We start from the raw sequence: 57,671 nt of genomic DNA on the forward strand, positions 1-57,671 counted from the left end.
ATCCAGTAAATAAAAAAATCGGGCAAGGAATACTGAAAGCATATTTCAATTTAATGAGACATGGGGACGGTTCTTCTGCTTCATAATGCGGAAGAGCCGCCCTTTTTTTTTGATGCACGAGAACCGTCCCCATGTATCACTCCCGTGTTTGACAGTAGATATTTGGAAATAACTAGATATGGGAGGTTTTCGAGATGCCGAATTTAAGATATTTAGAGCCGACGGAGCTGCTTGAGAAAATTTATGCGACGCTTTGCTCAGAATATGAGGATGCGCAGCATTATGAAAGTCAGCAGGATCAAGAAGAAATAAAAGTCACAAAAAAACGATTGACCAAAAAAATATTTAATGAATTCGTTGTGGATGAAGAGTATTTCCTAACGATGAAGAATGAAACGTTTAAAGAGAGATATCAATTGTATGAGGCAGATTTAATAAGGATGATTCAAGACTGCAGCGAAAATAGGATTGATTATGAGACGTTTATTCAAATCATCGATGACCTAATTGCCAGTGCGAAATTTCGACTCCAAGCGTTTGAGCAGCTTTCCGATGAAATCCAAAAATTACAGGAGGAAGACGAGCAGGACGAGGAGGAAGGAGAATGATGCATGGGGACGGTTCTTCTGCCTCTTGAAGCAGAAGAACCGTCCCTGTGTTTCAAAAGGAGATCCAAATGACAACAACCAAAACCTATCTCAAAGAGTGGCAGCAAGCCCTTCAAAATGAGATTAATCACCTAAAAAAATACGGCGGAAGCCGTTATATTGTGACTAATGGCAGGCTGTTATCAAACGATGAAGCCTACAGCTATTATTTTGATACAGCCATTCCATTAAGGATACCTGTTGGTTCGGCGATAAAGTTGGAATGGGGCGCGATGAAAAGCAGCGGAAAGGTGCTTTCTTCCGAGGGCAGGGGAGTCATCCTTGCTTTGGAGCAAAGCTTTGGCGACCTCATTTCCGATGCATTTTTGCTGCATGATCCCTGGGAGCTGCTGGAGCAATTAATCGAACGCTTGGATGAAATCAAAAAAAACAAGCAAAAGCGGCTGAGAGTGAAAAGATTGATGAATCCTCCCATGGAAACTAAGCATCCTGCAGACAAGATTAAGAGCAATGTCCACGAAGTGGTGTTACGGTCAAAATACAATCCCGTCACGTTTGTCTGGGGGCCGCCGGGAACCGGAAAAACCTACACCTTGGCCAGAACGGCAGCCAACAAATATTTTCAGCAGAAAAAGGTGCTGATTCTGTCGCATAGCAATCAAGCTGTTGATGTCTTAATGGGCGAACTGACAGATTTTGTTAAAAGGAAAGACCGATTCCGGGAAGGGGATGTGCTTCGCTATGGTGGTGGCGGTGATACGCTGTCGGCCCATCACGAAATTACCACAGGTCTGCTCATTGAAAAACAGGACCCGCTCCTAGCCCAGGATCGAGAGAGACTAATAGAAGAAAGACGTAACTTAAAGCAGGATTTGGCCCATTCTTTTAGCAAACGAGATTCGGATCATCTGCTTGAGCTTGAAACACAAATTGCTAGACTTTTGGAAAAAGTCCGGAAGAAAGAAGTCCAATTAGTAAAAGAGGCGTTCATTATCGGGACGACGCTGGCAAAGGCAGCCAGTGACAGCGCCGTTTATGAGCAAGAGTATGACATCGTCGTCCTTGATGAAGCCAGTATGGCCTATGTGCCCCAGGCTGCTTTTGCGGCTGCACTGGGTCATCGGGTGATTATTTGCGGGGACTTCAAACAGTTGCCTCCGATTGCTTCAAGCCGCGATCCGCTTGTGGCCAAATGGCTGAAAGAGGATGTGTTCCATCATGCTGGGGTTGTGGAATCCCTAAACGTTGGGGAACTTCACCCGCAGCTTTTTTTATTAAGGGAACAGCGGAGGATGCACCCCGATATTTCTGCTTTTACCAACAAGTATATCTATCATTCACTGGTTGGAGATCATGAGAGTGTTTATAAAAGCAGGAACAGAATCACAAGGCTTGCCCCCTTTAAAGAACAGGCTGCCGTGCTAGTGGATACAAGTTTCACGGGTTTACATTGTATGAGTGATAAAGCGACTAATTCAAGATTCAACCTCTGGCAGCTGCTATTGTCTTTTCAATTGATTCATGAAGCTTACCTTGACGGGGCTAAATCGATTGGGTATGTGACACCATACAGGGCGCAGGCGAATCTAATGGAATTGCTGCTTGAAGAGATATACACGAATGAGCTCGGCCAAGCGGATATTATTGCGGCCACTGTCCACCGATTCCAGGGCAGTGAACGGGATGTGATGATCTTTGATACAGTCGACAGTGCCCCGCAGGACTGGGCTGGAATGCTCTTAATTGGCAAAGACAGTGAGCGTCTCATTAATGTCGCGATTACGAGAACGAAGGGGAAATTTCTTCACGTCAGTAATGGATATTTTATCCAAAAACATGTTTACTCAGGAAAAACACTAAGGCAGCTCGTTGACTATCAGGTCAGGTGCAATCAAACGGTCACAACGAAGGAAATTGGTTCATGGATTCGCAGCCAACACCCCAAATTAAGATGGATTCATGCACTAAAGCTAGAAGCTGTCTTTCGTGACCTGAAAGCGGCAACGTTATCGATTACCATCTCCCTGCCGAAGGGAACCGAGTTAACTGGAGAATGGAAGGAGCAGTTAACGAACAGGGGAGAGCGGGTGAAATTAACCGTTATTTCAGACCAGGAAGAGAACTTTCCGTTTCCGTTTGTCATGCTCGACGAAAAGGTTTTGTGGCTCGGACTCCCGCTCGAAGGCACCAGAGAAATCCGTCCCCCATATGTGGCGGCTAGACTAAGCTCCAGTAAAATTTGCGAATACTTGTTAAAACAGAAATGATGCACAGGGACGGTTCTTCTGCCTCAAAAGCAGAAGAACCGTCCTTTTTTCGTGCGATTGAAGCACAGGAAACGTCCCTACGTCCCAACGCAATTGATGCACGAGAACCGTCCCCATGCTTCATTGTTTAAATAGTCTGAAATATGTCTAAACTGTTGGTGTAAATTATATTTTTGAGGTGGTATTTTGAAGAAGTTAATAGGTTTTAGTGTGTTGAGTGTTGCTTTGGCAGCGGGGCTTGGGTATGCGGTGTTTTGGGAAGATAAAGATGATGCAAAAGATTCTGGCCAAAAACAGGGTTCCTTACAGCAGGATGCAAGCGAGGTAATGAATAAGGCAGTCGAGGTAGCAGTATCCGATGATGGCAGTGTGAATGCCAATCATTTGTATATCCCATGGACGATTAATAAGAATGGCGGTTTGTTTTTCCTAAGCCAGCGGGAAGGGTCGGTCATTCAAATAAATGGTGACCTCGGCTTGGTAGATGTTCAGAATGTAAAGACCTCTGAGAAGATTTTCAATAAAGGGGAAGCCGGCTTCCTCGGGTTTACGTTAGCACCTGATTTTGCAACAACAAAGAAAGCATTTGCTTTTCACAGCTATCAGAAAGATGGCGAGACCCTGAACCGGATTATTTCACTCAAGCTTGAAGATAAGACGTGGCAGGAAGACAAGGTTCTCTTGGATAAAATTCCTGGCGGCGAGGTTAATAACGGCGGCCGAATTAAAATCGGCCCGGATGGTATGCTGTATGCGACTACAGGTGATATCGGCAAATCAGCGAACGCCCAAAATCTTGACAGCTTAGCCGGAAAAATTTTAAGAATGACCGTGAATGGGGATATTCCCACTGATAACCCATATAAAAATTCTTATATTTACTCCTATGGCCATCGTAACCCACAGGGATTGGCTTGGGATCAGGATGGAAACCTGTATAGTTCAGAGCATGGGGAATCAGGGCATGATGAAATTAATCTGATTCAAGCCGGGAAAAACTATGGCTGGCCTGTTGCACAAGGAGATAAAGAGGTACAAGGCATGATGAAGCCGATTCTTCAATCCGGTGATCAAACGTGGGCGCCATCAGGTATGGCATTTAATGATGGAAAGCTCTTTGTTGCTTCCTTAGCCGGAAAGAAAATCTTTACGTATGACCTTGCCAGCAAGAAATTTGAGGAGTTTTACAGTGAGGCAGGAAGATTAAGGGATGTGCTGGTCGATCACAACGAACTGTATACAATTACCAGCAACCGTGACAAACGCGGAAATCCGACCGATAAAGATGACCGATTAATTCATATTTCCTTAACAGAAAAAGCATCTGCCAACTAAAAAAAGGTAATCGTCCATTAAAACAGGACGATTACCTTTTTTGTTTCTCGGACAGCTATCATCCGCCGCCCAGGCTCTTTACATAATCAGCGACTGCATCAATTTCTTTCGTCGTTAAGTTATCTTTAAATGGCGGCATTTGACCTTTTCCATTCTCTACCTGTCTAATAATGGCAGCCTTGTCCATCTTTGTCTGTTGTAAATTTGGACCATTGTGTCCGCCTGCTCCTGCATCGCCATGACAGGCCATACAGTTGTTTTTATAAACCGCTTCACCAGAGGCAGTGCCCGAGGTTTCTTTTTTCGTTTTATTAGCCTGCTGCTTTTCCTTCACATTCTGCTTGACTGGAGAGGTATTGATTTTATTTTTTGGGATATCTTTAACCGATCCATATTTGCCCTCCAATGAGAAGGTATAGATCTTATCACCATGCTTTGTTCCGGCCAGTGTATTTCCGGCAGCATAGATGGAGATATACTGCTTTCCGTCGACTTCATAAGTAATCGGCGGAGCATTTGCACCGGCATCCATTTTAAACTCCCATAATTGATCGCCCTTAGAAGCATCGTAGGCAATAATCCGTCCATCATTATGACCGGTAAATAACAGGTTTCCTTTAGTCGTTAACAAACCACTGTAAGCGATAGCATCCCATTTCTTTTGCCAAACAATTTTATTCGTCTTCACATCAAGAGCGGTCACAGTACCGCGGCTTGGTGAATTTTTTACCGGCTGCCAGACGCTGCCGATATATTCTTTCCCCTCGGTAAACCGTTCCTTTTCCTCTTCTGCATAATGGGCATAGGCAAAATAATTGTCATTAGCCATTACGTAAAAATACTCTGTGTTCGGGTTATACGCAGATGGCGGCCAGTTGGCTCCTCCCTGCGGTGTTGGTTTAAGAGTGACAGGTTTATCCCAGAAAGGAGTAAAGATACTGCCAATGTCACCTTTAAAGTCCTTCGGCAAATCGCGTTTTACGTCTTCTTCCGTCACTGCTTGCGGTACAAATGCATCACCAATTGGGAACGGCTGAGTTGGTGATGTTTTTTGATTGGCATTTTGCGGAACCGGTTTTTCCTCAATGCCAATCAGCGGCTTCCCGTTAGTTCTGTCCAAAATATATAGCCAGCCTGTTTTACCGGCTTGGACAATTCCTTTACGCATTTGTCCATTCATGTTTACATCAAATAAAACGACCGGATTGGCCGGGTCCATGTCCCAAATGTCATGATGCACCTCTTGGAAGTGCCATTTATATTCTCCTGTTTTGGCATCTAGTGCAAGAACGGAGTTGGCAAATAAGTTATCTCCTTCACGATTGCTGCCGTTTAGGTCCGGGGAGGTATTCCCAGCTGCAAAATAAATCATCCCTAATTCAGGGTCAACTGCTGGAGTGTTCCATACCGGCGCTCCGCCGGTCAGCCAGTCCTTGCTGCCCTTTGGCCATGTTTCGCTTCCTTTTTCACCAGGGGCAGGAAGCGTATAACTCCGCCAAATTTGTCTGCCAATTTCCGAGTCATAAGCGGCTACGTACCCTCTGATCCCATATTCACCGCCGGCAATCCCCGTGTAGACTTTTCCATCATAATAGAGCGGGGCGCTTGTAATCGTATAGCCTTTTTCCCAATCATCGACCCTCGTTTCCCATACCACCTTACCGGTTTTTTGATCTAAAGCAACCAGTCTGGCATCCAGTAATCCGACAAAGACTTTACCGTCTCCTAAGGCGACTCCGCGGCTTAACCACCCGCAGCAGACAGTATTCATGCCGCTTGGGATCTGCGGCCGATATTCCCAAATCATTTTTCCGGTTTTGGCATCAAGTGCCTGAACTTGATTTGCTCCTGTAATGGTGAACATGACGCCATCATAAACAAGCGGGGTTCCTTCACCCGAATATTTGAACTCAGTCCCGGAACCTAAGCTTGTGACCCATTCTAATTTTAAATTTTTCACATTAGTAGCAGTGATTTTATCAAGAGGGGAGTATCTGCTATTGCGAATATCTCCGCCATTTGTGAGCCAATTCCCCGATGGCGGGGCGCTAAGCTCATCTGCTCCAAACTTAGGAGCAACCTTTCCTTTGTAGGTCATATGCTGGTAAGCACGGTAGTCGGTTCCGGCCAGTTGATCCTTTGTTTGATTATCACTAGCCCCAGGCTTGCTGTCCTCACCCTTGTTTTCTTTCTTTGCTTCAGACTGCGTCTCATGCTGTTTCTCAGGCTTGTGCGCAGTCGTACACCCAGCAAAAACCAACATAAATAACGTAATAAAAATCCAACCAGTCTTCTTCAATTAATTATCACTCCTTTCAAATCTTTTACAGTAATTTTCCCGTAAATGAGTAAAAGGATGCACGGGGACGGTTCTTTTGCTTCTGAAGCAAAAGAACCGTCCCCGTGTTTCATGATATACTTATAATTAAATTGGTAAGAGGAGATCGGATGGTACATGCTTGCAACAAAAAATGTTTCTTTAGTTAAAAACCGAAATTTCTTGATCGTTGCCATCGCGTTAGGGGTCATATTGAACCCTTTAAATACAACGATGATAACGGTCGCATTACCTGAGATAAAAGATGAGTTTTTGCTTACATCAAAAGATATAACGTGGTTGATTGCTTCCTATTTTATTGTAAGTGCTATTTTCCTGCCTCTCATTGGTAAACTTAGTGACACTTATGGGAGGAAAAAAATCTTTTTATTTGGCCTATTGTTGGTAGGTATTTCTTCATTTACCGCTCCATTATCGCCGAATATGCCATTTCTCTTGGGCATGAGGACGATACAAGCGATCGGTACATCCGCTTTATACCCTGCTGGAATCGGTATTGTTCGCTCCTATATTCAAAAAAATCAAAACAGAGTAATCGGCACACTATCGGTATTTGCCACCACGTCAGCCGCATTTGGGCCGACGATCAGCGGACTGTTAATTCAGCAGGGCGGCTGGCATGTAATCTTTTATGTGAACTTTCCGATTATCATTATTTCGGCTATTTTGGCTGTTCTTTTTATTCCGAATGATGTGAGGAGTACAAATAATACATTCAAGTGGGATGGAATTGGGATTATTTTGTTCAGTTTATTTATTACATGCTGGATGTATTTTTTCCAAACACTCGCAAGAGGCTTGAATGTGTGGGCATTAATTGGTTCTTTAGTGCTGACATTTTTGTTTTACTTTTTCGAAAAAAAGAAAGCGGGGCCCTTTATCGATGTTATTTTCCTAAAGAATAACCCCAATATTTCATTAGTGTATGTTCAGTATATTTTGGCAACAGTGATCTTTTTTGCCCTGCTGCTTTCCATGCCGATTTATTTACAATCTGTTTTAAAGCTAAGCTCTCAACTTACGGGTATCATCATGCTCTCTATATCCATATTTTCCATTGTTACCACACCGCTTGCGACACGTTGGATCGATAAGTCGGGATATAGAAAGCCGTTACTAACCGGAGGGATTATTGGAGTAGTGGGCGGTGTCCTATTGCTGACAATCAATCATAACTCGCCGCTTTACTGGATATTTATCGTGTTAGCGACTATTGGATTAAGTAACGGTATTCTAAATATAGGTTTACAAACACGGCTCTATTCCTTTGTTTCGATAGCGGAAACGGGGACGGCCTCAGGTCTGTTTATGACATCAAGATTCATAGGCAATATCCTTGCCTCCAGCGTATTCGGTGTCATCTTCGCAGCCGGAGTCAACGACACCAGCCAAAATTGGCTGACCATCATTTTACTCATCGTATCCGTCATATTACTGCCAGGAATCCTGTTCATTACTAAAAAGATGCAAGTGATGCATGGGGACGGTTCTTCTGCATCATGATGGGATGCAAGGGGCGATTCTGATATTTCGGATATGAAAAGGGACGGTTCATCTGCTTCGAAAGCAGAAGAACCGTCCCTTTGTTTCTAAATCCGATTACATGCAGGAACGACTTCTTTAGGTATTGGACATTGATAGACATCTCCACCTAAGCGTTCTTTAAGTTCAAGTTTGCATTTCTCCAGGAGCTCTGGATTTTTAATTACTTCAAGTGCTGTTCCGGCTAGTACTTTGCCTGCTTGAAGCATTCCTTTATGAGCAATTGATGTAGCGCCTATGGTAACAACTTGCCAGGTATGGGCCGGTGTCCCTAAAACCCAGCAGGCAGTGCCAATTTGCGCTGTCGGTACAAGCCAGCTCACATCCCCAACATCGGTCGACCCTCCGAGCGGTTTATCTGCTAAATCATCAGAATAAGGATTATTGATATCGGAAATCGCTTTATTCTTGAGAGCCTCAGCTACTTCTTTCGGCAGATTGTTCAATTCGTTTTTTCTGTCTGCTTCAGATAATGTGGCATGAAGCTGTTTGGCAAAAAGAAGTTCTTCCCCATTATAAACCGGCACGCCAACCTGATTCATTACTTCAGCCATTTTGGCGCTAAGCGTTTTATTTGGAACCAGGTTGGAGCAGGCTTTATCAAACACAATTTCTACCTCTGTTTCTGTCATCAACGCTGCGCCCCTAGCAATCTTACAAACTCTTTCGTATATTTCTTTAACTTGGTCTGTCTTAGGTGCACGAATTAAATAAAGAACCTCTGCTTCTGCTTGGACAACATTAGGAGAAAATCCTCCAGTGTTTGTAATGGCATAATGGATTCTTGCATCTGAAATGATGTGCTCCCGCAGGTAATTTACTCCAACGTTCATCAGTTCCACGGCATCAAGTGCGCTTCTTCCCAAGTGAGGTTGAACAGCCGCATGAGCACTTTTTCCTTTGAATTTAAAGTATACTTGGTAATTAGCTAATGAGTTCCCTGGTAAAATGGTATTAGTTGTCCAGGGGTGCCAGCAAAGGGCGAAATCAACATCATCAAAACAACCTGCTCTAGCCATAAAGGTTTTTCCAGAACCGCCTTCTTCAGCAGGACACCCATAATATCTGACGGTTCCCTGCAGCCCCTGCTGTTCCATCATCTCTTTTAGAGCAATCGCAGCCGCCAGAGCGCCAGTTCCTAGAAGATTATGCCCGCAGCCGTGTCCATTTCCGCCTGTTTCAATGGGTTCGTGAAAGGTCGTTCCGCTTTTCTGGCTTAGTCCTGAAAGTGCATCGTATTCACCTAGAATGGCTACAACAGGACTCCCAGTACCAAAGCTGCCAACAAAAGCGGTAGGTAGGTCTGCAATTCCTTTTTCAACTGAGAATCCTTCCGCTTCAAGCGTTTGACAAATTAGCTCAGCAGAGCGTGCTTCTTGGAAGCGGGTTTCAGCAAAATCCCAGATTTGATCGCTGACCTGAATGAAATGGTCCCTTTTTTCTTCAATAATGTCAATTATTTTTTGAATATCCGTCATGCTGCATTACTTCCTTTTATTTGTGTTGAATTAGAATTTGTTTTTAAAAATAGGCTTGTCACAATAGGGATCACAAGAGAAAGAATTAATAATGTGAAAGCCCCAGAGTAAGAACCGTTAAATATGGTGATGGTATAGCCCATTAATGTTGGTGCAATCGTTCCTGCCATCTGTCCTCCAAAATACATAATTCCTACTGTGGTTCCCATCGATTCTTGAGAAAAATATTTCAAAGGGAGAGCAAGGACAACAGAGGTGAGACCAACTCCAAAATAAGCCATGCACAGGAATGTAAGCGCCATTGGGACTGAGGCTGCACCCATTGTTAAGTAAAGCGAAATGATACCAATGAGAGAACCTATTATGATAATATACTTTTCTTTCCCTGCAGCTATTTTGTCGATCGCCCAGGAACTGAGAGCGATTGCAAGAAGCGAAAATGCAATCGGCAGCATCGAAATGAGGCCCGTTTTCACTAATGCAAGATGACGGACGTTTACCCAATAGGAAGGCAGCCAAGAACTTAATCCCCAGTTCACCATACTCATCCCGAAATAAATAAGCATTAACTTCCAAGCAAGTGGATTTTTTAGCACGTTTATATAAGAAACTTTTGGCTTTTCTTGATTTCTGTTTAATTGGGTTCTTTCAGGAAGGTATTTCCAAAGTAAAAGAAGGAAAATAAAGCCAAGCCCGCCAAAGACATAGAACATTACATTCCAGCCAACCTTACTAATCATTAAGGCTGCCACAATAGAAGCCGTGATGGCGCCTATTTGTGTTGCGGCAGACAACAGTCCTTTCGCCCTTCCACGCTGTTCTTTAGGGAAATTTTCTGCTAAGGCGACAGAACTAGCAGAAGGGAAGCTGCCTTCGCCAATTCCAAATAAGAAGCGAATAATAATCAATGAGAGAAACGACCAAGCGAAGCCAGTAAAAATGGTGAAGATGGACCATACAATTAACGATATGAGGATAATTTTCTTTGAACCATATTTATCTGTCAGCCATCCCCCGATTAATTGCATAATCGCATAAGCTAGAAAGAAACTGCTGATGATCATTCCCGATTGAGTTGGATTTAAATGGAATTGTTTAGAAATAGAGATGATAGCAACATTCATAGAGTTTTTGTCCATATAGTTGACAATCCAAGTTAAAAAAAGAAGGGTTAAAACAATTGTTTTGGTTTTCTTGTTGTACACGTTTTCATTCATAGAAAATCCCCTTTTCATTAAATTTAGAAGTATGATTTTTTATTTTTGGAACTATTTAAGACATGTCTTAAATTAATTATAACGAGCGGTTTGAAGAATTACAATATAATTTATAATGGAAATTTTCTAAAAATGGTTAGTGTTTAGTATTAAATCAAGTAAACTAGTATAATAAAGGTACTTATGTTCAGATGAAAGGAGCGAAATAGCTTATGATTAAAATCGGCGTGATTACGACTCCTTATTCGCTTGGAAGAATAAAGAAAATTGAACCAATGATTCGGGAGCAATGTGAACTCATTTTCATTCCTTATCGAAAAATTAGCGAGATTAAGGAGTTATATGAGCACTATCAGCCATTTTGTGATGGGTTTGTCTGTAGTGGAGAATTGGGTTATAAAATATTGAGCAAGAATACTGCACACTTTCCAACCCCTACGTTTTATTTGGATATCCCTGAAGGGGATTTTTATAAGCATTTATTTACTATTAGCAATGCGAATAAAGATTTAAACTTTTCCAGAGTTTTTATTGACTTTATAAGTGAAGAAAATGGTTTTATGGGTCTCAATAAAGTATTAAAGGAGGAGGAATTTCCCTATACCCATGACCTTGAGTTTTTGGAAGACATTTATGAGAGGACATTTCAAAAGCATCTAACATTATGGCAGCAAGGGAAGACTGATTTATCGATTACGCGTATGAGCAATGTGGTTGGCCGCCTCGAAGAGTCAGGTATTCCTCATATCTTTATGTTTCCTTCCATTGAATCCATATTGGAACAGATGAAGCAAATCATCAATGAGGTGCAGCTTGCTCGGTTAATGGACAACCAGTTGGCAATCGGCATAATCACGATTGAAGGCCAAGAAACCATGTCTGATTTGGATTTCAAACAAATTCTTCTCCATAAAGCGCTTATGGAGTACAATGATCAATACAAAATATTGTCTGTTATCCAAAAAAAGCATGATTGCTTTGAAATTATTACCTCTTATGGAGAACTCAAAGAACTAACAAACCAGTTTACGCAATGTTCCGTTCTTGAATACCTGAATAAGACGCTCTCGTTCAATACATATATAGGCTGGGGATCCGGTTCCTCGTTGTATCAGGCCAAAACATCCGCTGAAAACGCGAATAAAGAAGCACAATTACATGGAATTTCTTGTACTTTCGTGATTACTGACAATGAGGAAATCGTTGGGCCGCTTGGCGAAGAACATTGCATACAAATTACCAATACGGTTGAACCGCAGTTAGAGCAGCTTAGCGAAAAATTAGAAATATCGACCTTGCAAATCAAAAAAATTATGGCGGTCATTTCAAAAAATATGACCGATGAACTAACCGCGGATGAATTGGCATTTCATTTAAAGATTACATTACGTCAGGCCAACCGAATCTTAAATAAACTTGAGGAAAAGGGAATAGCCAAAATCTCACATAAAAAGCAAGAAAAACTGAGAGGAAGACCCAAAAAGGTCTATAAGCTGAACTTTCTATAAGTTCTATAAGAATTGTTTAAAAGTAAAGGTGTTAAATGCAAGTAGTAGATGAATACTTGCATTTAACACCTTATTTAGATATGCCTTATAGTTTTCAAGAATGTGAAAGGACATTAGTTTGTGAAATAATATTATCTATTTCACAAAGTTACATAGCTTACCAATCTGCTCTACTTCAACAACTACAACATCTCCGGACTTCATTGGACAGCTTCCCGAAGGTGAGCCAGTAGCTAAAACATCACCTGGCTCCAGTGTCATAACCTGTGAAATCCAGCTGATAAGGAAAGGGATGGAAAGGGACATCTGATTCGTATTGCCATCTTGTACCACTGTTCCATTTAATTTTGTTACGATTCGTAAATTAGTGGGATCTAAACCAGTCACAATACACGGACCCAACGGACCGAATGTATCAAAACCTTTGCCTCTTGTGAATTGGGGATCGGTTTTTGTCAGGTCCCTTGCCGTTACATCATTAAATAAAGTATAGCCAAACACGTAATCCATTGCCTCTTCTTCTTTTACATTTTTGGCCCGCTTCCCAATAACGATTGCCACTTCTCCCTCCAATTCTACCTGTTGCGTTAAGTCAGGTGATGGAAGGATGATTTCGCCTTGGTCTGGGATCAAGGAAGAGGTCGGTTTTAAAAACAAAAACGGCTCTTTAAGATTGGCCGTTCCTCCAGTCTCTTTTGCGTGTCCAGCATATGTCCAGCCAAAATTAACGACTTTAGAGGGGATAACTGGCTCTAAAATCTTCACATCGCTATATTTAACCCTTACACCGTCAAATTTCAGATCATTATTTACAATTTCAGCGAAATCACTGGACAATTGTAATATCTCATTATCTTCAACAATTCCATAAGAAGCTTTACCGTTAGGTTTCTGATAGCGAACTATCGTTTGTGTTTTTTGAAGCACCTGCATTACCATATGAACTCCTTCACTTACTTGATGTATCTTACCTGTTGCTGATTATATCATATTGTTCTTCCATTTTCTTATTGAAAATTCCACCTTTTTTCCTTGTGTTTCCCCTTAAAAATTCTTTTTGATATGAAATGTGTTTCAACATGTATGCATATTTCGTAATCTTCAAGAAGATAAAGGGGTGTTTGTAAATGACCATCATTATAGGGATTATGTGCTTAATCAACGATACCTTTTTGTCGATTTCTTAGACATTATATGGGGTGCATGACAGGCACTTTTTGTGTTCACAATATTGACAGGATTATTAAATCCTGCTAAGGTAATATAGTTACTTTTGATAACAGTTACCATGAGTAACTATTTTTAGGCGGTGATTTACATTAATTACTCACGGAAATTTTTCCATAAACTATTAATGCTGTATCGGCCTTTTGAAAAAAGGCTCAATACTGAGCTTGGAAAGCATGAACTGCACCGCGCGCAATGGACAATCATTTATTATTTGGAAAATTTCAATCCTGCCACCCTTGTTGAACTTTCCAATTATCAGGGCGTCGAGAAACCGACGATTACCAGAACAGTCGGCCAATTAGAAGAATTGGGCTACGTCGAGCAGGTTCGTGGAAAGGATAAGCGCGAAAAGCGGATGCAATTAACGGAGGCTGGTAAACAGTTATACCAAGAGGTCCGCGAGACGGTTGATGCCTATGAAGTAGAAATTTTAAGGGGGATTTCAGAAGAGGATCTGAAAACTACCATCCGTGTAATGGATGATATTCGAAAAAATATAACTCAATCGGGAGATGGAGAAGTTGGAACAAGCGAGACCTAAATTGTGGACGAAGGATTTTATCATTATTTCGGCTGCAAACTTTTTCTTATACTTAATCTTTTATTTATTATTGGTGACCATCGCGGTTTACGCCGTTAATCATTATCATGCCAGTGAAAGCCAAGCTGGACTAGTGACGGGGATTTTCATTATCGGAACCTTGATTGGCCGACTCGTGATCGGGCGCATCATCGAATCCGTTGGAAATAGGAAAACGATGCTTTTTGGTCTCATCTTTTTTATTTTGACATCCTTATTATATTACATCGACTCAGGAGTAACCTTTTTACTATTTACCCGCTTTGTACATGGTTTAGCTTTAGGGGTAGCCAGTACCGCAACAGGAACGATTGTTGCCCAGATTATCCCGAACGCACGCAAAGGCGAAGGGATTGGCTATTACAGTATGAGTACTACCATGGCCACTGCCATCGGCCCATTCATAGGGTTATACATGAGTCAGCATACCAGCTATTCAGCCATTTTTAGTTTCTGTTTGGCTTTAGGCCTTATCAGCTTCATCATTGCATTGTTTATGAAAGTACCGGAAGTCAAAGCATCTGCAAAAAAAGCGGCGGTTAATGGAGGATTCAAGCTTTCTAACTATATTGAGCCAAAAGCGCTGCCAATTGCCTTGGTCACACTGATTGCCGGCATTTGTTACGCAAGCGTTCTATCTTTTATTAATTTTTATGCCATTGAAATTAATTTAGTAAGTGTGGCAAGCTTCTTCTTTATCGTCTATGCTGTAGCTATCCTGGTATCCCGCCCAATCACGGGACGATTAATGGATGTGAAAGGCGCCAACTATGTAATGTATCCTACTTTTATTCTCTTTGCAGCAGGATTATTCTTATTAAGTTCAGCCGGGAGCGGTATTATCTTCTTACTTGCTGCTGTCCTGATTGGATTCGGATTCGGCAATATCCAATCTTGTTCACAGGCAATTGCCGTGAAAGTAACACCGCTTGAGCGGATGGGATTGGCTACATCTACGTACTTTATCGCACTGGATGCAGGCCTAGGATTCGGTCCATACGTGATTGGCTTCATCATCCCGTTAACCGGCTACCGTAACCTATATCTCATCATGGCCATCGTCGCCCTAGCCTGCACGGCACTCTACTACATCATGCACGGAAAAAGAAAAGAAACCCTTGCAGAAGTCAGACTGTAAGGCATAGGTTGAGGCATGGGGACGGTTCTCATGCCTCAATTTGCTTGTTTTCTCCAGTTTTCGATAAAATAAAGAAGAGAAAATAAAATAGAAAAGGTGAGAACATGAGTCAATTATCCGAGTTTTTATCGAGCCAGCATAATCAAAATGTCGAGGAATTAAAAGAATTGCTCCGGATTCCCAGCATTAGTTCCTTATCTGAGCATAAAGAGGACATTCAAAAAGCAGCTACATGGATTGCCCATAAATTAGAAGGCATTGGCATGGAACATGTGCAAATCGTCCAGACAAAAGGGCATCCGATCATTTATGCCGACTGGCTTCACCAGGAAAATGCTCCGACTGTGTTAGTATACGGGCATTATGACGTACAGCCTGTTGACCCAGTTCATTTATGGGAAACCCCTCCGTTTGAACCAACGATCCGCGATGAAAAGATTTATGCCAGAGGGGCAACAGACGACAAAGGACAGACGTTCTTACATATCAAAGCAGTGGAAACCCTGCTAGCGTTAAATGAAAAATTGCCGGTGAACGTAAAATTCTGTATCGAAGGAGAAGAGGAAATCGGAAGTCCTCATCTTCCACAGTATCTATCCGAAAATAAAGAAAAACTAGCTTGTGATGTAGTCGTGATTTCCGATTCTGATATGTGGGACAGAGGAGTTCCTGCAATCACCTATTCTTTAAGAGGTTTATGTGCACTTGAATTTACCCTGAAAACAGCAAATTCCGATTTGCATTCGGGCATGTTCGGCGGGGGCGTTCAGAACGCCAATCATTTATTGGTGCAGCTGCTTTCTACGCTTCACGATGCAAATGGTAAGGTGAATGTGGACCATTTTTATGATGACGTCCAGGAACTGACAGAATTTGAAAAGGAACAAATTAAAGCGTTGGGCTTTGATCAAGAAAAGCTGAAAAAATCGTTAGGGTTAACGGAGTTAACGGGCGGGGAAAACAATTACCCATACCCAGAGAAAATCAGTTCCCGGCCAACCTTGGAAATAAACGGCTTATGGGGCGGATTCCAGGGGGAAGGGACAAAAACGGTCATCCCGAACGAGGCACATGCCAAAATCACCTGCCGTCTTGTCCACAATCAAAACCCTGAAAAGATTCAAGGCTTAATCAAAAATCATTTGGAAGAGCACGCACCAAAAGGCTGCACATTACAAGTGACTCTACAGGATACGGGTAATCCATTCTTAACGCCAATCGACAGCCCGATGATTCAAAAAGCGGCTGAAGCGTATGAAAAAGTGTATGGAAAGGCGCCTGTTTACAAAAGAGAAGGCGGCTCGATTCCAATTGTATCGGATTTCAACCAAGCCCTAAAGGCTCCCGTTGTCTTAATGGGCTTCGGGCTGCCGGATGAAAATCTTCATGCTCCGAATGAGCATTTTAACTTGGAGAACTTTGATAAGGGCATTTTGACGATTTGTTCGTTTTTGGAACTGGTTAAAAAGTAATTCACATATAGAAAAAGTGCCTGTCACCTCCCACATTTTGTCTGTTTCTTTGACATGATTGGGGCGTGGCAGGCACTACTTTTTTAGACACAAATTTGGTGCATGAGAACCGTCCCCATAGTATATCCTTAAACACTATTTGATTTTAAAGTGCGTACTTACATCGTGATATTATCCAATTTATAATAATTATACTAGGTAACGGTGACTTGTATATTAAATGCAAATTACAAGGAGGCAATCTATGATACGTTTTGGAATTATTGGAACAAATCAGATTACCGAGAAATTTATTAAAGCAGCTAGTTTGGTAGAGGATTTTTCCTTAACCGCTGTGTATTCTCGAACTGAAGAAACCGCTAGAAAGTTTGCACAAAAGTATGGAGTTACGACCATCTTTACGGATGTCACAGAGATGGCAAAAAGTAAGGAAATTGACGCGGTCTATATTGCTAGCCCTAATTCTTTTCATTCAGAACAGGCCATTATTTGTATGAGCTATGGTAAACATGTGCTTTGTGAGAAACCGATTGCATCGAACATAGCAGAATTACAAAATATGATTACCGCAGCAAAGTATAATAAAGTATTGTTAATGGAAGCTTTAAAAACAACATGTCTCCCCAATTTTAAAAGTATTCAGAATAACTTACATAAAATTGGAAAAGTCCGCCGGTATATTGCAAGCTTTTGTAAATACTCCTCCCGTTATGATGCTTATAAAGAAGGAACCATTTTAAATGCATTTAATCCTATTTTCTCCAATGGCTCTCTAATGGATATTGGCGTTTATTGTATATATCCAATGGTTGCTTTATTCGGAAAACCCTTACAAATAAAAGCCAATGGTTTATTGCTTGAGTCTGGAGTAGATGGGGAAGGAAGTATCCTTTGTAAATATAAAGAGAGCGAAGCCGTTGTCGTACACTCCAAAATAACCACTTCCTATATCCCATCAGAAATTCAGGGAGAACTAGGAAGCATCATAATCGACCAAATTGAAACTCCGACAAATGTGCAAATTCGATACCAGGATGGAAGTTTTGAAGATATTACTCAATTACAAGAAGATCATTCAATGTATTATGAGGTTAAAGAATTTATTGATTTAATTAAGCGTAACCAATTAGAGTCTTCCATCAATTCTTTTAAAAATTCGCTAATGACACTAGAAGTTATGGACGAGGCACGGAAACAAATTGGACTTGTCTATCCAGCCGATCTGGCGGTGTCAACCAACTCAATTTGAAGTACAGGAAGAAATTTTTGAATGCTACTAATAAAGGAGTTGTCAGTATGCAATTAATTATTGATTCAGCTAATCTAGATGATATCAGGGAACTTGTTGACTATTATCCAATTGATGGGGTTACAACAAACCCCAGCATTATTGTAAAAGAAAAAAAGAATTTCTTACAATTACTTGAGGAAATCAGAGAAGTAATAGGATGCAATAGAGAGTTATTTGTTCAAACACTAGCTGATCATGCAGAAGAAATAGTGAAAGAAGCAAAATATATCCGTGAGAATATACTCGACAAATTAGTGATTAAAGTCCCTGTGACGAAAGAAGGAATCAAGGCAATCAAAGCATTAAGCGAAGCTGGTGTAAGAACAATGGCCACAACCATATATACGCCATTACAAGGATATATTGCAGCAAAAGCAGGTGCTGCGTATATTACACCATATGTTAATCGTATAGAAAAACTTGAAGGAAATGCTATTAATGTTGTTAAGGAGATCGTACAAATAATAGAAAAACATCATTTTAACAGTAAAGTACTTGCTGCAAGCTTTAAAAATGTTCAACAAGTGCATGATGTTTGTCTAGTTGGGGCTCACGGTGTTACTATCCCTCCAGATATTTTAAGATTATGTTTTTCACATCGTGCAACGGAAGCAAATGTTAAGGCATTTATTGAAGATTGGCAAAAAGAATATTGTGAGAAGAGTATTGTAGATACGAATAAAATAAGAGTTTAATAGAAAGTAGAGGTATTTTTGGATGATCAAAATTGCACCTTCCATTCTTTCAGCCAACTTTGCAAGGCTTGGAGATGAAATAAAAGATGTTGAAAAGGGCGGAGCCGATTATATTCATGTTGATGTTATGGATGGTCATTTTGTCCCAAATATAACAATTGGCCCACTAATTGTAGAGGCAATCCGGCCAGTTACAAAATTACCATTAGATGTTCATTTAATGATAGAAAGTCCCGAAAGATACATTGGAGCGTTTGTAAAAGCAGGTGCGGATATTATAACAGTTCATGTTGAAGCATGCACACATTTGCATAGTGTCATTCACCAAATTAAATCGGCAGGCATAAAGGCAGGAGTAGTATTAAATCCACACACCCCAGTCTCTTTAATTCAACATATTCTAGAAGATATCGACCTTGTATTGCTGATGACAGTAAATCCAGGCTTTGGCGGGCAATCTTTCATACATTCTGTCCTGCCAAAAATTAGACAGGTTGCAAGAATGGTAGAAGAGAAAAATTTGGATGTTGAAATTGAAGTAGATGGCGGAGTAAACGCGGAAACAGCCAAACTCTGCATTGAGGCAGGAGCGAATGTCCTTGTTGCTGGATCAGCCATATATAATCAATCTGATCGAAGTAAGGCAATTAGAGAAATTAGGAATTCGACTACCAATCTAGTTCAGAAGGTTTAACAATTTAATAAAACATTGCCTAATCCCCATCCTTCAAATTAGAGATGGGGATTATTTTTATGTTATTGTTGTTCATTAAAAAGAGTTTAGGATTTTGTTTGATTGTTCTGGTAAAGCGGTTTCAATATATTGTTTTCCCCATTCATGCATTGCCTCGAGAATTGGCAAAAGACTTTTTCCGCGTTCTGTCAGTGAATATTCCACTTTCGGAGGAACAACCGGATACACTACCCGTGAAATGATCAGGTCATCCTCAAGTTCCCTTAATTGGCTTACAAGCATCCGATGAGTAATTCCCGGGATCATCGACTTTAATTCACCAAACCGTTTTGTTCCCTCTTTCCCTAAATGCCACATAATCAGCATCTTCCATTTTCCGCTAATAATGGATAAGGTTAATTCTTTTTCACAATTAAAGATTTTCTCACATAAATGGCCCATTTTGTCTTCCTCCTTGCTCTCCTAAAGTCAGAATTATCGGAATTAAGTGTATTTTTCTATACTATATAATAAAAAAGTGCGTACTTACAAACAAAATTTTTTGAGATTATACTATTTTCATAAGAAACAATAACAAACTACTGGTAAATTTGTTGATAAAAGGGTTTTAGAAATCTAAAAATCAGGAGGGGAAAGCATGAATGGTGTAATGATTCCTAAGGAGTTTAAATCGGTTGTCAGTGATTTCAACAGTATGAAGCCATCGAAATTGGATTCGTTGACATTCGTTTTGTTTGGCGCTACCGGTGATTTGGCAAAGAGAAAAATATTTCCTTCGCTGTTTAATTTATTTTTGGATAGAAAAATGCCCGATTCAGTAACCATTATTGGATTAGGCAGAAGAGAATGGTCCGATGAAGCATTTCAAAAACATGTTGAAAAATCACTGCAATCATTTTCTGAACGTTCCAATAATGTAGACGCTTACAAGATAAAGGAATTTTTACGTTTTTTTCATTATCGAACTTTAGATGTTACGGAGCAAGAAGGTTATAAGCAATTACTAAATGTCATTCAAAAATATGAGGAAGAGTTGAGTATTCCTGAAAACCGCATCTTTTATTTATCCGTTGCCCCTGAGTTTTTTGATGTGATTGCCCTGAACATCAAAAAGAGCGGATTAGGGTCAAGCAAGGGATGGAAGCGTTTGGTGATTGAAAAGCCATTTGGGCATGATTTGAAGTCTGCGCAAGAATTAAATGAAAAATTAAGAGAAGCCTTTGAAGAAGATGAAATCTATCTTATCGATCACTATCTCGGCAAGCCGATGGTTCAAAATATCGAAGCCTTGGCGTTTGCAAACCCAATGCTGCAGGCGTTATGGAGCAATAAACATATTTCCAATATTCAAATTACCGCAAGCGAAACGGTCGGGGTTGAGGAAAGAGCGGGTTATTACGACCAGGCCGGTGCCATTCGTGATATGGTCCAAAATCATCTGCTTCAATTAGTGATGATGACAGGCATGCAGCAGCCAGAAAAAATAAGTGCAAACGAGATTCGCAAGCAGAAGATTAAAGTATTAGATCACTTGAGGCCATTAAATATGGACGATGTCGGAAAAAACTTGGTCCGCGGCCAATATAGTCTTGGTGAGATCAATGGAGAACCAGTTCCGTCCTATACGGCAGAACCGGGAATTAAGCCAACATCCATGAATGATACATTTATTGCTGCCCGTCTCTGGATTGATGATGCTTTTTGGGGCGGCGTACCATTCTATATCCGAACAGGAAAAAGAATGAAGGAGAAGTCTACTAGAATAGTCATTGAATTTAAAAATTCATTAACAGATTTATATAAAGAAAAAAATGAGAAAACACCGCCTAATCTGTTAATCATTGAAATCAGTCCAAATGAAAGTGTTTCCTTGCAATTTAATAGCAAAAACCCGTTAAATAACAGCAAAATTGAGCCTATTAAGGTAACCTTTTCTGCAAATAAAAAGGATGTCCCGGAGGCTTATGAACTCTTGTTATTCGACGCTCTAAATGGTGATTCCACGTTCTTCGTACAGTGGAAAGAGGTAGAACTGTCTTGGAAATGGGTGCAGCCTATTTTGGAAGCGTTTGAGCAAAATGCTTTGCCGCTTCATGGTTATTCAGCCGGAACAATGGGTCCAAGGGCAGCAGATCAACTATTGGAGGAAGATGGATTTAATTGGTGGTAAGCAAAAAACAAGTGAAAGACAGGATGGGAGGAATGAGGAAATGAAGGCAAGAGTAGCCATCAATGGATTTGGCAGAATCGGCAGGCTGGTTTTCCGCAAGGCGATTGTGGACGATACACTTGATGTTGTGGCAATCAATGCCAGCTATCCGGCTGAAACCTTGGCGCACTTAATCAAATATGATTCGATTCATGGCAAATTTACTGGCGACGTGATTCCTGCCGACAATCACCTGATTGTAAACGGCCGCACTATTCAGTTATTAAATAGCCGCGACCCTAAATACCTTCCATGGAAGGAATATGAAATAGACATCGTTGTCGAAGCAACCGGGAAGTTTAATTCCAGGGAAAAAGCAGTCCTTCACTTAGAGGCAGGGGCAAAGAAAGTGGTGTTAACCGCCCCCGGGAAGAATGAGGATATAACGGTCGTGATGGGGGTCAACCAAGATGAGTTGGATGTTGAGCGGCATTTTATTATTTCCAATGCTTCATGTACAACAAATTGTCTTGCCCCTGTAGTCAAAGTACTGGATGACCAGTTTGGGATTGAAAATGGTTTAGTGACTACGGTCCATTCTTACACAAATGATCAAAATAATCTTGATAATCCACACAAGGACCTGCGGCGGGCCCGTGCCTGCGGACAGAGTATTATTCCGACAACAACCGGCGCGGCAAAATCACTTTCGCTCGTATTGCCGCATTTAAAAGGTAAATTGCATGGCCTTGCACTTCGTGTGCCAACTCCCAACGTTTCACTTGTTGATTTAGTTGTTGATTTAAAAACGGATGTAACTGTTGATGACGTTAATCTTGCCTTTCTATATGCTGCGAACAGCTATTTAAACGGGATTTTGGAATACACAACCGAACCGCTTGTCTCCATTGATTTTAATTCAAATTCTCATTCGGCCATTATCGATGGATTATCAACGATGGTAATTGGTGATAGGAAAATTAAGGTGCTGGCATGGTATGACAATGAATGGGGTTATTCATGCAGGGTAGTTGAACTTGTGAAATTCGTGGCCAAAAAAATGGAAAAAGCAGCAAGAGTAAAGGTAAATTAAAAACAAAAGCGGAAGCGCCCTGGTCAGCGGCGTATGGCCTGGAGCTCTCCAACTGAGATAAAGGAAACACGAAGAGCGCTAGCGATTCGATGTTGACTTATCGTAGGGCGGAGAGCGAAGGACACTAGCCGCTAGGGCGCTGGAGCTGGACGTAGCAAATTAAAAAATCCCTGTCAAGGATTGACAGGGATTTCCAATGATTAAGTCATTTTAGCAATAAGATCAATCTGCCTCAATCAATTTCTTTTTTTCAACCAATACAGTATCCATGTAGCTCTTTCCCCATTCATACATTGATTCAAGAATAGGCAATAGGGTCTTCCCCTGCTCGGTCAATGAGTATTCTACTTTTGGAGGGACGACAGGATAAACTTCACGATGGACGATCTGATCATCCTCTAATTCGCGCAATTGATTGACAAGCATTCTTTGCGTAATTCCCGGCATCAAAGACTTCAATTGATTAAATCGTTTTGTTCCTTCTTTGCCAAGATACCATAAAATCAGCATCTTCCATTTTCCACCGATAATCTCCAGCGTCAATTCTTTTTCACAGTTAAAGGTCTTACTATCAATATGGCCCATCATCAATCCTCCCAAAATCATTATTAGTATATTAATTGATACTATATGAACTTAAAGTGCGTACTTACATAAAGGTATTATACTATTTATAATCATATTTGTACAGATGATTCAGAATTTACGGTGTATTCTGACTGTAGAAAATACAACAATCAAAAGGGGTGATGTTTTGGGTACTAGTAGTGTTGTAAAAGAAGGAGTTCATACCCTGGCAATGGATTTTCTTTCTGTCGCACAACAAGCAGCGATTGCTGCCTATCCTTGGATCGGGAAAGGCAATAAACATGATGCCGACCACGCCGGAACAGCAGCGATGCGCAAACGCATGAATCTCATTGAAATGAGCGGACGGGTTGTGATTGGTGAAGGGGAAATGGACGAAGCCCCAATGCTTTATATTAACGAAGAGTTAGGGACAGGCCAGGGTCCATTGGTTGATATTGCCGTTGATCCAGTGGAAGGCACAACCTTTTTGGCAAAGGGACAGGAAAACTCAATCACAGTTCTTGCTGTAGCGACGAGGGGCAGTCTTTTACATGCACCGGATATGTACATGAAAAAACTGGCTGTCGGGCCAAAGGCGAAAGGTCATATTAACATTCAGGCTTCTTTAACAGAAAATATGATATCCGTCGCAAAGGCCTTAGGAAAGGATTTATCAGAATTAACCGTCATGATTCAAGATCGGCCGCGTCATGACCACTTAATGAAACAGGTCTTTGATGTCGGAGCGAGAGTGAAGCTATTCCCCGATGGAGACGTCACTGCGGCAATTGCTACAGCCATTGATGAATTAGGTATTGATATTTTAGTAGGTACAGGGGGAGCTCCGGAGGGAGTCATTGCTGCCACCGCTTTGAAATGCTTGGGAGGCGATTTCCAAGGTCAGCTGGCCCCGCAAAATCAGGAAGAATTTAATCGCTGTATAAAGATGGGAATCCAAGATCCGGAACAGGTCTTCACATTAGATGAATTGGTCCAATCAGATGATTGCTTTTTTGCCGCAACCGGCATTACAGATGGGATGCTAATGCGGGGTGTAAAGAAGAAAGAGAATGGTTTAATGCTAACCCATTCGTTCATTACCGGCAAAGGAGTAAGTGAAAGATATCAGTTGGTGGAAGCATACCATTCGTTCTGGAAATAAAATTTTTGCCAGTTGAAAAAAATGAATTGAAAAAAGGAGAGGTAATAATATGCCATTAGTTTCAATGAAAGAAATGCTGATTCATGCTAAAGAAAACCATTACGCAGTTGGACAGTTTAATATTAATAATCTGGAGTTTACGCAGGCCATTTTACAAGCAGCCCAAGAGGAAAATTCACCGGTTATTCTAGGCGTATCCGAAGGGGCTGCCAAATATATGGGCGGATTTAAGCTGATTGTTACGATGGTGAAGGAATTGATGGAAGCCTATAAGGTGACAGTACCAGTCGCGATTCATCTTGATCATGGTCCAAGTCTTGAAATGTGTATTAAAGCGATTCATGCCGGATTTACTTCTGTCATGTTCGATGGCTCGCACTATCCGCTTGAGAAGAATATTGAATTGACAAAAAGGGTAGTGGAAGTGGCACATGCTGTTGGCGTATCGGTTGAGGCTGAGCTTGGCCGAATTGGCGGGCAAGAGGACGATTTAAGTGTTGAAGATGCCGATGCGATGTATGCGATTCCTGCTGAATGTGATCAATTGGTCCGCGAAACTGGCGTAGACTGCTTTGCACCGGCGTTAGGTTCCGTCCACGGTCCATATAAAGGTGAGCCAAGACTCGGTTTTGACCGGATGAAGGAAGTGAAAGAATTAACGGGTGTTCCGCTTGTTCTTCATGGCGGCACAGGAATTCCAACAAAGGACATTCAAAGAGCGATTTCGCTTGGAACTGCGAAAATTAATGTCAATACAGAAAGTCAAATTTCAGCTACAAAAGCAGTTCGTGAAGTATTAAGTGCGAAGCCAAAAGAATACGACCCACGCAAATTCTTGGGACCTGCACGTGAAGCAATTAAAGATACAGTGAAAGGCAAAATGCGTGAATTCGGTTCTTCAGGAAAAGCTCAGCACGCGGAAGCCTGCTTGGTGACAAACTAAGGGGCCAATATAGGGAGAAAGGGGAAGCATGATGATTGAGCAAAAGGTAGATTTGGATCTGCTATCCATTAACACGATTAGAACGCTAAGCATTGATGCAATTGAAAAAGCCGGAACAGGCCATCCCGGTATGCCGATGGGTGCAGCGCCGATGGCTTACACCCTTTGGACGAAGTTTATGAATTATAATCCAAAAAATCCAGGCTGGTTTAACCGTGATCGTTTTGTCTTATCCGCAGGCCATGGATCGATGCTGTTATACAGCTTATTGCATTTAACAGGATATGACTTGTCACTCTCTGACTTAAAAAATTTCCGCCAATGGCAAAGTAAAACACCTGGGCATCCTGAATTTGGCCATACCGCTGGAGTGGATGCCACAACGGGACCGCTTGGGCAGGGAGTTGCAATGGCTGTCGGGATGGCGATGGCAGAAAGACATTTGGCATCCGTGTATAATCGCCCAGATTTCAATGTGATTGACCACTGCACCTATAGTATTTGTGGTGATGGGGATTTGATGGAAGGTGTAGCAGCCGAAGCAGCTTCACTTGCTGGTCATTTGAAACTTGGCCGTTTAATTGTGTTATATGATTCAAATGATATTTCCCTTGACGGCGATCTCCATATGTCATTTAGTGAAAGCGTTCAGGAGCGTTTCGAAGCATATGGCTGGCAAGTATTGCGGGTCGAAGATGGGAATGATGTCGAGAAAATAGCGGGAGCGTTAGCTGCTGCCAAGGCTAATCAAGAACAGCCAACCTTAATCGAAGTGAAAACAACCATTGGTTATGGTTCTCCTAATAAAGGCGGCAAGTCTGCTTCTCATGGTGCTCCGCTTGGGAAAGCAGAAATAAAACTTGTAAAAGGGCAATACAACTGGGAATTTGAAGAGGATTTTTATATCCCAGAGGATGTAAAACTGTATTTTAAGCAGCTGGAAGAGGCATCCGGGAAGAAGGAACAGGCTTGGAATAACTTGTTTGCCAAGTATGAGGAAGCCTACCCCTCTCTTGCAAACGAATTAAGATCTGCCATTAGCGGGCAGCTTCCTGAAGGCTGGGATGAGGATGTTCCGCAATATCAAGTTGGCAAGGATACGCTTGCAACTCGTTCTTCAGGCGGAGAGGTGTTAAACGCCCTTGCGAAAAGAGTTCCGCAATTATTTGGCGGCTCGGCCGATTTGTCATCTTCCAATAAGACCTTGTTGAAAGGTGAAGGAAACTTTAGTGCAGCAGATTATAGCGGAAGAAACATTTGGTTTGGAGTACGCGAGTTTGGAATGGGTGCAGCTGTAAATGGCATGGCACTGCATGGCGGCGTAAAGGTATTCGGAGCAACCTTCTTCGTTTTTTCTGACTACCTGCGCCCGGCAATCCGTCTTTCTGCGCTAATGAAAGTGCCGGTCATTTATGTATTCACACATGACAGCATTGCTGTCGGGGAGGACGGTCCGACGCACGAACCGATTGAACAATTGGCATCCTTACGGGCAATGCCTGGACTTTCAACGATCCGCCCGGCAGACGGAAACGAAACAGCCGCAGCATGGAGGCTAGCAATAGAAAGTACACAAGAACCGACAGCGCTCATCCTTTCCCGTCAAGATTTGCCAACACTTGTTGATGCTAAGACAGCCTATGAAGGTGTTAAAAAGGGAGCCTATGTTGTTTCCAAATCGAAAAATATGGATGGACTTTTACTCGCATCCGGTTCAGAGGTAACGCTTGCCATTGAGGCGCAAAAGGCACTTGAAAAAGAGGGAATTCGTGTTTCTGTGGTAAGCATGCCAAGCTGGGATCGCTTTGAAAAGCAATCCCAGGAATATAAAGAAAGTGTGCTCCCAAAAAATATTCCCGTACGGCTTGCAATTGAAATGGGGGCTTCCTTGGGCTGGCATAAATACGTTGGTGATTGCGGAAGCGTCATTGCTGCAGACCAATTCGGCGCTTCAGCACCATCCGAGAGAATAATGGAGGAATATGGATTTACCGTTAAGAATATTGTTTCCCAGTTTAAAGCGCTTCTATAAGGTTCTATGAACAATTTGGATAAGGGCAGACTTCAAGCTTTTGAATCTGCCCTTTTTAAGGAGGGTTTTGCATGAAAAAGATAGCGGTATTAACGAGCGGCGGGGATGCACCTGGAATGAATACAGCCATTCGTGCTGTTGTTCGCAGAGGGATACACAAGGGATTAAATGTGTATGGAGTGGTAAATGGTTACAAAGGCTTGATTGAGGGCGATTTCACTCCAATGAGCCTAGGAAGTGTAGGGGATATTATTCATCGGGGCGGCACCATCTTAAAAACATCCAGGTGTGAGGAATTCAAGGACACAATCGTACAGCAGCAGGCAATTCAAAGATTAAGAGAAAACGAGATTGAGGGATTAATTGTCATCGGCGGGGATGGTTCTTTCAGGGGTGCAAGAAAATTAACAGAGTTAGGCTTCCCGACGGTTGGTATTCCGGGCTCAATTGATAATGATATTGCAGGGACAGACTATTCGATTGGATTCGATACGGCCGTAAATACAGCTGTTCAAGCAATCGATAAAATTCGCGATACAGCATTTTCCCATGAACGCACGTATGTCATTGAGGTGATGGGCCGGGGTGCAGGGGATATTGCCTTATGGGCAGGTGTGTGCGGCGGGGCGGAGTCCATCATTATCCCAGAAGCCGACTATGATTTAGAAGATGTGATTGATCGGATCAAGCAGGGGCATCAGCGCGGAAAAAGACACAGTATTATTGTAGTGGCAGAGGGTGTTGGCAAAGGGCTGCAAATGGGGAAAGAGATTCAAGAAAAAACCGGATTTGAAACAAAGGTTACCATACTAGGGCATATTCAACGAGGGGGTTCTCCAAGCGCCTATGATCGAATGATGAGCAGCCAAATGGGGGCACTAGCCGTTGATTTAATCATAGAGGGGAAAAAAGGTGTAATGGTAGGGGTGAAAAATGGCCAACTAACCCATACAACCTTTACGGAAATAGAAAAAGACCGACACAAGATCGATCTTTCCATTTACGAATTAGCCAGAAGCCTTTCGATTTAAGGAAAATATCCATCTTCAAAATTCAGAATAGGAGAGTGGCCATATTGGAAAAAAAATATTGCATTCATTGCAGAACGCTCTATTCCAAAGAATCGATTTGCGGTATATGTGGAAAAAGTGAATTCCAGGATATAAAAATTATGATTCATCATCAAGAACAATCGAATCGGAAAAAAATTTTAGCGGACCACTCTATATCTTGTAAACTAGCGTAATCCCTCTTCCATTATGCAGGGGGATTACGCTCACGACTATATTTATACTTCTACCTTTTTTTCTTGATCACTAACATTTTGAATTGTTTCGATAAATTTCTGCATTGTATTTGTCAGGAATGAATCTGCCCGGCGAATAAAAACCGTTGTGATTTTGGCGTATTTTTCGGGAATATGATAGATTCGAACAACCCCATCTGCCTCCAAGAGACTAACCGTAGATTTTGGGATAATCGTAATCCCCAAACCGGCTATTACACTACCCAAAATCGTCTCCCATGTGCCGAATTCCATGATTTTCGCATTGATTCTTCCCTCATCGCGGACCCAGCCCTCCAATTTTGAACGGTAGCTGCACCCTTGTTTAAAAACAAGGAGCGGCTTGTTTTTTAATTCCTCAAAAGGAACCTCTTCCTGGTTGGAGATTAAAACCAACTCCTCTTCAAAGACTTCATATTGAGCAATTTGTGGATGATTAAAATTTCCTGTCACAAATGCTCCGTCCAGTTTATAGCTGAGAATATCCTCGACTAGATCCTCTGTTACACCACTTACAAGAGACAAGTCAATGTTGGGATATTTCTTGTGATAGGCGGATAGAATCAGTGGAAGTTTGTATAATGTCTCAACAGTGCCTATTTCAAGGGTGCCAACCGGGTTATCCGAGTCTTGAACCACTTTTAACATCTCATCGACCATGGAAATAATTTTTTGAGCATAAAACAATAGTTTTTTTCCTTCCGAATTGATAACCATGCCGCGGCTTGAGCGGTGAAATAACTCGGTTTGAAGTTCTTCCTCCAACTGCCTGATCCTTACGGTTACATAGGATTGAACATAATTTAAGCTTTTGGCGGCCTTTGAAATGCTTCCGAATTCAGCTACCTTTTGAAAGATCCGCAAATCCTTAATTTCCATGGCTATTCCCCCGTATCAATTTGTTATTCCTATTACCACATTGCTAATAGAGATAATATTTCTAATAGAGATAGGTAGTATCTCTTTTAATCATTTTACATGATGGCAGAAAGGTCGTAAGATGTTATTAAAGAATTAAGAAAATTTAAATTATTGCAAAAGGAGAGCAGAAACGATGAGCAAAAAAGACTTTGATGTAATTGTAGTTGGCGCAGGATCGATGGGAATGGCAGCAGGTTATTACCTGGCCAAACAAGGTGTGAAAACATTATTGGTAGATGCATTTGATCCGCCTCATACGAATGGCAGCCATCACGGTGACACACGGATTATCCGCCATGCCTATGGTGAAGGACGGGAGTATGTACCGTTTGCCTTAAGAGCCCAAGAGTTATGGTATGAACTTGAGAGAGAAACACATCATAAGATTTTTACAAAAACCGGTGTTTTAGTATTTGGACCTAAAGGTGAATCTGACTTCGTTGCAGAAACGATAGAAGCTGCTAACATTCATGGGTTGGATGTTGATTTACTAGAAGGCGAAGAAATTCATCAGCGCTGGCCAGGTGTAACCGTCCCTGAAAACTTTAACGCAATCTATGAAAAAAACTCCGGCGTCTTATTCAGTGAAAATTGCATTCGCGCCTATCGCGAGCTAGCCGAAGCAAATGGTGCAAAAGTGTTAACACATACAAGGGTTGAGGATTTTGAGATTTCCGAGGACTCTGTCAAAATCCAAACTGAATTTGGTTCCTTTACCGGCAGTAAGTTGATTTTGAGCATGGGGGCTTGGAACAGCAAACTTCTATCAAAATTAAATATTGATATTCCGTTACAGCCTTACCGCCAAGTTGTTGGGTTCTTCGAATGCGAAGAATCACAGTATAGCAATACCCATGGTTTCCCGGCCTTCATGGTTGAAGTACCGACAGGCATCTATTACGGGTTCCCAAGCTTCAGCGGCTGCGGTTTGAAAATAGGATACCATACTTTCGGTCAAGAAATCGACCCGGATACAATTAATCGTGAATTTGGTATCTATACGGAGGATGAAGGAAATATTCGCAGATTCCTAGAAGAATACATGCCGGGTGCTACTGGAACTCTTAAAAGAGGGGCAGTTTGCATGTACACAAAAACACCTGATGAGCATTTTGTGATTGATTTGCATCCACAGTACTCCAATGTGGCAATCGCAGCAGGCTTCTCCGGCCATGGATTTAAATTCTCAAGTGTTGTTGGTGAAACGCTAAGCCAACTAGTGACAACTGGCAAAACCGAACATGATATTTCTCTTTTCTCTATCAATCGCCCTGCTTTAAAACAGAAAGCAAAGATCTAATAGATTATTAAATTGCCATTATCCTAGAACGATAAAAAAAAATAATAAATTTAGAGGTGCAAAAATGAGCGAAAAAACATTAACACAAGGCCAATTAACTTATTTAGATGCAAAACCGGGCATTCAATTAATTAAAGCAGGAACCTATAAATTAAATGAATTAAGCATATTGCGGGGAACACCTGAGTTAAAGGGGCAAATCCTTGATGTGCCGATTACAGATAAAAAACAAGTATTAACAATGGGTTACTATGCACTCCAGCCTTCGGTTGATTATTCTGCAGAATTTACGTTTATCGAAATTAAAGTTGTGACCAAAGGTAAAATGGTTGTCCGCGATGTAGAAGGAAACAAATATGTGGCAGAAGTAGGGGACGTATTAGTCTTCTCCCCTAATACAACTGTTATTTTCGATGGTGAAAGTGATGGCGAAGTGGTTTACTTCAAAAATGTAGAGGCAAATCCTACTTATTTGTAATAACCAAACTTATTTAAAAAGGCATTGACAATTACAAACAGAATGATTATTCTGAAAATAATAAAATTGAATAGAGCGGATGATTGTTGTGGGAGAGTGTAATATCTACATCTACCACCGAAGGAGCAAGTTCCAAAAAAACCCTTGGAACCAATCTCTCAGGTAAAAGAACCATAACAGGACGCACCTCTGGAGAGCGTATTTGAAAATGCCACCAAAGGAGAAAGCTCCAAATGTTGGAGTTTAACTCTCAGGTAAAAGGACAGAGAAGGGATGATTTTACACCCCTTTTCTGTCCTTTTTTGTTTTTTTTAAAGCAATTATGGAAAAATGGAGGAATGATCAATGAGTTTACAACAAAACGATTCAACAATTTTTGAGGCAATTGAAAGTGAGAAAAACCGCCAGCTTCATACGTTGGAATTAATTGCATCCGAAAACTTTGTCAGCCCGGATGTTTTGGAAGCAATGGGAAGTGTGATGACGAATAAGTATGCCGAGGGTTATCCAGGTAAGCGCTATTATGGCGGCTGTGAATTTGTGGATGTCGCAGAACAGGCAGCGATTGAAAGGCTGACCAAATTATTTGGCGCCAAATTTGCCAATGTCCAGCCACATTCCGGTGCACAGGCCAATACTGCTGTATTTTTCGCCCTGCTTCAACCAGGCGATAAGATTATGGGGATGAATTTATCGCACGGCGGCCATTTAACTCACGGCAGTCCGGTAGCAATGTCAGGAAAATGGTTCGATGTTGTTTCTTATGGGGTAAGAGAAGACAATCACCTGATTGATTACGATGAGCTGGAAGAAGTTGCGAAAAGAGAACAACCAAAATTAATTATCGCCGGTACAAGCGCCTATCCGAGAGTGATTGATTTTGCGAGATTTAGACAAATCGCCGATCAGGTTGGCGCAAAACTGATGGTTGATATGGCACATATTGCCGGACTTGTTGCTGCAGGTCTCCATCCTTCTCCGGTTCCATATGCGGATGTTGTGACCAGCACCACTCATAAAACATTGCGCGGCCCACGAGGCGGAGTGATTTTAACAAACGATGAAGAAATAATCAAACAAATAAATAAAGCTGTTTTTCCGGGAATTCAGGGCGGGCCGCTCATGCATATCATTGCCGCTAAGGCAGTTGCTTTCAATGAAGCATTGCAGCCAAGCTTTAAGGAATATGCCAAACAAATTATTGAAAATTCAGCTGCACTGGGAGAGGCGCTAAAGCAGGAAGGGGCAGCTCTTGTATCCGGCGGGACTGATAATCATATTGTGCTCCTCGATGTGCGTCCATGGGATTTAACAGGAAAAGAAGCAGAGAAATTGCTTGAAGAAGTCGGGATTACAGTTAATAAAAACACCATTCCATACGACCCGCAAAGCCCGTTTGTGACAAGCGGAATCCGCATGGGAACAGCCGCGTTAACAACACGTGGAATGAAGCAAGAGGAAATGGTGCAAATCGCAAAAGTGATCGCAGCCGTTCTTAAGAGCAAAGGGGATTTAGCCGTAATCGAACAGGGGAGAAAGACAACAAAAGCAATTTGCGGGAGATTTCCATTATTTCAACAGCCAATCACTGTGTAAGAAAGGGGTAGCTTAATGGAGTATCAAAGCTGTTTTGACATCATCGGCCCGATTATGGTTGGGCCATCGAGTTCCCATACCGCCGGTGTTGTATCAATTGGGAAATTTGTTTATGAGTTGCTTGGAGGGTCCCCGCAAAGGGCGGATATTACGTTCTATGATTCGTTCTCCGAAACATACCAGGGACACGGAACGGATAAAGCGCTTCTTGGCGGCCTGCTTGGGATGAATACAGATGATACCAGAATTAGATATGCGGTTGAATTAACCAAACGATACGGGCTTCACTATGAATTTAAATTTGAAGATCGCTGTCCTTATTACGATCATCCCAATACAACTGTTATTAGGGCAAGACATACGGGCCATTTTGTTAAAGTAGGCGGTGTATCATTAGGCGGCGGTTTATCAAAGATCTTTATGATTGATGATGAAATAGTTGATATTCGATTAAGCACAAGTGATGATTTTTCAGAAATCGCAGCAAAATTTCGTTCCAATCCTTTTCATGAAGCGATCTTGGAGGGTGTATGATGGATTTTCGGTCAATGAACGAGCTTATTGAACTTTGTAACCGTGAACGGAAAACAGTTGGCGAAATGATGCTGATGGTGGAAATGGAAAAATCAGGCCGTGACAAAGAGACGATCATCGATATGATGGCAGAGCGGTTAATTAAAATGAAGCAAGCAGTGGAGACCGGTGTTGAAGATGCTTCCCCGGCACCAAGCGGTATTTCCGGCGGTGATGCCGTCAAGATGAGCGAATATGTAAATAACGGGAAGGGCTTGTCAGGTCCATATATTAACGATGCAATGACGTTCTCGATGGCAACATCTGAAAGCAATGCACGGATGGGCGTGATTGTGGCGACGCCAACGGCCGGGGCAGCCGGTATTTTACCGGGGGTTTTATTTTCACTGCGAAAGAATGACGACACCTCCTATCGGGATTTAGTCATGGGTTTGTTTACCGCAAGTGCACTCGGATATGTGATTGCCAACCGCTCCTTTATCTCTGGGGCGGCAGGAGGATGCCAAGCGGAGGTTGGTTCGGCCACCGCAATGGCGGCCGGGGCAATTGTTGAATTAAAGGGCGGGACACCAGAGCAGGTCGTAAACGCCACTGCAATCGCGATGAAATCCCTTTTAGGGTTAGTATGTGATCCAGTTGCCGGTCTCGTGGAAGTTCCTTGCATTAAGCGGAACGTGATCGGCACTTCGATTGCCTTTTCAGCAGCCGACATGTCGCTTGCTGGAATTGAAAGCCGGATCCCATGTGATGAAGTCATTGAGGCAATGTACAAAATAGGCAAGGAAATGCCGCGCACACTAAGGGAAACGGCACTCGGCGGCCTAGCGATGACGGACACGGGAATAAAATTAAAGGATCGGTTACTTTGCAGAAACACATAAGACGGAGGGGCTCAGATGAGTACAGATACAGTATTAAAGCGGACACCGCTTTTTGAAACTTATAAAAAGTACGGCGCAAAGGTCATTGATTTTGGAGGCTGGGAGCTTCCGGTTCAATTTTCCGGCATTATAGAAGAACATGATGCAGTCCGTAACGAAGCAGGCCTGTTTGATGTTTCACATATGGGTGAGGTCCTTGTAGAAGGAAAAGATGCTGAGAGCTATATTAATTACCTCGTAACAAACGATGTAACCAAGCTTCAGATCAACCAGGCACAGTATACGGCAATGTGTTATCCGGACGGCGGAACAGTCGATGATTTACTAGTTTACAAGTTAGCGAGTGAAAAGTATCTGCTTGTGATTAATGCGGCAAATATTGAAAAAGATTACGAGTGGATGAAACAGCAGGCACAAGGGAATGTAGCATTAACAAATATTTCTTCTGACACTGCCCAGCTTGCCATTCAAGGTCCAAAAGCCGAAAAAATTTTACAAAAAGTAACCGATACAAATTTGGCGGAAATTGGCTTTTTCCATTTTGCTGATCATGTCACGGTTTCCGGGATCTCTGGTGTACTAGTCTCGCGCACCGGCTATACGGGGGAGGACGGATTTGAGCTTTATTTAGCGGCAGACAAAGTGGAAGCGCTTTGGGAGAGGCTGTTAGATGCAGGCACAGAAGATGGCTTAAAGCCTTGCGGACTTGGAGCCCGGGATACACTTCGCTTTGAAGCCCGCTTGGCACTGTATGGTCAAGAGCTTTCCAGCGACATCGGACCGCTCGAAGCAGGCATTGGGTTTGCCGTAAAAACAAACAAAGAATCAGCATTTATAGGTAAGGAAGTACTTGCTAAGCAAAAAGAAGAAGGATTAAAACGAAAAATAGTCGGAATCGAAGTGACAGGGAGAGGGATCCCGAGGCATGGCTATAAAGTATTTTCTGAAGGCGGAGAGGAAATTGGCTTCATTACATCAGGAACCCATTCCCCGACATTGAAGAAAAGTTTAGGCCTTGCCCTTTTAAGCGCAGAGTTTGCAGCAGTTGGAACTCAGGTTAAGGTAGAAATTCGCAATAAGCAAATTGAGGCAGTTGTTGTGAAAACACCTTTTTATAAAAAGAGTTAGGTTCATTTTTTCCGAGATTGATTGGTTTTACAGGAATGACTAAATTTTGAAAACTAGGGTGGAAGGAAGGGTTCATATGACAAACGCAACAGCAAACCTTTTATATAGCAAGGAGCATGAGTGGGTATTATTATTGGGTGAAAATCGGGTGCGAATCGGAATCTCTGATTATGCACAGCACCAGTTGGGGGATATCGTTTTCGTTGAGAATCCAGCAGAAGGCGATGAATTAACGGCTAACGAAACAATCGGGACAATTGAGTCGGTTAAAGCAGTTTCTGATATTTACTCACCTGTATCCGGTACAGTTGTAAGTGTCAATGAGGAACTGGAAAGCGCTCCTGAGACGATCAATGAACAACCATATGATGGCGGCTGGCTGGTAGAGGTAGAATTGTCCAATCCAGAAGAATTAGAATCGCTTTTAAATGAGGATGATTACCAGGCATTTATTAATGAAGGAGAGGAATAGGATGACAGCGACTTATCGATACCTTCCTGATACAAAACAAGATCAAGCGGAAATGCTTGAATTGTTAAATGCTTCGTCTGTGGATGCCTTATTCGAGGATTTACCGGCGGAGATTCGTCTCGATGGTGAGCTAAATATACCGGAAGCAGTTCCTGAACCGCTTCTGTTGAAAAAAATGCAGCAGCTTGCCGGACAAAATATAAATGCAAATCAATACCCGACGTTTCTTGGTGCAGGAACCTATGACCATTACATCCCAAGTGTAGTGAATCACATGATTTCCCGCTCTGAATTTTATACAGCCTATACACCCTATCAGCCGGAAATCAGCCAGGGTGAACTGCAGGCGATCTTTGAATTTCAAACAATGGTATGTGAACTGACAGGAATGGATGTAGCCAATTCTTCGATGTACGATGGCTTTACTTCATTGGCTGAAGCAGCCTCTCTTGCAGTTGCTCATACAAAGCGCTCTAAAGTAATTGTGTCAGAGGCGGTTCATCCTGAATCCCGCGCAGTTCTGAAAACGGTAGCTGTTGGACAGACATATATAATGGAAGAAACTCGTCTTGATGGTGATGTAACAGACTTAAAAAAGCTTGAGGAACAAGTAGACCAAACCACTGCGGCTGTGATTGTCCAATACCCAAATTTCTTTGGTTCGATTGAAGATTTAGTGGAAATTAAGAAAATTGCAGCGGCAAAAGGGGCCTTGTTTATTGTTAGTGCCAACCCGCTTGCGCTGGCACTCTTGGAGGCACCGGGAAATCTCGGTGCGGATATTGTGATCGGTGATATGCAGCCATTAGGAATCCCAATGTCCTTTGGCGGTCCGCATTGTGGTTATTTTGCCGTTGATAAAAAGTTGATGCGTAAAGTCCCGGGCCGGATTGTCGGGCAAACGTCAGATGATCAAGGGAAACGCGGCTTTGTGTTGACCCTGCAAGCACGGGAGCAGCATATTCGCCGTGACAAAGCATCCTCCAATATCTGTTCCAATCAGGCATTGAATGCCCTTGCTTCTGCCATTTGTATGTCGGCACTGGGAAAACAAGGGATTCGTGACATGGCCCAGCTGAACATTGAGAAAGCTGCTTATATGGCCAAACGGTTAAAAGAAAAAGGCTTTATTATTGAAAATCAGGCACCATTCTTTAATGAATTTATCGTTGAGCTGCCGCTTCCGGTCAAGCAAGTAAATGCGAAGCTTCTTGAAGCGGGTATCATTGGCGGGTTTGATTTGGGAAGTGAGTACGGGTTCGAAAATCAAATGCTGATTGCTGTAACTGAGCAGCGGTCGAAAGAGGAGATTGACCAATTTATCAATGTATTGGAGGCAGTTGTAAATGGTTGAGTATAGTGAGTTAATCTTTGAAGTCAGTCGCCCGGGCCGTGTTGGTGCCAGCCTTCCGGCAAGCGATGTTGAAAAAGTTGATTTGCAAGAACTGCTTCCTAAGCATTTGATCCGTCAAGATGCAGCGGAGCTGCCGGAAGTATCAGAACTTCAGCTGGTGCGCCATTATACAGCACTTTCGAATAAAAATCATGGGGTTGATAATGGGTTCTATCCGCTTGGTTCTTGTACAATGAAATACAATCCAAAAATTAACGAAGATGTCGCACGGTTTGACGGCTTTAGCCGCATTCATCCTTATCAGCCAGTTGAAACCGTACAAGGTGCTCTTAGGCTTCTATATGAATTGCAGGAAGAATTAGCTGTCATTACCGGAATGGATGCCGTTACATTGCAGCCTTCTGCCGGTGCTCAAGGCGAATGGACCGGGTTGATGATGGTAAAAGCTTATCATGAGCAAAAGGGAGAAAAGAGAACAAAGGTACTTGTTCCCGACTCGGCCCACGGAACCAACCCTGCCAGTGCAACCGTTGCTGGTTTTAAAACGGTAACCATTCCATCAAATAAAGATGGGTTGGTCGACCTCGAAGAATTAAAGAAACATGTCGATGGTGACACAGCCGCATTAATGCTGACAAATCCGAATACACTTGGATTATTTGAAAAAGAAATCCTCGATATTGCCAAGATTGTCCATGAAGCAGGCGGGTTATTGTATTACGATGGAGCCAATGCGAACGCGATATTAGGGAAAACGACTCCAGGCAAAATGGGCTTTGACATTGTCCATTTAAATCTTCATAAAACCTTTACAACCCCTCATGGAGGCGGAGGTCCTGGCGCGGGTCCGGTCGGTGTCAAGAAGAAGCTGATTCCGTTCCTGCCTGTACCGCGTGTTGACAAAGACGGCGACCGCTATGTGCTGGATACGAATCAGCCCTTGTCAATCGGCAGGGTAAAAGGCTATTATGGGAATTTTGGCATTCTTGTCCGCGCGTATACCTATATTCGGACAATGGGACCTGAAGGATTGCGCCAAGTATCGGAAAGTGCTGTGCTTCATGCAAATTATCTTCGCAAGAAACTTGAGCCGTATTTTGAAGCACCATATTCACAAGTTTGTAAGCACGAATTTGTTTTATCGGGATCGAAACAGAAAAAGCTTGGTGTCAGAACTCTTGATATGGCTAAACGCCTGCTTGATTTCGGCTATCATCCACCGACCATCTACTTCCCGTTGAATGTAGAAGAATGCCTGATGATTGAGCCGACAGAAACAGAGTCAAAAGAAACATTGGATGCTTTTGCTGATGTGATGATTCAAATTGCTAAAGAAGTCGAAGAAAATCCTGGCGTGGTGCTGGAGGCCCCGCATACAACCGTGATTGGCCGATTGGATGAGGTACAGGCGGCAAGGCAGCCAATCTTGCGCTATAAAAAGGAAGAACGCAAAGAAACAGTAAAGTCTTAATTTTGTTCATGGTAAAAAAATAAACCACCATGTTTGAAAAGTCTTTATTTTCATGCGTGGTGGTTTTAAGCAAATAATAAAAAATAACTGAAATCAATGTATCGTAAATTTGACTCGATTCGTTCATGGGAGTAGATGAAATGACTGTGGAACACGTTCGCAAACCTGATTGGCTTAAAATTAAATTAAATACGAATGAACAATATACCGGTTTAAAGAAAATGATGCGTGAAAAAAAGCTCCATACAGTCTGTGAAGAGGCGAAATGCCCTAACATTCATGAATGTTGGGCAGTAAGAAGAACCGCAACATTTATGATATTAGGAAGTGTCTGCACCAGGGCTTGCCGTTTCTGTGCTGTACAAACCGGGCTTCCGACAGAGCTGGATTTGGTGGAGCCGGAACGTGTAGCTGAATCGGTCGAGCAAATGGGTTTAAAGCATGTTGTCATCACCGCGGTTGCCCGAGATGATTTAAAAGACGGAGGCGCGAGCGTTTTCGCCGAGACCGTTCGTGCAGTCCGGCGCCGGAACCCATTTTGCAGTGTAGAAGTTCTTCCGTCCGATATGAATGGAGAATATGAAAATTTAAAAATATTAATGGATGCAAGGCCCGATATATTAAACCATAACATTGAAACGGTAAAGCGCTTGACCCCAAAAGTGCGTGCCCGCGCTACATATGAACGGTCGCTTGAGTTTTTAAGAAGGTCAAAAGAAATAAACCCAAACATTCCGACCAAATCCAGCATTATGATTGGCCTTGGCGAAACAAAAGAAGAAATTATGGAAGCGATGGACGATCTTCGTGCTAACAATGTGGACATCATCACAATTGGCCAATATTTGCAGCCGACAAAACAACATTTAAAAGTCCAAAAGTATTGGAGTCCGCAAGAGTTCAACGAATTAAAGGAAATCGCCATGCAAAAAAGGTTCAGTCACTGTGAAGCTGGTCCACTCGTTCGCTCTTCTTATCATGCAGATGAACAGGTTAATGCGATAAAAATGAATGTGTAAATTATCGCGTTGGACTATAAAGGGGGGAGAAAGAAATGGTAATCAGCTTAACAGAAGCAGCAGTAAACAAGCTGAAAACAATAGACACAAAAGAAGATCAGTTTCCAAGGATTGATGCTGATATTGCCGGCGGATGCGGAATTTCAGTTAAATTTACTCTTATTTTTGATGAAATGCGGCGGAATGATACAGTGATTGAATATGAGGGAATTCAGATTCGAATTGATCATTTTACAAAACGTTATTTAGATGAAGTAACACAAGTTGATTATACAGAGGAACTTGGTTTTCATGTTGGCGAAAGCTTTAGCTCAAGTGCATGTGCCACCTGAGATTTAAATAGATATAAAAGGAGATATATAGAATGTCACAGGAATATGATGTTGTCATTATTGGCGGGGGAACAGGCGGGTATGTTTCAGCCATTCGGGCGTCCCAATTAGGGTTAAAAACGGCAGTAGTGGAAAAAGGAAAGCTCGGCGGAACCTGCCTGCATGCAGGCTGTATTCCGAGCAAGGCCTTGCTAAGGAGTGCGGAAGTATTTGCAAATGCAAAAGATGGTGAAAAATTCGGGGTGATTGCGCCTGAAGTCAGCCTAGATTTTCGAAAAGTCCAGGCCCGGAAGGAAGAAATCACGGACCGCTTGTTTAAGGGAGTCCAGCATTTGCTAAAAAAAGGAAAAATCGATGTTTATGAAGGCAAAGGCAGGATTATAGGGGCAGGAAATGTTTCAGTGCAACTGAATAATGAGGAGGAGGAAATCCTCTTAAACTGTCAAAATATTTTAATCGCAACAGGTTCCCGCCCAAGGACACTGCCTGGTTTGGAAGCGGACGGGAAGTATGTCATGACATCCGACGAAGCACTGCAGATGGAAGAACTGCCTAGTTCGATTCTGATTGTTGGCGGCGGTGTCATTGGGATTGAATGGGCTTCTATGTTAATTGACTTTGGTTTAGAGGTAACAGTCATCGAGTATGCCGACCGCATTTTGCCGACAGAGGATAAGGAAATTTCGAAGGAAGCACAGCGCCTTATGAAGAAAAAAGGCGTAAAAATTGTCACTGGGGCAAAGGTGCTGCCGGAAACATTAGAAAAAGGCGAAGGTGTATCGATTAAGGCGGAACAAAAAGGGAAGGAAGTTCCATACTCCGCTGATAAACTGCTCGTATCAGTCGGAAGACTGGCCAACTTGGAGGGGTTTGGTCTTGAGAATACTATTGTTGAAGTTGACCGTGGTGTAATAAGGACAAATGAATTCTATCAAACAAGTGAATCGAATATTTATGCCATTGGTGATGTAATTGGCGGCCTGCAGCTTGCCCACGTAGCCTCCCATGAAGGCATTATCGCAATTGAACATATGGCGGGTGAAAAACCGGCACCACTCGATTATACGCTTGTTTCAAAATGTATCTATTCAAGCCCGGAGGTAGCAAGTGTCGGGCTGACAGAAGATGAGGCCGTAGCGAAAGGCTATCAGGTGAAAACAGGTAAATTCCCATTCCGGGCAATCGGTAAAGCGCTCGTATTTGGTGAAGCGGATGGCTTTGTCAAACTGGTTGTTGATCAAGAATCTAATAAGTTGCTAGGGGCTCATATGATTGGACCACACGTAACCGATATGATTACGGAACTGGGCTTAGCTCAGGTTCTAAATGCAACATCGATGGAGATTGCTCATACCATCCATCCTCATCCGACATTAGCCGAAGCGATTGGTGAAGCGGCACTGGCAGTTGAGGGGAAGGAACTTCATGCTTAATTAATAAAAGGGTAACTCAGTATAATTTGGGTTACCCTTCTTCTATGAGGAATTCATTCATGGCCTTCCATTAATTCATGATGCTTTTCGAATACCAGCTTTCCTTTTACTTTTTTATTTAATTGTGTGGATAATACAAAGGCTGCTAGAAGTAGCCCGCTGCAAAGATATAACGCAGAAGGGATTCCGCCAAGATAGTCGATAAACCAGCCGCCAAGGCCTGGGCCAATAAATTGTCCGACAGCAAAATAAACAGTGGCATAACCTAATGCAACAGGTGCGTAAGATTGATGAACCTGCTCTGTTGAAAGAGCTTGAATAAGCGAAAGCATTCCGACGTACGTAATCCCCCACAGGAATTGACAGATGACAAACCCAAGGTATACCGGAAATACAATCGGGATGATCATCGAGATGGCGCCGAGAAAAAGGGTAATCAGCATGGACGTCTTCCTGCCAATTTTGTCCGAAATCGTTCCCCATAACGGCCCACTAAAGATGGACATAATGCTGCCCAAAGACATGATATGGCCGGCAGAATATTGATTAATATGTGAGTCCAATAAAAAGCTAAAAAGGAAACTTTGTGGAATTAAATAGGCAAATCCAATTAACCCATAAATGACTGCAACCAGGACAACTTTTTTATTTAGGTACACATCATGAACAAAAGAATGTCCCTTTTGAGCAGTTTTATGTAACACTGTCGGAGGGTCTCGAAGGATTCTATAGGAAACAAAGGAGGAAAGAAGAGTAACGAAACTGAATAAAAGCCAGAGATATCGCCAGCCATTGGTGGAAAACCAATCAGTAAAGACTGGTATTAGTAAGCTTGAAATCAGTGACCCTAATCCTAAACCGCTAATAATAAAGCCAATCATCATTCCTCTTTGCTGCGGATACCATCCCACCACGATATTTACCAGCGGGGTATAGGTGAACGCAGCCCCGATCCCTAACATCACCATTCCAACTAAACAGCTAAGAAAAGTTTGCGTCCAGGTTAAATAGACTAAACCACAGGTGACAAGCAAGGTCCCGATGATGATTAACTTCCTCGATCCCCATTTCGCCGCAAATATGCCAACAAAGAGAACTAGGCTCAAATAGCCGACAGCAGTAACTGTGCCCAATAATCCAGCCTGCTGGTAAGTAAGTGATAAACTATCTTTCATAAAGGGCATTAGAATCCCATAAGACATCCTGCCGAAGCCAATTACACATAAAGATACCAATGTGGATGTCAAGGCATACTTCCAAATTTGCTGGTTTTTCTTCATTTATTTCTAATGCTCCTTTCTGCATAGATTAATAGCAACCTCTTTTGCTGAACAATAGAATCTATGTGTCTGCTTCGAAAAAGTTTCCTGCTTTATAAGCGAATAAAACTGGGGGCGATGAACCCCCAGTTCTAGCAAACTTTTGTTTTATTAAGTGCCTGAATTACTTCTTAATAATGTTATATTCAGGGCCAAATGGGAAGCCAGTGATATCTTCAGCAGTACCATCTTCGTTAATAACTAAGATATCATGCTCACGGTATCCGCCGGCACCTGGCTGTCCTTCAGGAATATTGAAGCATGGCTCCATAGAAACGACCATTCCTGGTTGAAGAACTGTTTCGATATCTTCACGGAATTCTAGTCCGCCTTCACGGCCATAGTAGTGTGATAGAACTCCGAATGAGTGGCCATATCCGAATGTACGGTTTTTAACTAGGTCATGCTGGCGGAACATTTCATTTAACTCTGCACAGATATCTTTACATACTGCACCAGACTTGATTAATTCAATACCGCGCTTGTGTACGGCAACGTTGATTTCCCAATATTTAAGATGGGCATCAGAAACTTCTTCCAAGAACATTGTACGCTCTAAAGCAGTATAGTAACCGGCAATCATCGGGAATGTGTTAAGGCTTAGGATATCACCTTTTTGTACTTGTCTAGATGTAGCCCAGCTATGAGCACCATCAGTATTAATACCAGACTGGAACCATACCCAAGTGTCTCTTAATTCAGACTGCGGATATAATTTTGCAATTTCGCGCGTCATTGCTTGTGTTCCGGCAAGAGCTACCTCATATTCAGGCACACCTTCACGGATTGCTTCAACAACTGCATAACCGCCAATGTCAGCGATCCTTGCACCATTTTTAATATGTTGGATTTCTTCAGCAGATTTGATCCAACGTGATCTCTGAATGTCTTGAGAAACATCAACTAATTCAAAGTTTGGAAATGCATCTTCAAATTTTTTGCGAAGGTCAACGGATACATGGTCTTCTTCAATGCCTAAACGGCCTTTTTTAACTCCGGATTCTTCCAAAACTTTTAGGATGGCATAGAAGTAGTTGTCTCTTCTCCAGTCAGTGTAAACGATATTTTCATCGAAGCTTCTTCTCCAAGGCATTCCGCCGTCGATGTTGGCGCTGACTGTTACGTGTTTGTTTTGGGTAACAACTAGTCCGTAATTCCGGTTGAAAGAAGTAAATAAGAAATCACTGTAATAGTTTATGTTATGGTAAGAAGTGAATAGTACAGCGTCAATATCTTTTGTAGCCATGTAATTGCGCAAGTTCGTATTACGGCGCTCCATTTCCGCTTTTGAGAAAGTTCCTTTAAACTTTTCGCCGTTGTGCAGAATTTTCGTTCTTTCAAGATCTGTGATTTGTTGCATGTTTCTTCTCCTGCCTTCCTGATAATAAAATTTATTTTTAAACTTTGCTAACCTGGAAACTAAAAATCTTCTATTCTTATGTACTTATAGCAACCACCACCAATTTTTTAATATTTTGAAAACTACCTGATATAATTTCATCTTACAACCGATATTCCGTGTTAACAATTGGATGTTCATGCTTAATATTTGATTTAAAAACAGGGGATATTTTGTGCACGCAGTACAAGATAGTTCCAATACATTGAAAGATAGTTTGTAGAAATCTCATCTTTTGCTTGTTATTTTGTTGTATTTGTCTAAAATAGATATAAAATTATGTGTAATTTTCCAAAAATTCAGCACTTTCGGTCAATAGTAATCGCTTTCATAGGGTGTTAAGATTTAAAAAACAAAGCCAATAGCAGCTTAGAGAATACATGACAGAAGATGGGAGGTAACAACAGGATTTTAGATTAATGAAAGCAGTTTCAGCTCGTGATGCAGAAGGTCATTATAATTGAAAGGAGTAGAGGAATGAATCGTCTTATTAGTAATATGACCTGGAAAGAATATCGTGACAAAGTAGAGAATGGGATCTTAATATTACCTGTCGGCTCTACAGAACAACACGGACCCCATTTGCCGCTTGGTGTTGACACGATTATCGCAACACAATTTAGTTTGGCTATCGCTGGGGAAGTGAATGCGGTAGTAGCCCCAACAGTATCCTATGGGTATAAATCACTGCCGGCCTCAGGCGGCGGGCCGATGTTCCCGGGAACGATTGATCTAAACGGCTCTACTTTAACCTCATTAGTATACGATTTATTGAAAGAGTTCGTGGCTGATGGCTGGAAGCAAATTCTCATTTTCAGCGCCCATTATGAGAATGAGGCATTTCTTTCGGAAGCTTGTGATCTCTTGCTTCGAAATCAAACAGAAGAGTTTCCGAAGGTTTTAATTTGCAATTGGTGGGATAATCTATCATCTGAAACAGTGTCAAGAGTATTTGATGAAGTAAAATTCCCGGGCTGGGCCCTGGAACATGCGGCAATTTCAGAAACATCCTTAATGATGCACCTTTCACCAGAACTTGTTAATGAAGATTTGATTACGGATGATGGAATGGTAAGTCCTCCAACCTATCAAAGCTTTCCTCCATCTAAATCTCTTATCCCGGCTACAGGATGCTTGCATTCAGCACGATCCAGCTCTGCAGAGAAAGGGAAACTAATCGTAGAAGATGCAACAAAAACAATCGTTTCCTTTTTGAAAAAAGAATTCTCCTTAGATTTGGTCACTTTTAAATAGTCTCCATTTGTTTGTTTTACATCTGAACAAAAAATAATCTTTAATAAGGGGAGATTTTATGAGTCAGGAAGGACAACTGCAAAAAGGCCTAAAGATTAGGCATTTAACAATGATTGCTTTTGGCGGTTCAATCGGTGCGGGTTTATTTGTCGGAAGCGGGGCCATCATTCAGATGACAGGACCAGCTGCTGTCGTTACAGCATTATTGGCAGGAATCTTAGTTATCCTTGTTATGAGAATGCTCGGGGAAATGGTTGTTGCTAAGCCATCATTAGGATCATTTTCTGATTATGCACGTGAGGCGCTGGGGAATTGGGCGGGGTTCACCGTGGGCTGGCTGTACTGGTATTTCTGGGTTATTGTTATTGCAGTAGAAGCAATTGCCGGTGCTCAAATATTAAGAGATTGGCTGTTTCCTAATATGTCTTTATGGGCATTAAATCTCATTTTGCTTGTAGCCTTAACGATCACGAATATCTTTTCAGTTAAAGCCTATGGTGAATTTGAGTATTGGTTCTCATTGATAAAAATTGTTGCCATCACGTTATTTCTTACCCTTGGTGGTGCCTACATTTTTGGTTTATTGCCTGGTACAGAAATGCACTTATCTAACTTGACGGCACATGGCGGATTTATTCCTAAAGGACCTGGAATCGTCTTTATCGCTGTTGCCACCATTATTTTTTCCTTCGTTGGTTCCGAAATCGTAACAATTGCCGCAGCTGAGTCAGTTGAATCTGAAAAAGCAGTCGTAAAAGCGGTAAACTCTGTTATAGTGAGAATCATGACATTCTATGTAGGGTCTGTCTTTATTATCGTTAGTGTTATTCCTTGGAATGATGCAAAAGCACTTACAAATCCGTATGTTAGTGCACTTAAAGTAATGGGGATGCCATACGCTGATACGATTATGAACCTGGTTGTTGTAACAGCCGTCCTATCATGTTTGAACTCCGGCATTTACACTGCTTCGAGGATGTTATTTGCTCTGGGGGATAAAGGAGACGCTCCTAAATGGATTACACAAGTGACAAAAAGAGGAGTCCCGTTAAAAGCAATCCTGACATGTACGATATTTGGATTCATTTCCGTCATTATGGCTTTCGTATCACCAGATACAGTGTTTCAATTCTTATTGAACTCTTCCGGAGCTATTGCGCTGTTCGTCTACTTATTAATCGCTATTTCGCAGCTAATACTTCGCAAAAAGATTGAGCGTGAAGCGCCTGAGCGTCTTAAATTACGGATGTGGGCATACCCGTATCTGACAATTTTGGCCAGTTTATCCATCATCGCGGTCATCACGACAATGGCTTTTAACGCTAGTACCCGGTCTCAGTTTACCTTAAGCATCCTTAGTGCCATTGTAGTAGTCATCTTATATGCTATTAAAACGAACATATCCAAGAAAAACTCTATTAATGCCAACATTCTTAATCCTGAAATAACTAAGCTGGATTAGCGTGAAAAAGGTCTAATGGGAGCCGCCATTAGACCTTTTTTCAAATTATCGCGAAATCGCCTTCTGATTCGTTCTTCAGATCCGATTCCTTGTATTCAGTGGCCAATGATTCAAGATCAAGCGCTACCTGAATCCAAAATTGGCACCGTGGCGACGTTAAACTTTCTTCAAAAAGTTGTTCAATTCTTTTAATACGATAGCGTAAAGTATTAAGATGGATGTGAAGATCTTTTGTTACCTTATCGCGATTATAGTTATTTAATGCAAGGCATTTTAACGTTTCGTATAGGGTGGTTCCATGTTCAGTCAGTAATTCCTTTGGCAAGATGATATTTCTAAATTCCATTGCTTTCTTGGGGCTTAGCCCCCCGTAAAGAAACATTTCACGTTTCAACTGCTCCGAAAAGTAGGCTCCCCCTGAATGGCTTTGATGAATAACTAAAGGCGCCAAGGCTTTAGCCTCCTGGTAACTTTCTTTAAAAGACAAAACATGCTGTTTGATCTCTCCTAATACCACGACTGGAGCTGTGTGAGCTGTTGTATTTCTTACATTATTTTGTAAATGATGGACTGCTTGTTTAATAGAAGCTTTATCCAGATTAGATGCTAGAAAAAGCACTAATTGCTCTTTATAAAACTCGCAAAAGCCGTTTAGCCCTTCGGTTTCATCAATCCACTTTTTACATTCATCACGAATTGACTCCATCCCAATTGATAGGGGAGAGGTAAGATTGTTTACCCCGACAAGAATCAGTCCTGCCAGCCAATGCTTTTGTTGTTCGATTCTAAGCTCCTGAATTCTTTCTTCAATGATGATAGAGGCTGTTTCAGGATTTTCAAGCAGAAGTTCCAGTAATTCAAGACGTAACTGTCTGCCTCTTGCTTCGAGATCTTGCTTATTTAAAACGATATCAACCAGAAGGTCTACGGCAAAATCGAGGCTATAAGCAAACTCTTCATTTACTTCTTGCCCCGGACTGATCAGCCAAAGAGCACCCCTTTTTATTCCCTCTATCTTTATCGGAACGTTCAAAATATAAGATGGGGGATTATCAGATAAATAAACGATTTTTGCATTATTCATCAGCTGTTGGGACTGCTTGTTTTGAATAAAAGTATTGACGCACTTTTGAAAATTAACACGCTCTCCTCCGTTTGGAGATGCCTTTACATAGATTTGATTGGCAGTATCCGTTATCGCAACTGGGCAATTAAGATAACCGGCAAGAATTTCACAAATGGACGAGTAACTGGGAGAAGATTGTAATTTATCCCTAAGTTCAATTGGAACCCGTGCAGATCGCTCCACTTTTTTATAGTGTCGGTCTATGATTTCCAGATGAATTTGTTCGGTAATTTTCACGAACGGGACATTATATGGAACTTCGATTACAGGAATGGAGTTTTTTTCACCAAATTCTAATGCAGCGGCAGGGCATCCGGTTAAGTATCGTCCTGTGGCAAAGAGAATACCCGAAATTTGGTTGCGAAGAAAGGAGTTGAGAAGTCTTTCTTCCGCTTGTTTATTTTGTGGCCATATTTGTCCACACGTCAACAGAAATTCTCCACCCTCTAAAAAGAGGCCCACGTCCTCAGTATCCATGACGTGAACCCAGCGGACCTTACGGCCTAAACCGCCTTTTCCGGCATGGACCACCGCTTTCTGGAGTTCAGGAAATTGTAAGACTTCTCTCATTGTAATCATAGCAATCCTCCTTTTTAATTTCATAGATATAGCGCTTTCAAAACAGTGGGTCTGAAAGTGCAGAAAACTTATTAAAGTGATAGAATAGGTATGTAAGTATTATCGAAAGATTTGGAAAATTATAAGTATAAAGCTAGATTGCTCTACACTATTTTATCATAAAATAGTAGCTTAATAAGATTAGCATTATTTAATATTTTGCACAATTGTACTATAGTGCTAAAATATAGTAATAAAATTTAGAATTTTCTATACATCTGGCACAAAGGGGGAAAACTGCGTGATAACAGTTAAAGAGGCATTGCAGCTGTCGCAGTTGAGCAGTATAACCGTCCGTTCAGGGCAAAAAGGACTGTATCGAAGAGTACGCTGGGCTCACGCTTTTGAATATGATGATGTGCAGCATTTCCTGGAGGGAGGGGAACTGCTTTTAACTAGCGGACAAAGCTGGCCGAAGGATAAGGAATTGGAGAGTAAACTTCTTGAAGGATATTTGAGTTATCAAATTTCAGGCATTCTATTTGCGACCGGGCGTTACTTAACAGAATGTCCTCCGGCTGCCTTGGAATTTGGAGAAAAATATGCGATTCCTGTTTTAGAAGCACCCTATCATGTACCATTTGTGAAAATAACCCATGCGATTCATATTGAAATTATGAACCGCAAAATTAAAAAAAGAGAATTAGCCGCACAACTGCCTAGTAAACTTGCCAAAGAATTAGGAGAGGCAAATAGCAGAATAAAAGTTTGCGAGCTTTTGAGTGAACATTTGAACTGTCCAGCCGTGATTACTGATTCTGCGAACAAAGTACTAGAACAATCAGTTCCAAAAGAAACCAGCATGAACCTGCCAGAAGTATTTGGTTCCCTTATTCCATTATTCCAAAAAGGTTTATCTGATCGTCTGCTTGACGATAGACCGATAGAAACTAAAGTACAGGTAATCAGCGAACAAACGGATGCTTTTGTTGTTCCACTTCAAATAGAAGGGGATTTTTGGGGAGCTCTTTGGCTTTTATCCTCAGGTAATGACTTGACGGAGGAACAGCTTCCTATCCTCGAATTTGCGGCAGCTCTCCTTATCGACCAGGTACTGCATAACAAGGAAACGGAGCTGAAAAATAGACAGTTACGTTTGGAATTACTGGAGTTTCTAATCGAAAATCCGCAAGAAGCCCCCGCCATTATGGAAGAAAAAGTACAAGAGCTGGGTTTTTCACGGAGCACAAATTGGCTTGCGGGTCTGATTCTCTTTGATGAAAATAAGCATGGACCTCGGGAGCGGGAAGATATGGACAAGCTGCTGGCTGAATGTGAACAATGGATTGAGGATACAGCTGAAGTGGACGGATTATGCGAGATATATGAGAATCAGTTTGTCTTAATCCTGTCTTTTAGCGGAGATCAGAATTTAATCGAAAAGGAACTAAAGCGCTTACAACACAACATAAATAAAAGCAGCCAAGAAGCAGCCCCGGTGCTTATATTGGGGGAAACAAAGCAGCACGTTTCATCTCTTGCTGAAAGCTACCGTGAGGCCAAAGCTTTAGTGCCCATCGTTTTATACAAAAGTCAATCAGAGGGGCCATATTTTGCCGGCCGATTTAGGCGTGAGCTGCTTATTTATGGAGCAATGAGTTCGTACAGGGCTGAGCAATTACGGAACTTAATCCTGCCGAAGGAATTGCTTACCGAACGTGGTTTCATATTCTATGAGACGCTAAAATGTCTCGCTTCGCTTGAGTACAACCGGGAAAGTGCCGCTAAAGCCATGCATATTCACCGGAATACCTTGAGGTATCGAATTGAACGGATTGAGGAACTCATCGGGGACAGCCTGTCATCCACTAGCTGTCAATTTTGGATTAAGGTCGCGCTCGACCTTGAATCATTGTCAAATCAAGGTAGTTGAAATTAACTTTAAATCGCTGTTTACTTAGTGAAATAAAACAGCTTCACCGGATGGTGAAGCTGTTTTGAATTCTATTCCAAATTTGCATGTCTGCCATACATAACGCCAGATTCTAAACCCTTCTTGCTCATGATCCTTAAGATGGTCGCATCGAAGTAAAGTAAGAGGGTCTGCTCAAATAATGAGCCCATCGGTTGAATGGTTTTGTAATCACCATCCGCACCAGCTTTTGGCTTGGCCGGGATTTTAATGGCTACATCGCTTAATCTGCCAATCGTTGATTCCGGAGAAATGGTAACAACTGCAACAGTGGCATCAATTGATTTAGCCTTCTCTGCCATTGATACAAGGCTCTTCGTTTCACCCGATCCAGAAGCAATAATTAAAATATCGTCTTCCTGCAGGCTGGGGGTTACTGTTTCACCAACAACATAAGCATCTAACCCCATATGCATCAAGCGCATTACAAAAGATTTGGCCATAAATCCAGATCTTCCGGCCCCGGCTACAAACACTTTTCTGGCTTCAAGAATTCTGTCTACTAATCTTTCAGAATCCTCTTCGGCAATTTGGCCGATTGTCCGATCTACCTCTTTTACAATTTCTGAAGCATATTTGAGAGTTGTCATAATTGAAATACCCTTCTTACACTAAAGCATGTTGCTTAATCATGTCTTGCATTTTAGCCGCAACAGCTTTTTTATCAGCTTGGTTCGCAATACCGCCGCCTACAATGACAAGGTCAGGGTTTGATTTAAGAACTTCTGGAAGTGTTTCTAATTTAATGCCGCCTGCGATAGCAGTTTTTGCATTTTTTACGACACTCTTAAGTGTTTCAAGGTCTTTAAAGGAGTTTTGGCCTTTTGCTTGCAGGTCGTAACCTGTATGAACACAGATATAATCTACACCCATTGCGTCAACTTCTGCGGCACGTTTGGCAATATCTTTAACGGCGATTAAATCAATAAGAATCTTTTTGCCTTGTTTTTTCGCTTCTGCAACTGCACCTTTGATCGACTCGTCTTCAGCAACTGCTAGAATCGTAACGATATCAGCACCATGTTCGGCTGCTTTTAAAACTTCGTAACCTGCTGCATCCATTGTTTTCGTGTCAGCTAGTACTTTTAATTGTGGGAATGCTTCTTTAACTGCTTTTACTGCTTGAAGACCTTCGATTTTAACTACTGGTGTACCGATTTCTACGATATCAATGTAGTCTTTAACTTCTTCCACCAATTTAATTGCTTCTTCAGTATTTACAAGGTCTAGAGCTAATTGTAATTCCATTTTTTGTTCCTCCTTTAATATTTTGGTTGCTACAATGTTCATTATAATTTGCAATTTTCCAAAAACAAAGTATGCACTTTTTTTTCATATAGTGTTAAAAATGACACTGTAAAAACGTGCCGAAAAGACCTTTGAACCTGCTTTAAATCTTGGCACTATCTTACAAATTAGGTGTTTTTTTTATCACTATCTAACAAAAAAGTGTGTACTTGTTAAAACTCAATCTGTACTTAATAATAAAAATAATCTTTCAATCTTTTTTATTTGTATTTGGCAAAGCTGATTAAATCAATAATAGGGGTGAAGAAAAAGTGGAATACCATCGAATAACAAATATAGTAGATCCGTATTTTAAACAGTTGCATCAATTGATGGGAGAAGTGTTCCCGCCGGAAGAAGTACTAGAATTTAATTTGTGGAAAGAGCCTTTGGAAGACCCTAATATTCGGGTTTTTGTGGCAGTTGAAAATAATAAGGTAGTAGGAGCGACGGAATATCGTTATTATAAAGACTTTAATATTGCGATGACTGACTTTACGATTATTGGTCAAGCCGGCCTGGGGATAGGTCCTTTTTTGGCAAATAAGAGGTTAGAAGATTTAAAAACTTTAGCGGCAGAAAACGGGGAAGAATTATATGGTATGTTTGCCGAAGTTTATGATCCATACCAAGTAGACGATTATGGATTCGGCGGTGTTAAGCCGATGGATCCCTATGTCCGCCGCGAGGTATTGGCGCATCTCGGCTATAAACGCCTTGATTTTCCTTATGTCCATCCATCCTGGAACAATGATGGTGAGCCTGTAACCGGACTCGATCTTTGCTTTCTTCCGACCGATGGCAATCTGAAAGAACTGCCTACAAGCCTTATTGTGAAATTCTTAAAACGATATTATACCGTTTTATCAAACAAACCAATCTCATGGTATGTTATGGTTCAGAATTTAGAAAAAAATAAACAGGTTCAGCTGCTGCCAATTTAGGTAAAGGAAATTGGCACAGGGATGAAAGGATTGGGATAAAGCAATGAAATGTGTTTCGATTGATTTAGATGGTACACTCTTAAACTCTCAGCATGAGATATCGAAGGAGAATATTTTGGCCTTGAATGAATTACAACAACAAGGATATGAAATAATCCTCAATACAGGACGGGCGTATAAAGATATTGTAAAAATCAACGGAATACAAGACTTGGAAATTCCAATTATTTGTTTAAATGGTTCTGTTTTATACTCAAAAACGGGAAACCTGCTATTCGAGACTTTCATACCGATTCCCGTCTATAAAAAGATACTCTCAATTTTACAAAGAATCGGAGTCTATGTGCTGGTCTATACGAATCATGGCGGTTTCCCTTCCACATTGCCTCCGCTGCAGCGGAAAAGTAATGAAGAATTAGCAGTTGTTTTCCATGACTATCAATACGATGAAATTTTCAACCTGGAAAACCTCAAAATCTATAAATTAATTGCCTTGGTTCAGAATGATCAACTAGAAAAAATTGAGGAAGTAAAAAAGAGTTTAAACAATCAAGTTGAGATCGCAATGGCCTCTTCCTTTCCGAATAATGTTGAAATTACATCAAATGAAGCTCAAAAAGGGCAGGCCTTATTACGCTATCAACAGATCATGAATGTATCTTTCGAAGAGATTTTTGCTTTTGGCGACGGCGGGAACGATCTCGCCCAATTCGAAGTGGCAACGACATCTGTGGCAATGGGAAATGCACCGCGATATGTTCAAGAGAAAGCCTCGATTGTAACAAAAACCAATAATGAAGACGGTTTTGCATATGCAGTGTGTAATCTCCTGCAGTTAATTCAACCGCAGGAGCCATCTTCTGTCAGATGATTCTAGATGATAAAACTCTTCTTCATAAATTTAATATGGAAAGGAAGAAGGAATTTTGCAAAAACAACAGATTGGTGTAATTGGTTTAGCTGTAATGGGGAAAAACCTTGCATTAAACATTGAAAGCCGGGGATATTCCGTCTCGGTTTATAACCGTTCCTCGGATAAGACAGAAATTTTTTTAAACAAAGAAGCAGCAGGTAAAAAGATTGTCGGAACATATAGTGTGGAAGAGTTTATACATTCATTAGAAAGACCCCGGAAAATTTTATTAATGGTTCAAGCGGGTACGGCCACAGACGCGACCATCCAATCTTTAAAACCGCATCTTGAAGAAGGGGACATACTTATTGATGGCGGCAATACGTTTTTCCAGGATACGATTAGACGGAATAAGGAATTAGCGGAAGCAGGCCTTCATTTTATTGGTACAGGTGTTTCAGGAGGCGAAGAGGGAGCATTAAAGGGTCCTTCCATCATGCCTGGCGGCCAGAAAGAAGCCTATGAATTGGTGAAACCCATTTTGGAGGCGATTTCTGCAAAGGTAGAAGGAGATGCTTGCTGCACATATATCGGACCAAATGGGGCCGGACATTATGTAAAAATGGTGCATAATGGAATTGAATATGGTGATATGCAGTTAATTTCGGAAGCCTATTTTATTATGAAACAGTTGCTGGGTTTAAAAGCAGAAGAGCTTCACGAAGTATTTTTAGAGTGGAATAAAGGGGAATTAGACAGTTATTTAATTGAGATCACTGCCAATATTTTTACAAAAGTGGACGAACAAACCGGCAAACCGCTTGTCGATGTCATTTTGGATTCGGCCGGACAAAAAGGCACTGGCAAGTGGACAAGCCAGAATGCCCTGGATTTGGGAGTTCCGCTCCCGATTATCACTGAATCGGTATTTGCCCGGTTTATTTCCGCAATGAAAGAAGAGCGCGTGAAGGCAAGCAAATTATTAAAAGGGCCAAAAGCAATTGCCTTTGAAGGCAAAAGGGAAGAATTCATTGAAGCGGTAAGAAAAGCTTTATATATGAGTAAAATCTGTTCTTATGCACAAGGATTCGCCCAAATGCGGACTGCGTCAGAAGAATATGATTGGAACCTCCGTTATGGCGATATCGCCATGATCTTCCGCGGCGGCTGTATTATTCGGGCGCAATTCTTGCAAAAAATTAAAGAGGCATATGACCGGAATCCAGGACTTACGAATCTAGTATTAGATTCTTATTTTAAAGAGATTGTCGAAAGCTATCAATCTTCGTTACGAGAAGTAGTGGCCGTGGCCATTACGTCCGGCATTCCAGTACCCGCTTTTTCAAGTGCGATTGCCTACTATGATAGTTATCGTTCAGAGACATTGCCGGCTAATCTCCTTCAAGCCCAGCGTGATTACTTTGGTGCACACACGTATCAGCGTGTTGATCAAGAAGGTATTTTCCATACTGAGTGGCTGGAAAAATAAACAAATTCTATTTTAAACCCTAGGCCTAGCCAAGGGTTTTTATTTTTCGAATAATTCACAATTGGCGGAAAAATAAATGCAAATATGTGATATTCGTCATTGGTAGGGAACAGTTAAACATGGTTTAAATAAAATAGGGATTGGAAAATTTCCTTCGCGGGTAATGATAGAATTCGACTAAAAGGGGTTAGGTAGATGGGGAAAGATAGTAATTCATTTGTTCACATTGATAGTCTCGAAGAACTGGTGGATACGATTAGCGATCTGCTTGGTTGTCCCGTTACGGTGGAGGATGTCAATTTCCGGCTTCTTGCCTATAGCTCGCATGAAAAGGTCACAGACGCCGGCAGGATTGCGACGATCATTAATCGCCAAGTACCGGAAATTATCATTAATGGGTTATGGAGGGATGGTGTCATTCAACAACTGAAAAACAGTGACAATCCCATTCGTGTTTCTCCCATTGACGAGGCCGGTTTTGGCAGCCGGATTGCGATTGCTGTAAGGAATGGAAATGACCTGTTGGGCCATATTTGGGTGATTGGTTCCGGACATGCTGATGAAGAGTGGCAGACCCAATTGCTTAAAGAGGCTGCAGAAGCAGTGGGCATCAAACTATTGCAGCATAGGTCTAGAAGAAAAAATGAACACGAAGAATATCATAAGTTTTTCCAGCAGATTCTATCGGGTGAGATCAATACTCCGGAAAGAATCAAGGAGAGGGCGCTGCAAGTAAAGGTCTCTCTTCCTCCCGAATTTAGTGTCATTGTATTTGAATCTCCAGAAGAAATAAGTGAAAGCATGTATAGGCAAATTGCTTATTTAGCGAACACTTTCAAATCGGTGCAGGTCATCATGAGTAGTAATGAGGGCCAAAGGCTTATTTTTTTAGTTAATCCTGATGCCTGGAAAGGTACTCCTAATAAAAATTGCAGCAGTTTTATTTCGAGTGCGATTTCGCAAATGACGGAAAAACTAGGGATTGCGGGGCTTATCGGAGGCTGTGGGTGTGTCTATTCCAATTATCGGAAAATCCAAACCTGCTACCAAGAAGCCTTAACGGTCATTGGGATTAAACGAAAGCTTCCAGAGGAAACAAAAGGTATTTTCCATTATCCTCAATTAGGTTTTTTTCGGTTTATCCCCGCCATTTTAGAAAAAAATGCCGATGAAGCCTATCAGAATCAGGCACTGCAGAAAATCGGCGAATATGACCAGCAAGGAAATTCTAATTTGCTGAAAACGCTAGAAATCTATTTAAAACATGACAATATTAAAGAAACCGCAAGTGCGCTGCATATTCATATCAATACCCTTAATTACCGCTTAAAGAGAATAGAGGAAATCGGGGAAATCGATTTAATGGATCCGATGCAAAAGTTAATTCTTTATTTTGACCTAAAAACTGAAAAATTTTTAACGTAGAGGCATTTGTGTATTTTTGCAAAAATTGCCTCTTTTTTTTCTGTATTTTATACGAAGAAAAGAACAGCGAGAGTTTTTATAATTAAAACCAAGTAAGGAATTTATAAAATTAAAAAAATTACGAAACATTCAGGGAGGAAGAGGAAAAAATGGAAAATCTGGATCTGCTGTTTAGCCCAAAACAAATTCGTCACATTGAAATCAAAAATAGGATTGCGGTTACCGCGCATGCTACCGCTTTTAACCCTACAAGTAATCCTTCTGATCAATTCATCGATTACAATGTAGCCAAAGCCCGGGGTGGTGTGGGATTGCTGATGACGATGGGATCATCTTCCGTCCATCCTACTTCTCCAAACTCCGACTGGGGCGGAATTCACAACTGGGATGATAGTGTAATTCCTTATTTCAAAAAAATATCAGAAAAAATCAAACCTTATGGTACCGTTCTGATGGCCCAGATTTCACACCGCGGGCGCCGGACCTGGAATGATGTTACCTGGCTCCCAACCTATGCCCCGTCCGATATACCGGAACCAAATCATTATCATATGCCGCATATTGTTCAGCCTGACGATATTGATTGGTTAGTGGATGCCTATGTTCAGGCAGCATTAAGACTGAAAAAAGGCGGATTTGATGGAGTTGAAATCTCGGCAGCCCACGGGCATATGATTGATAACTTCTGGTCGCCAATTTCAAACCGCCGGACCGATCAATATGGCGGCAGCTTGGAAAACCGGATGAGATTTGGCAATCAAGTGATCGACGCCGTTCGAGACGCCGTCGGGGATGACTTCCTAGTGGCGTTAAGGATCACAGGGGATGAACTGATTGAAGGCGGTCTTACCAATGAAGACATGCAGGAAATTGCGCTTCGAAGTGTGAAGAGTGGAAAAATCGACTTGCTCAATGTCATCGGGTCCGTAGGCGCAACGCAATATCACACAGCATTGACCGTTCCATCGATGAACTATCCGCTTGGAATCTTTACCGGTTTTGCCGGGGCCATCCGCTCCTATTTGCAGGAAAATGGA

Annotated in this window: 50 protein-coding genes and 1 riboswitch (2 of these 51 cut by a window edge); of the genes, 38 read left to right on the top strand and 12 right to left on the bottom strand. The window is 41.7% G+C overall.

Going from position 1 to position 57,671, the window contains the following annotated elements; all coding sequences use genetic code 11:
* From ACFPA1_RS28305 to ACFPA1_RS28320, 4 genes are all read left to right on the top strand, one after another.
* A protein-coding gene (locus tag ACFPA1_RS28305; protein WP_378588307.1) for a peptidoglycan D,D-transpeptidase FtsI family protein crosses the window boundary here: on the top strand, positions 1-86 show its end. Its footprint begins 1,987 nt before the window's first position; only the last 86 of its 2,073 coding nucleotides appear in the window; its start codon lies off the left edge, out of view; it ends in the stop codon at positions 84-86.
* 108 nt (positions 87-194) lie between these two features.
* Positions 195-608, top strand: coding sequence for a hypothetical protein (locus ACFPA1_RS28310; protein ID WP_378588310.1), 414 nt, complete (start codon positions 195-197; stop codon positions 606-608).
* 68 nt (positions 609-676) lie between these two features.
* Positions 677-2,875 carry a DEAD/DEAH box helicase gene (locus ACFPA1_RS28315; protein ID WP_378588312.1) on the top strand — a complete coding sequence of 733 codons (2,199 nt, stop codon included), beginning with the start codon at positions 677-679 and terminating at the stop codon, positions 2,873-2,875.
* A gap of 186 nt (positions 2,876-3,061) precedes the next feature.
* Complete coding sequence (locus tag ACFPA1_RS28320; RefSeq protein WP_378588315.1) at positions 3,062-4,210, top strand: PQQ-dependent sugar dehydrogenase; 1,149 nt, start codon at positions 3,062-3,064, stop codon at positions 4,208-4,210.
* 58 nt (positions 4,211-4,268) lie between these two features.
* On the opposite strand, the gene ACFPA1_RS28325 is transcribed toward ACFPA1_RS28320, so the two are convergent.
* Positions 4,269-6,509 (bottom strand): PQQ-binding-like beta-propeller repeat protein, encoded by a 2,241-nt coding sequence (locus ACFPA1_RS28325; protein ID WP_378588317.1) that lies wholly within the window; start codon positions 6,507-6,509, stop codon positions 4,269-4,271.
* 156 nt (positions 6,510-6,665) lie between these two features.
* Between ACFPA1_RS28325 and ACFPA1_RS28330 the strand changes: the two genes are divergently transcribed.
* Positions 6,666-8,051 carry an MFS transporter gene (locus tag ACFPA1_RS28330; RefSeq protein WP_378588320.1) on the top strand — a complete coding sequence of 462 codons (1,386 nt, stop codon included), beginning with the start codon at positions 6,666-6,668 and terminating at the stop codon, positions 8,049-8,051.
* Positions 8,052-8,137: 86 nt separating this feature from the next.
* Here ACFPA1_RS28330 and ACFPA1_RS28335 read toward each other — a convergent pair whose 3' ends face one another.
* Both ACFPA1_RS28335 and ACFPA1_RS28340 read right to left on the bottom strand, forming a co-directional pair.
* Positions 8,138-9,568 (bottom strand): M20 family metallopeptidase, encoded by a 1,431-nt coding sequence (locus ACFPA1_RS28335; protein ID WP_378588323.1) that lies wholly within the window; start codon positions 9,566-9,568, stop codon positions 8,138-8,140.
* Positions 9,565-10,785 carry an MFS transporter gene (locus ACFPA1_RS28340; RefSeq protein WP_213147573.1) on the bottom strand — a complete coding sequence of 407 codons (1,221 nt, stop codon included), beginning with the start codon at positions 10,783-10,785 and terminating at the stop codon, positions 9,565-9,567. Before ACFPA1_RS28340 ends, ACFPA1_RS28335 begins: the two co-directional genes overlap by 4 nt.
* Before the next feature lie 212 nt (positions 10,786-10,997).
* On the opposite strand from ACFPA1_RS28340, the gene ACFPA1_RS28345 reads away from it, so the two are divergent.
* Complete coding sequence (locus ACFPA1_RS28345; RefSeq protein WP_378588326.1) at positions 10,998-12,293, top strand: transcriptional regulator; 1,296 nt, start codon at positions 10,998-11,000, stop codon at positions 12,291-12,293.
* Between the two features lie 135 nt (positions 12,294-12,428).
* On the opposite strand, the gene ACFPA1_RS28350 is transcribed toward ACFPA1_RS28345, so the two are convergent.
* Positions 12,429-13,226, bottom strand: a complete 798-nt coding sequence (locus ACFPA1_RS28350) for a fumarylacetoacetate hydrolase family protein (RefSeq protein WP_213147809.1) — start codon at positions 13,224-13,226, stop codon at positions 12,429-12,431.
* Between the two features lie 376 nt (positions 13,227-13,602).
* On the opposite strand from ACFPA1_RS28350, the gene ACFPA1_RS28355 reads away from it, so the two are divergent.
* From ACFPA1_RS28355 to rpe, 6 genes are all read left to right on the top strand, one after another.
* Positions 13,603-14,064, top strand: coding sequence for a MarR family winged helix-turn-helix transcriptional regulator (locus ACFPA1_RS28355; RefSeq protein WP_378588328.1), 462 nt, complete (start codon positions 13,603-13,605; stop codon positions 14,062-14,064).
* Positions 14,045-15,241 (top strand): MFS transporter, encoded by a 1,197-nt coding sequence (locus tag ACFPA1_RS28360; protein WP_378588331.1) that lies wholly within the window; start codon positions 14,045-14,047, stop codon positions 15,239-15,241. Before ACFPA1_RS28355 ends, ACFPA1_RS28360 begins: the two co-directional genes overlap by 20 nt.
* A gap of 104 nt (positions 15,242-15,345) precedes the next feature.
* Positions 15,346-16,713, top strand: a complete 1,368-nt coding sequence (locus ACFPA1_RS28365) for a dipeptidase (protein ID WP_378588334.1) — start codon at positions 15,346-15,348, stop codon at positions 16,711-16,713.
* A gap of 244 nt (positions 16,714-16,957) precedes the next feature.
* A complete protein-coding gene (locus tag ACFPA1_RS28370; RefSeq protein WP_378588337.1) occupies positions 16,958-17,962 on the top strand; it encodes a Gfo/Idh/MocA family protein in 1,005 nt (334 codons plus the stop codon).
* Positions 17,963-18,009: 47 nt separating this feature from the next.
* Positions 18,010-18,699 carry a fructose-6-phosphate aldolase gene (locus ACFPA1_RS28375; protein ID WP_378588340.1) on the top strand — a complete coding sequence of 230 codons (690 nt, stop codon included), beginning with the start codon at positions 18,010-18,012 and terminating at the stop codon, positions 18,697-18,699.
* A gap of 22 nt (positions 18,700-18,721) precedes the next feature.
* On the top strand, positions 18,722-19,393 hold the full coding sequence (gene rpe, locus ACFPA1_RS28380; RefSeq protein ID WP_378588343.1) for a ribulose-phosphate 3-epimerase: 672 nt from the start codon (positions 18,722-18,724) through the stop codon (positions 19,391-19,393).
* A gap of 75 nt (positions 19,394-19,468) precedes the next feature.
* Here the strand turns inward: rpe and ACFPA1_RS28385 are convergent, their stop codons facing one another.
* Positions 19,469-19,834, bottom strand: a complete 366-nt coding sequence (locus ACFPA1_RS28385) for a winged helix-turn-helix transcriptional regulator (RefSeq protein WP_378588346.1) — start codon at positions 19,832-19,834, stop codon at positions 19,469-19,471.
* Between the two features lie 268 nt (positions 19,835-20,102).
* On the opposite strand from ACFPA1_RS28385, the gene zwf reads away from it, so the two are divergent.
* On the top strand, positions 20,103-21,563 hold the full coding sequence (gene zwf, locus ACFPA1_RS28390) for a glucose-6-phosphate dehydrogenase (protein WP_378588460.1): 1,461 nt from the start codon (positions 20,103-20,105) through the stop codon (positions 21,561-21,563).
* A 40-nt stretch (positions 21,564-21,603) separates the two neighbouring features.
* Positions 21,604-22,635, top strand: a complete 1,032-nt coding sequence (locus ACFPA1_RS28395) for a glyceraldehyde-3-phosphate dehydrogenase (protein WP_378588463.1) — start codon at positions 21,604-21,606, stop codon at positions 22,633-22,635.
* A gap of 222 nt (positions 22,636-22,857) precedes the next feature.
* Here the strand turns inward: ACFPA1_RS28395 and ACFPA1_RS28400 are convergent, their stop codons facing one another.
* Positions 22,858-23,220: a winged helix-turn-helix transcriptional regulator gene (locus tag ACFPA1_RS28400; protein ID WP_378588466.1), complete on the bottom strand. Its 363-nt coding sequence runs from the start codon at positions 23,218-23,220 to the stop codon at positions 22,858-22,860.
* A gap of 214 nt (positions 23,221-23,434) precedes the next feature.
* Between ACFPA1_RS28400 and glpX the strand changes: the two genes are divergently transcribed.
* From glpX to pfkA, 4 genes are all read left to right on the top strand, one after another.
* Entirely contained in the window at positions 23,435-24,367 is a 933-nt protein-coding gene (glpX, locus tag ACFPA1_RS28405; protein ID WP_378588469.1) for a class II fructose-bisphosphatase, read from the top strand.
* Between the two features lie 49 nt (positions 24,368-24,416).
* Positions 24,417-25,310, top strand: a complete 894-nt coding sequence (gene fba, locus ACFPA1_RS28410) for a class II fructose-1,6-bisphosphate aldolase (protein ID WP_378588348.1) — start codon at positions 24,417-24,419, stop codon at positions 25,308-25,310.
* A gap of 31 nt (positions 25,311-25,341) precedes the next feature.
* On the top strand, positions 25,342-27,342 hold the full coding sequence (gene tkt / locus ACFPA1_RS28415; RefSeq protein ID WP_378588472.1) for a transketolase: 2,001 nt from the start codon (positions 25,342-25,344) through the stop codon (positions 27,340-27,342).
* A 71-nt stretch (positions 27,343-27,413) separates the two neighbouring features.
* Positions 27,414-28,373 carry a 6-phosphofructokinase gene (pfkA, locus tag ACFPA1_RS28420; protein ID WP_378588351.1) on the top strand — a complete coding sequence of 320 codons (960 nt, stop codon included), beginning with the start codon at positions 27,414-27,416 and terminating at the stop codon, positions 28,371-28,373.
* A gap of 257 nt (positions 28,374-28,630) precedes the next feature.
* Here the strand turns inward: pfkA and ACFPA1_RS28425 are convergent, their stop codons facing one another.
* On the bottom strand, positions 28,631-29,506 hold the full coding sequence (locus tag ACFPA1_RS28425) for a LysR family transcriptional regulator (protein WP_378588354.1): 876 nt from the start codon (positions 29,504-29,506) through the stop codon (positions 28,631-28,633).
* Between the two features lie 175 nt (positions 29,507-29,681).
* Here ACFPA1_RS28425 and solA point away from each other — a divergent pair, with 175 nt between their 5' ends.
* From solA to lpdA, 12 genes are all read left to right on the top strand, one after another.
* Entirely contained in the window at positions 29,682-30,848 is a 1,167-nt protein-coding gene (gene solA, locus ACFPA1_RS28430; RefSeq protein WP_213147529.1) for an N-methyl-L-tryptophan oxidase, read from the top strand.
* A gap of 64 nt (positions 30,849-30,912) precedes the next feature.
* The gene (locus ACFPA1_RS28435; RefSeq protein WP_378588357.1) at positions 30,913-31,326 is read left to right on the top strand and encodes a hypothetical protein; all 414 of its coding nucleotides are present in this window, start codon (positions 30,913-30,915) and stop codon (positions 31,324-31,326) included.
* A gap of 79 nt (positions 31,327-31,405) precedes the next feature.
* Positions 31,406-31,510, top strand: a riboswitch (glycine riboswitch).
* A gap of 161 nt (positions 31,511-31,671) precedes the next feature.
* Complete coding sequence (gene glyA / locus ACFPA1_RS28440; protein ID WP_378588360.1) at positions 31,672-32,922, top strand: serine hydroxymethyltransferase; 1,251 nt, start codon at positions 31,672-31,674, stop codon at positions 32,920-32,922.
* A gap of 15 nt (positions 32,923-32,937) precedes the next feature.
* Positions 32,938-33,456 (top strand): serine dehydratase beta chain, encoded by a 519-nt coding sequence (locus ACFPA1_RS28445; protein ID WP_378588363.1) that lies wholly within the window; start codon positions 32,938-32,940, stop codon positions 33,454-33,456.
* Positions 33,456-34,337, top strand: coding sequence for an L-serine ammonia-lyase, iron-sulfur-dependent, subunit alpha (sdaAA, locus tag ACFPA1_RS28450; RefSeq protein ID WP_378588365.1), 882 nt, complete (start codon positions 33,456-33,458; stop codon positions 34,335-34,337). The genes ACFPA1_RS28445 and sdaAA overlap by 1 nt, the downstream gene beginning before the upstream one ends.
* A gap of 15 nt (positions 34,338-34,352) precedes the next feature.
* Positions 34,353-35,465 carry a glycine cleavage system aminomethyltransferase GcvT gene (gene gcvT / locus ACFPA1_RS28455; protein ID WP_378588368.1) on the top strand — a complete coding sequence of 371 codons (1,113 nt, stop codon included), beginning with the start codon at positions 34,353-34,355 and terminating at the stop codon, positions 35,463-35,465.
* Positions 35,466-35,541: 76 nt separating this feature from the next.
* On the top strand, positions 35,542-35,937 hold the full coding sequence (gene gcvH / locus ACFPA1_RS28460) for a glycine cleavage system protein GcvH (RefSeq protein WP_378588371.1): 396 nt from the start codon (positions 35,542-35,544) through the stop codon (positions 35,935-35,937).
* Position 35,938: 1 nt separating this feature from the next.
* Positions 35,939-37,291 (top strand): aminomethyl-transferring glycine dehydrogenase subunit GcvPA, encoded by a 1,353-nt coding sequence (gene gcvPA, locus ACFPA1_RS28465; protein ID WP_378588375.1) that lies wholly within the window; start codon positions 35,939-35,941, stop codon positions 37,289-37,291.
* Complete coding sequence (gcvPB, locus tag ACFPA1_RS28470; RefSeq protein ID WP_213147523.1) at positions 37,284-38,762, top strand: aminomethyl-transferring glycine dehydrogenase subunit GcvPB; 1,479 nt, start codon at positions 37,284-37,286, stop codon at positions 38,760-38,762. Before gcvPA ends, gcvPB begins: the two co-directional genes overlap by 8 nt.
* 140 nt (positions 38,763-38,902) lie before the next feature.
* Positions 38,903-39,781 (top strand): lipoyl synthase, encoded by an 879-nt coding sequence (gene lipA / locus ACFPA1_RS28475; RefSeq protein WP_378588378.1) that lies wholly within the window; start codon positions 38,903-38,905, stop codon positions 39,779-39,781.
* A gap of 35 nt (positions 39,782-39,816) precedes the next feature.
* A complete protein-coding gene (locus ACFPA1_RS28480) occupies positions 39,817-40,113 on the top strand; it encodes a HesB/IscA family protein (protein ID WP_378588380.1) in 297 nt (98 codons plus the stop codon).
* A 32-nt stretch (positions 40,114-40,145) separates the two neighbouring features.
* Positions 40,146-41,546: a dihydrolipoyl dehydrogenase gene (lpdA, locus tag ACFPA1_RS28485; RefSeq protein ID WP_378588382.1), complete on the top strand. Its 1,401-nt coding sequence runs from the start codon at positions 40,146-40,148 to the stop codon at positions 41,544-41,546.
* 53 nt (positions 41,547-41,599) lie between these two features.
* On the opposite strand, the gene ACFPA1_RS28490 is transcribed toward lpdA, so the two are convergent.
* Both ACFPA1_RS28490 and ACFPA1_RS28495 read right to left on the bottom strand, forming a co-directional pair.
* Positions 41,600-42,826 (bottom strand): YbfB/YjiJ family MFS transporter, encoded by a 1,227-nt coding sequence (locus ACFPA1_RS28490; RefSeq protein WP_378588385.1) that lies wholly within the window; start codon positions 42,824-42,826, stop codon positions 41,600-41,602.
* A 163-nt stretch (positions 42,827-42,989) separates the two neighbouring features.
* Entirely contained in the window at positions 42,990-44,225 is a 1,236-nt protein-coding gene (locus ACFPA1_RS28495) for a M24 family metallopeptidase (protein WP_213147518.1), read from the bottom strand.
* Positions 44,226-44,741: 516 nt separating this feature from the next.
* Between ACFPA1_RS28495 and ACFPA1_RS28500 the strand changes: the two genes are divergently transcribed.
* Together ACFPA1_RS28500 and ACFPA1_RS28505 are read left to right on the top strand one after the other, a co-directional pair.
* Positions 44,742-45,518, top strand: a complete 777-nt coding sequence (locus tag ACFPA1_RS28500) for a creatininase (protein ID WP_378588387.1) — start codon at positions 44,742-44,744, stop codon at positions 45,516-45,518.
* A gap of 58 nt (positions 45,519-45,576) precedes the next feature.
* Complete coding sequence (locus ACFPA1_RS28505) at positions 45,577-46,980, top strand: amino acid permease (RefSeq protein WP_378588389.1); 1,404 nt, start codon at positions 45,577-45,579, stop codon at positions 46,978-46,980.
* Between the two features lie 40 nt (positions 46,981-47,020).
* On the opposite strand, the gene ACFPA1_RS28510 is transcribed toward ACFPA1_RS28505, so the two are convergent.
* Positions 47,021-48,685, bottom strand: a complete 1,665-nt coding sequence (locus ACFPA1_RS28510) for a PucR family transcriptional regulator (protein ID WP_378588392.1) — start codon at positions 48,683-48,685, stop codon at positions 47,021-47,023.
* A gap of 280 nt (positions 48,686-48,965) precedes the next feature.
* Here ACFPA1_RS28510 and ACFPA1_RS28515 point away from each other — a divergent pair, with 280 nt between their 5' ends.
* A complete protein-coding gene (locus ACFPA1_RS28515) occupies positions 48,966-50,597 on the top strand; it encodes a PucR family transcriptional regulator ligand-binding domain-containing protein (RefSeq protein ID WP_378588394.1) in 1,632 nt (543 codons plus the stop codon).
* Positions 50,598-50,668: 71 nt separating this feature from the next.
* On the opposite strand, the gene hxlB is transcribed toward ACFPA1_RS28515, so the two are convergent.
* Positions 50,669-51,226 carry a 6-phospho-3-hexuloisomerase gene (gene hxlB / locus ACFPA1_RS28520; RefSeq protein WP_378588397.1) on the bottom strand — a complete coding sequence of 186 codons (558 nt, stop codon included), beginning with the start codon at positions 51,224-51,226 and terminating at the stop codon, positions 50,669-50,671.
* A 16-nt stretch (positions 51,227-51,242) separates the two neighbouring features.
* Positions 51,243-51,884, bottom strand: a complete 642-nt coding sequence (hxlA, locus tag ACFPA1_RS28525; protein WP_378588400.1) for a 3-hexulose-6-phosphate synthase — start codon at positions 51,882-51,884, stop codon at positions 51,243-51,245.
* Between the two features lie 311 nt (positions 51,885-52,195).
* Here hxlA and ACFPA1_RS28530 point away from each other — a divergent pair, with 311 nt between their 5' ends.
* The 5 genes from ACFPA1_RS28530 to ACFPA1_RS28550 form a co-directional block, all read left to right on the top strand.
* Positions 52,196-52,867 carry a GNAT family N-acetyltransferase gene (locus ACFPA1_RS28530; RefSeq protein ID WP_378588403.1) on the top strand — a complete coding sequence of 224 codons (672 nt, stop codon included), beginning with the start codon at positions 52,196-52,198 and terminating at the stop codon, positions 52,865-52,867.
* A 43-nt stretch (positions 52,868-52,910) separates the two neighbouring features.
* Positions 52,911-53,738, top strand: a complete 828-nt coding sequence (locus ACFPA1_RS28535; RefSeq protein ID WP_378588406.1) for an HAD family hydrolase — start codon at positions 52,911-52,913, stop codon at positions 53,736-53,738.
* Positions 53,739-53,793: 55 nt separating this feature from the next.
* Positions 53,794-55,209 carry an NADP-dependent phosphogluconate dehydrogenase gene (gene gndA / locus ACFPA1_RS28540; protein WP_378588408.1) on the top strand — a complete coding sequence of 472 codons (1,416 nt, stop codon included), beginning with the start codon at positions 53,794-53,796 and terminating at the stop codon, positions 55,207-55,209.
* Positions 55,210-55,404: 195 nt separating this feature from the next.
* On the top strand, positions 55,405-56,634 hold the full coding sequence (locus ACFPA1_RS28545) for a PucR family transcriptional regulator (RefSeq protein ID WP_378588410.1): 1,230 nt from the start codon (positions 55,405-55,407) through the stop codon (positions 56,632-56,634).
* A 149-nt stretch (positions 56,635-56,783) separates the two neighbouring features.
* Positions 56,784-57,671 carry the beginning of an FAD-dependent oxidoreductase gene (locus tag ACFPA1_RS28550; RefSeq protein WP_378588413.1) on the top strand. Its footprint extends 1,089 nt past the window's final position, so 888 of the gene's 1,977 nt are visible here — the first part of the coding sequence; it begins with the start codon at positions 56,784-56,786; its stop codon lies off the right edge, out of view.

This window comes from Neobacillus sp. GCM10023253 (assembly GCF_042653105.1).
In the GTDB taxonomy this organism is placed as follows: Bacteria; Bacillota; Bacilli; order Bacillales; family Cytobacillaceae; genus Neobacillus; species Neobacillus citreus.

Bases quoted from the DNA above. Each gene is read 5' to 3' on its own strand.
- ACFPA1_RS28310 (WP_378588310.1), top strand. From the start codon at position 195: ATGCCGAATTTAAGATATTTAGAGCCGACGGAGCTGCTTGAGAAAATT.
- ACFPA1_RS28315 (WP_378588312.1), top strand. From the start codon at position 677: ATGACAACAACCAAAACCTATCTCAAAGAGTGGCAGCAAGCCCTTCAA.
- ACFPA1_RS28330 (WP_378588320.1), top strand. From the start codon at position 6,666: ATGCTTGCAACAAAAAATGTTTCTTTAGTTAAAAACCGAAATTTCTTG.
- ACFPA1_RS28335 (WP_378588323.1), bottom strand. From the start codon at position 9,568: ATGACGGATATTCAAAAAATAATTGACATTATTGAAGAAAAAAGGGAC.
- ACFPA1_RS28340 (WP_213147573.1), bottom strand. From the start codon at position 10,785: ATGAATGAAAACGTGTACAACAAGAAAACCAAAACAATTGTTTTAACC.
- ACFPA1_RS28345 (WP_378588326.1), top strand. From the start codon at position 10,998: ATGATTAAAATCGGCGTGATTACGACTCCTTATTCGCTTGGAAGAATA.
- ACFPA1_RS28350 (WP_213147809.1), bottom strand. From the start codon at position 13,226: ATGCAGGTGCTTCAAAAAACACAAACGATAGTTCGCTATCAGAAACCT.
- ACFPA1_RS28365 (WP_378588334.1), top strand. From the start codon at position 15,346: ATGAGTCAATTATCCGAGTTTTTATCGAGCCAGCATAATCAAAATGTC.
- ACFPA1_RS28370 (WP_378588337.1), top strand. From the start codon at position 16,958: ATGATACGTTTTGGAATTATTGGAACAAATCAGATTACCGAGAAATTT.
- ACFPA1_RS28375 (WP_378588340.1), top strand. From the start codon at position 18,010: ATGCAATTAATTATTGATTCAGCTAATCTAGATGATATCAGGGAACTT.
- rpe (WP_378588343.1), top strand. From the start codon at position 18,722: ATGATCAAAATTGCACCTTCCATTCTTTCAGCCAACTTTGCAAGGCTT.
- ACFPA1_RS28385 (WP_378588346.1), bottom strand. From the start codon at position 19,834: ATGGGCCATTTATGTGAGAAAATCTTTAATTGTGAAAAAGAATTAACC.
- ACFPA1_RS28395 (WP_378588463.1), top strand. From the start codon at position 21,604: ATGAAGGCAAGAGTAGCCATCAATGGATTTGGCAGAATCGGCAGGCTG.
- ACFPA1_RS28400 (WP_378588466.1), bottom strand. From the start codon at position 23,220: ATGGGCCATATTGATAGTAAGACCTTTAACTGTGAAAAAGAATTGACG.
- glpX (WP_378588469.1), top strand. From the start codon at position 23,435: ATGGATTTTCTTTCTGTCGCACAACAAGCAGCGATTGCTGCCTATCCT.
- fba (WP_378588348.1), top strand. From the start codon at position 24,417: ATGCCATTAGTTTCAATGAAAGAAATGCTGATTCATGCTAAAGAAAAC.
- tkt (WP_378588472.1), top strand. From the start codon at position 25,342: ATGATTGAGCAAAAGGTAGATTTGGATCTGCTATCCATTAACACGATT.
- pfkA (WP_378588351.1), top strand. From the start codon at position 27,414: ATGAAAAAGATAGCGGTATTAACGAGCGGCGGGGATGCACCTGGAATG.
- ACFPA1_RS28425 (WP_378588354.1), bottom strand. From the start codon at position 29,506: ATGGAAATTAAGGATTTGCGGATCTTTCAAAAGGTAGCTGAATTCGGA.
- solA (WP_213147529.1), top strand. From the start codon at position 29,682: ATGAGCAAAAAAGACTTTGATGTAATTGTAGTTGGCGCAGGATCGATG.
- ACFPA1_RS28435 (WP_378588357.1), top strand. From the start codon at position 30,913: ATGAGCGAAAAAACATTAACACAAGGCCAATTAACTTATTTAGATGCA.
- glyA (WP_378588360.1), top strand. From the start codon at position 31,672: ATGAGTTTACAACAAAACGATTCAACAATTTTTGAGGCAATTGAAAGT.
- ACFPA1_RS28445 (WP_378588363.1), top strand. From the start codon at position 32,938: ATGGAGTATCAAAGCTGTTTTGACATCATCGGCCCGATTATGGTTGGG.
- sdaAA (WP_378588365.1), top strand. From the start codon at position 33,456: ATGGATTTTCGGTCAATGAACGAGCTTATTGAACTTTGTAACCGTGAA.
- gcvT (WP_378588368.1), top strand. From the start codon at position 34,353: ATGAGTACAGATACAGTATTAAAGCGGACACCGCTTTTTGAAACTTAT.
- gcvH (WP_378588371.1), top strand. From the start codon at position 35,542: ATGACAAACGCAACAGCAAACCTTTTATATAGCAAGGAGCATGAGTGG.
- gcvPA (WP_378588375.1), top strand. From the start codon at position 35,939: ATGACAGCGACTTATCGATACCTTCCTGATACAAAACAAGATCAAGCG.
- gcvPB (WP_213147523.1), top strand. From the start codon at position 37,284: ATGGTTGAGTATAGTGAGTTAATCTTTGAAGTCAGTCGCCCGGGCCGT.
- lipA (WP_378588378.1), top strand. From the start codon at position 38,903: ATGACTGTGGAACACGTTCGCAAACCTGATTGGCTTAAAATTAAATTA.
- ACFPA1_RS28480 (WP_378588380.1), top strand. From the start codon at position 39,817: ATGGTAATCAGCTTAACAGAAGCAGCAGTAAACAAGCTGAAAACAATA.
- lpdA (WP_378588382.1), top strand. From the start codon at position 40,146: ATGTCACAGGAATATGATGTTGTCATTATTGGCGGGGGAACAGGCGGG.
- ACFPA1_RS28490 (WP_378588385.1), bottom strand. From the start codon at position 42,826: ATGAAGAAAAACCAGCAAATTTGGAAGTATGCCTTGACATCCACATTG.
- ACFPA1_RS28495 (WP_213147518.1), bottom strand. From the start codon at position 44,225: ATGCAACAAATCACAGATCTTGAAAGAACGAAAATTCTGCACAACGGC.
- ACFPA1_RS28500 (WP_378588387.1), top strand. From the start codon at position 44,742: ATGAATCGTCTTATTAGTAATATGACCTGGAAAGAATATCGTGACAAA.
- ACFPA1_RS28505 (WP_378588389.1), top strand. From the start codon at position 45,577: ATGAGTCAGGAAGGACAACTGCAAAAAGGCCTAAAGATTAGGCATTTA.
- ACFPA1_RS28510 (WP_378588392.1), bottom strand. From the start codon at position 48,685: ATGATTACAATGAGAGAAGTCTTACAATTTCCTGAACTCCAGAAAGCG.
- hxlB (WP_378588397.1), bottom strand. From the start codon at position 51,226: ATGACAACTCTCAAATATGCTTCAGAAATTGTAAAAGAGGTAGATCGG.
- hxlA (WP_378588400.1), bottom strand. From the start codon at position 51,884: ATGGAATTACAATTAGCTCTAGACCTTGTAAATACTGAAGAAGCAATT.
- ACFPA1_RS28535 (WP_378588406.1), top strand. From the start codon at position 52,911: ATGAAATGTGTTTCGATTGATTTAGATGGTACACTCTTAAACTCTCAG.
- ACFPA1_RS28545 (WP_378588410.1), top strand. From the start codon at position 55,405: ATGGGGAAAGATAGTAATTCATTTGTTCACATTGATAGTCTCGAAGAA.